52 protein-coding genes (1 of these 52 running past the window's edge) are annotated in these 49,242 nt (G+C 29.7%); 39 read left to right on the plus strand and 13 right to left on the minus strand.

From position 1 onward, the window contains the following. Window positions 1-686, plus strand: partial view of an amidophosphoribosyltransferase gene (gene purF / locus C4S76_RS03015; RefSeq protein WP_105192518.1) — the 3' end only. The gene continues 766 nt to the left of window position 1, outside the view; the window shows 686 of its 1,452 coding nt (coding positions 767-1,452); the start codon falls outside the window, past its left edge; its stop codon occupies window positions 684-686. Between the two features lie 62 nt (window positions 687-748). On the opposite strand, the gene C4S76_RS03020 is transcribed toward purF, so the two are convergent. The 5 genes from C4S76_RS03020 to thiL all read right to left on the minus strand — a co-directional run bounded on the left by C4S76_RS03020 (window position 749) and on the right by thiL (window position 4,855). Further along, window positions 749-1,396 carry an HD domain-containing protein gene (locus C4S76_RS03020; protein ID WP_105192520.1) on the minus strand — a complete coding sequence of 216 codons (648 nt, stop codon included), beginning with the start codon at window positions 1,394-1,396 and terminating at the stop codon, window positions 749-751. A 161-nt stretch (window positions 1,397-1,557) separates the two neighbouring features. After that, the gene (locus C4S76_RS03025; RefSeq protein WP_105192522.1) at window positions 1,558-2,511 is read right to left on the minus strand and encodes an acetyl-CoA carboxylase carboxyltransferase subunit alpha; all 954 of its coding nucleotides are present in this window, start codon (window positions 2,509-2,511) and stop codon (window positions 1,558-1,560) included. 105 nt (window positions 2,512-2,616) lie between these two features. Next, a complete protein-coding gene (gene rimM / locus C4S76_RS03030; RefSeq protein WP_105192524.1) occupies window positions 2,617-3,132 on the minus strand; it encodes a ribosome maturation factor RimM in 516 nt (171 codons plus the stop codon). A 3-nt stretch (window positions 3,133-3,135) separates the two neighbouring features. Continuing rightward, window positions 3,136-3,693, minus strand: a complete 558-nt coding sequence (locus C4S76_RS03035; RefSeq protein ID WP_105192526.1) for a 30S ribosomal protein S16 — start codon at window positions 3,691-3,693, stop codon at window positions 3,136-3,138. Between the two features lie 97 nt (window positions 3,694-3,790). Next, the gene (gene thiL, locus C4S76_RS03040; RefSeq protein WP_105192528.1) at window positions 3,791-4,855 is read right to left on the minus strand and encodes a thiamine-phosphate kinase; all 1,065 of its coding nucleotides are present in this window, start codon (window positions 4,853-4,855) and stop codon (window positions 3,791-3,793) included. Window positions 4,856-5,292: 437 nt separating this feature from the next. Between thiL and C4S76_RS03045 the strand changes: the two genes are divergently transcribed. After that, window positions 5,293-6,537, plus strand: a complete 1,245-nt coding sequence (locus C4S76_RS03045; RefSeq protein WP_105192530.1) for a cation:proton antiporter — start codon at window positions 5,293-5,295, stop codon at window positions 6,535-6,537. 15 nt (window positions 6,538-6,552) lie between these two features. Here the strand turns inward: C4S76_RS03045 and C4S76_RS03050 are convergent, their stop codons facing one another. After that, complete coding sequence (locus tag C4S76_RS03050; protein WP_181044041.1) at window positions 6,553-6,999, minus strand: hypothetical protein; 447 nt, start codon at window positions 6,997-6,999, stop codon at window positions 6,553-6,555. Between the two features lie 99 nt (window positions 7,000-7,098). Between C4S76_RS03050 and greA the strand changes: the two genes are divergently transcribed. From greA to C4S76_RS03070, 4 genes are all read left to right on the plus strand, one after another. Beyond that, the gene (gene greA / locus C4S76_RS03055; protein ID WP_105192532.1) at window positions 7,099-7,572 is read left to right on the plus strand and encodes a transcription elongation factor GreA; all 474 of its coding nucleotides are present in this window, start codon (window positions 7,099-7,101) and stop codon (window positions 7,570-7,572) included. A 23-nt stretch (window positions 7,573-7,595) separates the two neighbouring features. Then, window positions 7,596-7,985, plus strand: a complete 390-nt coding sequence (locus tag C4S76_RS03060; protein ID WP_105192534.1) for an HIT family protein — start codon at window positions 7,596-7,598, stop codon at window positions 7,983-7,985. Between the two features lie 63 nt (window positions 7,986-8,048). Then, complete coding sequence (gene clpP / locus C4S76_RS03065; protein ID WP_105192536.1) at window positions 8,049-8,711, plus strand: ATP-dependent Clp endopeptidase proteolytic subunit ClpP; 663 nt, start codon at window positions 8,049-8,051, stop codon at window positions 8,709-8,711. Between the two features lie 105 nt (window positions 8,712-8,816). Next, window positions 8,817-11,363, plus strand: a complete 2,547-nt coding sequence (locus C4S76_RS03070) for a DUF5686 family protein (RefSeq protein WP_105192538.1) — start codon at window positions 8,817-8,819, stop codon at window positions 11,361-11,363. Between the two features lie 67 nt (window positions 11,364-11,430). On the opposite strand, the gene C4S76_RS03075 is transcribed toward C4S76_RS03070, so the two are convergent. After that, on the minus strand, window positions 11,431-12,027 hold the full coding sequence (locus tag C4S76_RS03075) for an NUDIX hydrolase (RefSeq protein WP_105192540.1): 597 nt from the start codon (window positions 12,025-12,027) through the stop codon (window positions 11,431-11,433). Window positions 12,028-12,057: 30 nt separating this feature from the next. On the opposite strand from C4S76_RS03075, the gene C4S76_RS03080 reads away from it, so the two are divergent. Then, on the plus strand, window positions 12,058-12,447 hold the full coding sequence (locus C4S76_RS03080) for an orotate phosphoribosyltransferase (protein ID WP_105192541.1): 390 nt from the start codon (window positions 12,058-12,060) through the stop codon (window positions 12,445-12,447). 562 nt (window positions 12,448-13,009) lie between these two features. Here the strand turns inward: C4S76_RS03080 and C4S76_RS03085 are convergent. Beyond that, window positions 13,010-13,729 carry a LexA family protein gene (locus C4S76_RS03085; RefSeq protein ID WP_105192543.1) on the minus strand — a complete coding sequence of 240 codons (720 nt, stop codon included), beginning with the start codon at window positions 13,727-13,729 and terminating at the stop codon, window positions 13,010-13,012. A 90-nt stretch (window positions 13,730-13,819) separates the two neighbouring features. On the opposite strand from C4S76_RS03085, the gene C4S76_RS03090 reads away from it, so the two are divergent. From C4S76_RS03090 to C4S76_RS03120, 7 genes are all read left to right on the plus strand, one after another. Beyond that, on the plus strand, window positions 13,820-14,011 hold the full coding sequence (locus tag C4S76_RS03090; protein ID WP_105192545.1) for a hypothetical protein: 192 nt from the start codon (window positions 13,820-13,822) through the stop codon (window positions 14,009-14,011). Between the two features lies 1 nt (window position 14,012). Beyond that, window positions 14,013-16,073 carry a hypothetical protein gene (locus C4S76_RS03095; protein WP_105192547.1) on the plus strand — a complete coding sequence of 687 codons (2,061 nt, stop codon included), beginning with the start codon at window positions 14,013-14,015 and terminating at the stop codon, window positions 16,071-16,073. 36 nt (window positions 16,074-16,109) lie between these two features. Continuing rightward, window positions 16,110-17,054, plus strand: a complete 945-nt coding sequence (locus C4S76_RS03100) for an AAA family ATPase (protein ID WP_181044042.1) — start codon at window positions 16,110-16,112, stop codon at window positions 17,052-17,054. A 5-nt stretch (window positions 17,055-17,059) separates the two neighbouring features. Beyond that, window positions 17,060-17,674 (plus strand): ATP-binding protein, encoded by a 615-nt coding sequence (locus tag C4S76_RS03105; RefSeq protein ID WP_105192551.1) that lies wholly within the window; start codon window positions 17,060-17,062, stop codon window positions 17,672-17,674. Window positions 17,675-17,790: 116 nt separating this feature from the next. Next, window positions 17,791-18,258 carry a hypothetical protein gene (locus C4S76_RS03110; protein ID WP_105192553.1) on the plus strand — a complete coding sequence of 156 codons (468 nt, stop codon included), beginning with the start codon at window positions 17,791-17,793 and terminating at the stop codon, window positions 18,256-18,258. Between the two features lie 110 nt (window positions 18,259-18,368). Then, a complete protein-coding gene (locus tag C4S76_RS03115; protein ID WP_105192555.1) occupies window positions 18,369-18,659 on the plus strand; it encodes a hypothetical protein in 291 nt (96 codons plus the stop codon). A gap of 167 nt (window positions 18,660-18,826) precedes the next feature. Beyond that, window positions 18,827-19,537, plus strand: a complete 711-nt coding sequence (locus C4S76_RS03120; RefSeq protein WP_105192557.1) for a DUF3164 family protein — start codon at window positions 18,827-18,829, stop codon at window positions 19,535-19,537. A 144-nt stretch (window positions 19,538-19,681) separates the two neighbouring features. Here the strand turns inward: C4S76_RS03120 and C4S76_RS11730 are convergent, their stop codons facing one another. After that, entirely contained in the window at window positions 19,682-19,840 is a 159-nt protein-coding gene (locus C4S76_RS11730) for a hypothetical protein (protein ID WP_181044043.1), read from the minus strand. A 248-nt stretch (window positions 19,841-20,088) separates the two neighbouring features. On the opposite strand from C4S76_RS11730, the gene C4S76_RS03130 reads away from it, so the two are divergent. Both C4S76_RS03130 and C4S76_RS03135 read left to right on the plus strand, forming a co-directional pair. Further along, window positions 20,089-20,526, plus strand: a complete 438-nt coding sequence (locus tag C4S76_RS03130; protein WP_105192561.1) for a hypothetical protein — start codon at window positions 20,089-20,091, stop codon at window positions 20,524-20,526. A 305-nt stretch (window positions 20,527-20,831) separates the two neighbouring features. Then, complete coding sequence (locus tag C4S76_RS03135) at window positions 20,832-21,077, plus strand: hypothetical protein (RefSeq protein WP_105192563.1); 246 nt, start codon at window positions 20,832-20,834, stop codon at window positions 21,075-21,077. Here C4S76_RS03135 and C4S76_RS03140 read toward each other — a convergent pair. Beyond that, window positions 21,074-21,520, minus strand: a complete 447-nt coding sequence (locus C4S76_RS03140; RefSeq protein ID WP_105192565.1) for a hypothetical protein — start codon at window positions 21,518-21,520, stop codon at window positions 21,074-21,076. The genes C4S76_RS03135 and C4S76_RS03140 overlap by 4 nt on opposite strands. 703 nt (window positions 21,521-22,223) lie before the next feature. On the opposite strand from C4S76_RS03140, the gene C4S76_RS03145 reads away from it, so the two are divergent. From C4S76_RS03145 to C4S76_RS03245, 21 genes are all read left to right on the plus strand, one after another. Continuing rightward, window positions 22,224-22,628, plus strand: a complete 405-nt coding sequence (locus C4S76_RS03145) for a DUF5675 family protein (RefSeq protein ID WP_105192567.1) — start codon at window positions 22,224-22,226, stop codon at window positions 22,626-22,628. Continuing rightward, a complete protein-coding gene (locus C4S76_RS03150; RefSeq protein WP_105192569.1) occupies window positions 22,625-23,107 on the plus strand; it encodes a hypothetical protein in 483 nt (160 codons plus the stop codon). Before C4S76_RS03145 ends, C4S76_RS03150 begins: the two co-directional genes overlap by 4 nt. Window positions 23,108-23,301: 194 nt before the next feature. Continuing rightward, window positions 23,302-24,462, plus strand: a complete 1,161-nt coding sequence (locus tag C4S76_RS03155) for a DUF2586 family protein (RefSeq protein WP_105192571.1) — start codon at window positions 23,302-23,304, stop codon at window positions 24,460-24,462. 10 nt (window positions 24,463-24,472) lie between these two features. Further along, window positions 24,473-24,907: a hypothetical protein gene (locus tag C4S76_RS03160; protein ID WP_105192573.1), complete on the plus strand. Its 435-nt coding sequence runs from the start codon at window positions 24,473-24,475 to the stop codon at window positions 24,905-24,907. Between the two features lie 7 nt (window positions 24,908-24,914). Continuing rightward, a complete protein-coding gene (locus C4S76_RS03165; protein WP_105192574.1) occupies window positions 24,915-25,307 on the plus strand; it encodes a hypothetical protein in 393 nt (130 codons plus the stop codon). 153 nt (window positions 25,308-25,460) lie between these two features. Further along, a complete protein-coding gene (locus C4S76_RS03170; RefSeq protein WP_105192575.1) occupies window positions 25,461-27,275 on the plus strand; it encodes a tape measure protein in 1,815 nt (604 codons plus the stop codon). Further along, window positions 27,275-27,841, plus strand: coding sequence for a DUF6046 domain-containing protein (locus C4S76_RS03175; RefSeq protein ID WP_105192576.1), 567 nt, complete (start codon window positions 27,275-27,277; stop codon window positions 27,839-27,841). Before C4S76_RS03170 ends, C4S76_RS03175 begins: the two co-directional genes overlap by 1 nt. 10 nt (window positions 27,842-27,851) lie before the next feature. Continuing rightward, window positions 27,852-28,835: a hypothetical protein gene (locus C4S76_RS03180; RefSeq protein WP_146105670.1), complete on the plus strand. Its 984-nt coding sequence runs from the start codon at window positions 27,852-27,854 to the stop codon at window positions 28,833-28,835. Beyond that, complete coding sequence (locus C4S76_RS03185; RefSeq protein ID WP_105192578.1) at window positions 28,825-29,280, plus strand: hypothetical protein; 456 nt, start codon at window positions 28,825-28,827, stop codon at window positions 29,278-29,280. Before C4S76_RS03180 ends, C4S76_RS03185 begins: the two co-directional genes overlap by 11 nt. Further along, window positions 29,267-29,485, plus strand: a complete 219-nt coding sequence (locus C4S76_RS03190; RefSeq protein WP_105192579.1) for a hypothetical protein — start codon at window positions 29,267-29,269, stop codon at window positions 29,483-29,485. Before C4S76_RS03185 ends, C4S76_RS03190 begins: the two co-directional genes overlap by 14 nt. Continuing rightward, the gene (locus C4S76_RS03195) at window positions 29,482-29,775 is read left to right on the plus strand and encodes a hypothetical protein (protein WP_146105671.1); all 294 of its coding nucleotides are present in this window, start codon (window positions 29,482-29,484) and stop codon (window positions 29,773-29,775) included. Before C4S76_RS03190 ends, C4S76_RS03195 begins: the two co-directional genes overlap by 4 nt. Next, window positions 29,753-30,067, plus strand: a complete 315-nt coding sequence (locus C4S76_RS03200; protein ID WP_105192581.1) for a hypothetical protein — start codon at window positions 29,753-29,755, stop codon at window positions 30,065-30,067. The genes C4S76_RS03195 and C4S76_RS03200 overlap by 23 nt, the downstream gene beginning before the upstream one ends. A gap of 21 nt (window positions 30,068-30,088) precedes the next feature. Beyond that, window positions 30,089-30,610 (plus strand): hypothetical protein, encoded by a 522-nt coding sequence (locus C4S76_RS03205; protein ID WP_105192582.1) that lies wholly within the window; start codon window positions 30,089-30,091, stop codon window positions 30,608-30,610. A 4-nt stretch (window positions 30,611-30,614) separates the two neighbouring features. Beyond that, window positions 30,615-31,475 (plus strand): nucleotidyltransferase, encoded by an 861-nt coding sequence (locus tag C4S76_RS03210; protein ID WP_105192584.1) that lies wholly within the window; start codon window positions 30,615-30,617, stop codon window positions 31,473-31,475. Continuing rightward, window positions 31,465-31,941, plus strand: coding sequence for a hypothetical protein (locus C4S76_RS03215; RefSeq protein ID WP_105192586.1), 477 nt, complete (start codon window positions 31,465-31,467; stop codon window positions 31,939-31,941). The genes C4S76_RS03210 and C4S76_RS03215 overlap by 11 nt, the downstream gene beginning before the upstream one ends. Next, window positions 31,938-32,765, plus strand: a complete 828-nt coding sequence (locus tag C4S76_RS03220; protein ID WP_105192588.1) for a phage baseplate protein — start codon at window positions 31,938-31,940, stop codon at window positions 32,763-32,765. The genes C4S76_RS03215 and C4S76_RS03220 overlap by 4 nt, the downstream gene beginning before the upstream one ends. Window positions 32,766-33,047: 282 nt before the next feature. After that, window positions 33,048-33,836, plus strand: a complete 789-nt coding sequence (locus C4S76_RS11960) for a hypothetical protein (RefSeq protein ID WP_105192590.1) — start codon at window positions 33,048-33,050, stop codon at window positions 33,834-33,836. Between the two features lie 43 nt (window positions 33,837-33,879). Next, on the plus strand, window positions 33,880-35,901 hold the full coding sequence (locus C4S76_RS03230; protein WP_245915781.1) for a hypothetical protein: 2,022 nt from the start codon (window positions 33,880-33,882) through the stop codon (window positions 35,899-35,901). 330 nt (window positions 35,902-36,231) lie between these two features. Then, entirely contained in the window at window positions 36,232-38,253 is a 2,022-nt protein-coding gene (locus tag C4S76_RS03235; protein WP_105192594.1) for a hypothetical protein, read from the plus strand. A 332-nt stretch (window positions 38,254-38,585) separates the two neighbouring features. Beyond that, complete coding sequence (locus tag C4S76_RS03240; protein WP_146105672.1) at window positions 38,586-40,595, plus strand: hypothetical protein; 2,010 nt, start codon at window positions 38,586-38,588, stop codon at window positions 40,593-40,595. Between the two features lie 337 nt (window positions 40,596-40,932). Next, the gene (locus C4S76_RS03245; RefSeq protein WP_105192598.1) at window positions 40,933-42,939 is read left to right on the plus strand and encodes a hypothetical protein; all 2,007 of its coding nucleotides are present in this window, start codon (window positions 40,933-40,935) and stop codon (window positions 42,937-42,939) included. A 277-nt stretch (window positions 42,940-43,216) separates the two neighbouring features. Here the strand turns inward: C4S76_RS03245 and C4S76_RS03250 are convergent, their stop codons facing one another. Next, window positions 43,217-43,861 (minus strand): response regulator, encoded by a 645-nt coding sequence (locus C4S76_RS03250; RefSeq protein ID WP_105192600.1) that lies wholly within the window; start codon window positions 43,859-43,861, stop codon window positions 43,217-43,219. Between the two features lie 281 nt (window positions 43,862-44,142). On the opposite strand from C4S76_RS03250, the gene C4S76_RS03255 reads away from it, so the two are divergent. Then, complete coding sequence (locus tag C4S76_RS03255; protein ID WP_146105673.1) at window positions 44,143-44,379, plus strand: hypothetical protein; 237 nt, start codon at window positions 44,143-44,145, stop codon at window positions 44,377-44,379. 194 nt (window positions 44,380-44,573) lie between these two features. Here C4S76_RS03255 and C4S76_RS03260 read toward each other — a convergent pair whose 3' ends face one another. Then, the gene (locus C4S76_RS03260) at window positions 44,574-46,226 is read right to left on the minus strand and encodes a S8 family peptidase (RefSeq protein WP_105192604.1); all 1,653 of its coding nucleotides are present in this window, start codon (window positions 46,224-46,226) and stop codon (window positions 44,574-44,576) included. Between the two features lie 24 nt (window positions 46,227-46,250). Next, window positions 46,251-46,847: a WbqC family protein gene (locus C4S76_RS03265; protein ID WP_105192606.1), complete on the minus strand. Its 597-nt coding sequence runs from the start codon at window positions 46,845-46,847 to the stop codon at window positions 46,251-46,253. Between the two features lie 845 nt (window positions 46,848-47,692). Between C4S76_RS03265 and C4S76_RS03270 the strand changes: the two genes are divergently transcribed. Further along, window positions 47,693-49,242: type VI secretion system Vgr family protein (locus tag C4S76_RS03270; protein ID WP_245915782.1), on the plus strand; the 1,550-nt coding region annotated here is incomplete at its 3' end.

Raw genomic sequence — 49,242 nt, forward strand, 5'->3', positions numbered from 1 at the left:
TTATATTTAAAAAAGCTCAACAGAGAATTTGTTCTTTCGAATATATATATTTTGCTCGTCCTGATTCCATAATTGAGAATATAGAAGTGCATAAAGTAAGAATGGAAAGTGGAAAAAAATTATATGAACAAAGCCCTGTTGATGCAGATATGGTTATAGGGGTACCTGATTCCGGAGTACCTGCTGCGATAGGATATTCTAAAGCATCAGGAATTCCTTTTATGCCGGTACTTATTAAAAATAGGTATATAGGAAGGTCTTTTATAATTCCTACCCAGGAGATGAGAGAAAGAATTGTAAACCTTAAATTAAATCCTATACACTCTGAAATAAAAGGTAAAAGAATAGTAATTATAGATGATAGTATTGTAAGGGGAACAACTTCCAAACGTTTAGTCAAAATATTGAAAGAGTCCGGTGCTAAAGAAATACATTTTAGAAGTGCTTCTCCTCCCATTATAGCCCCTTGTTTTTTAGGAATTGATACTCCGGATAAAAGATATTTAATCTCTTCTAATAAAACACGGGAAGAGTTAAGAGAATATTTAAAAGTAAATTCATTAGATTTTTTAAGTTTAGAAAGTTTATATGAAATATTAGGGAGTAAAAATCATTGTTTCGGATGTTTTACAGGAAAATATCCGGTAAATAAAGAAAATTACAAAGTTGATATTTCAGCTTTGTAAAATAACTAATTGTAATTTTTGTTATTGTGAAGACCACCTTTGTATATAAGGTGGTTTTTGTATTATATAGTAGATAAAACTTCCTTATGAAATTCATCTAAAAAATTTATCATGTAATTATGTCGTTCTAAAGCTATTTTTTTAGCAGTTTCAGTATTCATTAAATCCTTTAACTTTAATAGTTTTTCATAAAAATGATTTATTGTACAAGAAGTATTTTTTTTATATGAATCCATATCAATATACTCATTAGGACTTTCTTCAGGATTATATAATTCTCTTCCTTTGCTTCCTCCATATGCAAAAGCCCTTGCTATACCAACGGCACCCATAGCATCTAATCTATCAGCATCTTGAACAATTTTTGCTTCTAAAGAAGAAGGAGTAGAATTATGACCTCCCTTATAAGATACTTCAGAAATAATTTGAATGATTTCTTCCGCAAAATCCTCTGAAAATTCTAAAGAAATAAGTAAAGGAAAAACGATTTCTTTGGTTTTATCTTTTCCGTTATTCAGTTTATAATCACCTATATCGTGAAGCCAGGCAGATACAATTACCTTTAAATTATCAGCAGTTTCAAAAGGCAATATTTTTTGAGCATTGTTTACTACTCTTTCTATATGCCAATAATCATGACCAGAACTATCCATAGATAGTTTTTCTTTGACATATTCTTTTATGATTTTTATATGTTTCGTTTGATTCATTTTCTTAAATAAGATTAGTATACAGTAAACAAGAAATATACTAAGAATATAATTTATAAATTCTGAATATTAAGAAGTAAGGGTATAAAATTTATTTTAAAATAAAGAATAAAAAAAGCACTAACCATAAATAAGGTTAGTGCTTATATATAATAATTTAATTATCCGTTAAATATACCTATATTAATAAACTTGTTTTGTCTATGTTCTACTATTTCTTTTGGAGACATCTTTTCTAATTCAGTATAGGCAGAGAGTACTTGTTTTTTTAATGCCTCATAGGCTTTTTCAGGATTATAATGAGCACCCCCAAGAGGCTCTTTTATAATATCATCAATGATACCTAATTTTAATGAATCTTCCGCTGTTAATTTTAAGTTTTCTGCAGCTTGTGCTTTATATTCCCAACTTCTCCATAAGATAGAAGAACAACTTTCCGGAGAAATAACAGAATACCAAGTATTCTCCATCATATAAACTTTATTACCCACACCGATGCCCAGAGCACCTCCACTAGCTCCTTCACCAATAACAACACATATAATAGGAACTTTAATTGTGCACATTTGAAGTATATTTTGAGCTATAGCTTCTCCTTGTCCCCTTTCTTCTGCTTCTAGCCCTGGATAGGCTCCGGGAGTATCAATCAAAGTTAATATCGGAATATTAAACTTTTCAGCTACTTTCATTAATCGTAAAGCTTTTCTATATCCCTCAGGATTGGGCATACCAAAACGTCTGTATTGTCTTTCTTTTGTATTTTTGCCTTTTTGCTGGCCAATGATCATAAAGGTAGTTCCATCTATTTTTCCTAATCCACCAACCATAGCTTTGTCATCAGCGAAACTTCTATCTCCATGGAGTTCTATAAAAGTATTATCTGTTAGTGCATAACAATAGTCCAAAGAATAGGGGCGGTTAGGGTGCCGAGATAGTTGAACTTTTTGCCAAGGAGTTAGATGATCATATATGCTATGTTTGGTTTCTTGAATCTTATTTTCTATTTCTTTACATGTAGAAGCAACATTTACACCACTGTTTTTTCCGACTGCAATGCATTTATCAAGTTGTTCATCCAATTCTTTAATAGGTAATTCAAAATCTAGATATTCCATTTTAAGATTATTTGTTACTAATAAAATACTTTAGTTAAATAGTAGTTTTTTTACATTATAAAATTATTAAAAGAAATTTAATACAGATGAAATAATTTTTCTCAATTATAAATCTAAAATTCCTTCTGGTAAATTTATCAAAATAAAATTTTCTTCTCTATTAACTTCAATTATCCAATCGTTTATAATAGGAATATATAATTCTTTATCATGTAAGGTTCTAATTTTAAATAGAGGTTGAGGTCCATTATCATTAATTTCCATAATAGTTCCAATAACTTCCTTTTTTTCATTCATTAAATTAAAATTAATAACTTCATGATAATAGAATTGCTTTCCTTTAAGTTCAGGTAAAGTGTTAAGAGGCATATAAAGTTCTACTCCAATAAGATTGAAAGAAATGGAATTAGAATCTTCAAATTTTATTTTTAATGAATTATAATTTATAAGTTGACATTCTGATATAAAAAATGGAACCAATATTCCATTAATATATAAGAATACTGATTCCAAGTTATTGTAAATTTCAGGTACATCGGTATCTAATTTTACTATCAGATGACCTTTTAGTCCATGGGGTTTAGTGATTGTGCCTAAATAGTAACAATCTTCTATTTTCATGAATTAAGCCTGAGATTCTTCTTTGTTATCTGAAGCATCTGTTGCAGCTTCATCTTCTGAAATTATTTCTTCCACTACTTCTTCGGCATCATTTTCTTCTGCAACTTCTTGTGCTTTTTGTTGAGCTGCTAAACGAGCATCACTTACTTTCTTTTCAGCTTCATGTTTGTCTTTTTTAGCCTGTTCTTTAGAAGTCATTAATTGATCTTTCTTTGCCTGAATAGCTTTTTCTTTTTCCTCTAACCAAGTTTGGAATTTTTTTTCAGCTTCTTCTGCAGAAAAAGCTCCTTTTTTCACACCTCCGTTTAAATGTTTTTTTAATAAAGCGCCTTTATAAGAAAGAATAGCTTTAGCGGTATCAGTAGGTTGTGCTCCCTGTTCTAGCCAGTTAACTGCTTTATCTACATTTAATTCAATGGTTGCCGGATTTGTAGTAGGAATGTAAATTCCTAATTTTTCAATGTTTTTACCATCTCTTTTAGATCTTGAGTCTGCTACTACAATGTGAAAAACAGGTTTACCTTTTTTTCCGTGTCTTTGTAATCTAATTTTTACTGCCATTAATTTTGATTTTTAGGGAACCCGTCCCTGATTAATTTTATTTTAAAGGTGCAAATATAGCAAATTGTTTTGGATATGCAAATGGAACTTTCTGAAATTACTTAGAGGTATATTTTTTATTTAAATAAGCTTCCCAGCCTTGGGCTGTAAGTGGAATTATTTGGGTATTTCCTTTCGTGATCAGAACGTTTTTTATTTCCTGTGTAGCATGTCCTATAATACTAAAATTTGGATTGTGTTTTATTTTATCAGTTTCTGTAATAGGAAGAGTAAATAATAATTCATAATCTTCTCCTCCGTTTAGAATACCTGTAATAGGGTTAATACCAAATTCTTCAGCCGTAGTTATAACCTGGTTATCTATAGGGATTTTTTCTTCATAAAGAGAAAATCCGACATTACTTTGATCAGACAGATGAAGTATTTCTGAAGCCAGACCATCAGAAATATCAATCATTGATGTAGGGTGTATATCCATATCTTTCAAAAGATTTTTTATGTCGGTACGAGCTTCCGGTTTAAGCTGTCGTTCCAGAATATATGAATATTCACTTAGATCCGGTTGTAAATTAGGGTTAGATTTGTAGGCTACATTTTCTCTTTCCAGTACTTGTAAACCAAAGTATGCTCCCCCTAAATCTCCACTTACTATTAACAAATCATTTGGTTGGGCCCCTTTTCTATAAACTATTTCATTTTCATCAGCAAATCCAACAGCAGTTACATTTAATACTAATCCGGAATTAGAAGATACAGTGTCTCCCCCAATAAGATCAATATTATAGTGTTTACAAGCTATATGAATTCCGTTGTAAATTTCATCTAAGGCTTCAACGGGAAAGCGATTAGAAACTCCTATAGATATGAGGATTTGTTGTGGAGAAGCATTCATAGCAATAATATCGCTAATTCCGGCAATTACAACTTTGTAACCTAAATGTTTTAAAGGGGTATAAGCAAGGTTAAAATGTACATTTTCTATTAAAATATCTGAAGAAAGTAATACTTTTTTATTTTTAGGGTCAGATACAGAGGCATCATCGCCGATGCCCTTAACAGTAAAAGGACTTCTTATTTCAAAATTTTTAGTAAGATGTTTAATAATTCCAAATTCACCATATTCTGAGATAGGAGTTTTAAAAATATTTTTATCATCTATCATAATCTTTTAATGCTAATATTAAATTTAAAAGTATATTATTTTATATATTCTGAGTATTCGCGTTCTTTAAAATTAAATCTAAGTGACTGTTTTTCACTTTACAAAAAAGGAAAAATATTTGAGTTATTTCATCTTCAATTTATGATTGTTAATATCTTTCAAAAAAGAAAATTTGTTTAGTATAAATTTTTCAGTAAAATTATAAAATCTTCCATAGAAATAAGACAAGTCAAAAAAATGCAATTATAAATAAACACAATTTAAACCTAATCTTTGGAATTGATTATATAATTTAAAAAAAATTATATATTAATGAATAGCAATGAAAACACACTTAAAAAAACTTATAAAAAATATCAAGTGTACTTAATTTTGACAAAATTAAAAAAATAATATAAATAAATTATTCATTCTGGAAGATTACATATTTTTGCACTATGGAATTATACTACTCTTTTTCTGTTCTTATAGTTATTACTTCTATATTTTATTATTTGAATTTACGGTATTTGAAAATGCCATCTTCCATTGGGGTTATGATAATAGCCATGGTAGTTTCTATAGTTCTGGTTTTTTTTGGAAATAGAATATTTCCCGATCTAATATTAAAATTTTCATCCTTAATGAATAGTTTTGATTTTTCAGAACTATTAATGGGAGGGATTTTAAATTTTTTATTATTTGCAGGAGGAATTCATATTAATATAAATGATTTTAAAAAAGAAAGATTATCAATAATAACTTTTTCAACTGTCAGCGTAATTATTTCAACTATAGCTGTTGGGTATATTTTATATTATTCATTACAAATATTTCATTTTAAAGCCAATTTAATTTATTGTTTTTTATTTGGGGCACTTATTTCACCTACAGACCCTGTAGCTGTTTTAAGCATCTTAAAAAATTTAAATATTTCTAAATCCATAGAAATAAAAATATCAGGAGAATCTCTTTTTAATGATGGAATATCTGTTGTTTTAGTTGCAGTAATATTAAAAATTCTAGAAGGAGGAGGACAAAATATTTCTTTTTCCAATATAGCCATATTACTTTTAAAAGAAGCAGGAGGAGGTATGTTGGTAGGAATATTAATAGGATATTTAGCCTCTATAGCTATAAATAAAGTTAAAGATTATAAAGCAAGCATTATTATTACTTTAGCGGTAGTGATGGGAGGTTATTTAGTAGCAAAATCTATTAATATTTCTGGACCTCTAACAATGGTTTCCGCAGGTTTAATTATTGGAAATTCCAAGAAAATGCAATTATCAACACGGACTATGAAAGGTTATTTAGGTTTTTTCTGGGAATTAATAGATGAGATTTTAAATGCTGTTTTGTTCATACTTATAGGTTTTGAATTATTGCTTATTCCTAATGTGTTAAGTTATTGGCAAGTCGGAATAATTAGCATATTGGCAGTCTTATTAGCCCGTTACATATCAATAAAACTACCGGTATTGATAATTCCTTTTAAAGAAAAATATTCCAGACAAACAATAAGAATATTAGTTTGGGGAGGATTAAGAGGAGGAGTTTCTATAGCTTTAGCTTTATCTATTCCTGAAATACCCGGTTATGAAGGACATAGAAATGCCATAATAGCAATTACATATTTTGTAGTAATATTTTCAATTGTAGTACAAGGTTTAACTATAAATAAAATAGCTCAGGAAAAATAAGAGAAAAGAATTTTATTAATATGAAATATATAGCGTATTCCCTATTAAATGTGTTGGATAGGTTTTAGGCGAAATACCAGCAACTTCTAAAGGTTGTCCTGAAGTAAGAATCCATTTCGCTTTATCTTCAGGGCAATAAATATATATATCATCTTTAACTTCCAATACAGAATTAGCCGTAGGACAAATATGAGGAGCATTTCTGTCATAAGTTTTAAATTCATAAGTGCCGGTTCTTACAATAATTAAACCATTTGTTCCAGACAAAGGACCTCCGGGAACATAAGCCCAGCCGTTTATGCCGGCTAAATTTTGATAAGCAGGCAAATCAAGGTTTACTTGATAATTAATAGTAGACTTAGGAAAGCAATCAGTAGTTTTATCCCCGTTTTCACATTGAATAAACAGAGGTAAATATAGACTTAAAAGTAAGATATATAGAAATATTTTTTTATTCATCATATAAATTTATTAGATTTGCATACGGATAATCCGACTAATAACGCTATTGTCGGGTTATTTTTTTATTATAAATTATTCAAAATTACAAAAAAAAGTATCATGAATTATGTAACGAAAGAAGGACTAGAAAAATTGCGAAAAGAACTTGAGCAATTGGAACAGGTAGAAAGACCTAAGGTTACACAACAAATTGCAGAAGCAAGAGATAAGGGAGATTTATCTGAAAATGCAGAATACGATGCTGCTAAAGAAGCTCAAGGGTTACTAGAAATGCGAATAGGAAAGCTCAAAGATATAATTGCAAATTCTAAAATTATAGATCACTCACAGTTAGATACTTCTAAAGTGTCCATACTTTGTACCGTAAAAATTAAAAATACTGTGAATGGACAGGAAATGAAGTATACTTTAGTACCCGATACGGAAACAGATCTTAAAACAGGAAAAATTTCAGTAAATACCCCTATAGCCAAAGGTTTGCTAGGGAAAGAGGTTGGGGAAAAAGCCGAAATTGCTTTACCGAATGGTAATGTGATTAATTTTGAGATACTTGAAATCACTTTAAATCCATAATATAGTATTAAATATTAATAATAATGGAAAGTATATTTTCTAAAATTGTGGCAGGGAAGATTCCTTGTTATAAAATTTACGAAGATCAAAATCATTTAGCTTTTTTAGATATAAACCCCTTTGCTTTAGGTCATACATTAGTTATCCCTAAAAAAGAAGTAAATAAAATTTACGATCTTTCCTTAGAAGAGTATCAAAATTTAATGGGAGTAGTTTATAAATTATCAAAAGTAATAGAAAAAGCTATTCCTTGTAAAAGAGTAGGGCTCTCAGTTTTAGGATTAGAAGTACCCCATGCTCATGTTCATCTGGTTCCTTTAAACACAGAAGATGATATGAATATTCATAATAAATTAAAACTCACGGAAAAAGAATTTTTAGATATTGCAGAAAAAATAAAATTATATCTGTAACAATTCTTTTGGTATAATTTTAGAGAAATTGAATATCAAAATTTTTAAATAAAAAATAGTAAAATGGATATAAAAAATGAATTTAGAAAATATGCAGTAAAAGGGCAAGGATTAAATGGCCTTACTGTCGATCAATATATATCATCATCCATGACGCCGTATATTACAGAAGAAAGAAAATTGAACGTGGCACAGATGGATGTATTTTCGAGATTAATGATGGATCGAATCATTTTTTTGGGTACCGCAATAGATGATCAAATAGCTAATATAGTCACAGCTCAATTATTATTCTTAGAAAGTACAGACTCTTCCAAAGATATTCAGATATATATAAATTCTCCCGGAGGAGGAGTATACGCAGGATTAGGCATTTACGATACCATGCAAATTATTAAGCCGGATGTAGCTACTATTTGTACAGGTATGGCCGCTTCTATGGGAGCTGTACTTTTAACAGCAGGAGCAGCAGGTAAAAGATCTGCTTTAAAGCATTCCAGGGTTATGATTCACCAACCTTTAGGAGGAGCACAGGGTCAGGCTTCAGATATGGAAATTACTTTGAAGGAAATATTGAAATTGAAAAAAGAACTTTATGATATTTTATCTTCACATTCCGGACAAACTTTTGAAAAAATTGAAAAAGATTCAGATAGAGATTATTGGATGACTTCTGTTGAGGCAAAAGATTATGGTTTAATTGATGAAGTTCTAGAAAAAAGATAGATTTAATTATACATTATATCTGTTTGTTAATAATATATGAATAAAACTTTCGTTTATATTGAATAATATAAAAGAAAGTTTTTTTTAATTAAAATAAATTATTCAATGCCCAAAAAAATATTATTATTTTTATTGTTATTATCAGGTGTTTTGCTACATTCCCAAGTAAAAGTATCCGGGAAGCTTATATATTCGGATACAAAAAAGCCTATTGAAAATGCCGAAATTTTTTTAAAAGGAACGGATAGTTTTACTTCTTCTGATAAAAATGGATATTTTACCCTTCAATCTGAAAAAACTGTAGATTCTTTAGAGATAACAGTGAATGATTATACAAAAAATTTTTCTATCCATCCAGGAGAAAATGCAGATGTATTAATAGAATTTTCGACCCAAGAGACAATTCAAAAAAAAGATAAAAATGGTAAGACAATAAAAGAAGTAGTAATTAATGGCTTTCCACGCAAAAAATTACCCAAAAAAGAAAACCCTGCATATCGGATTTTACAAGAATTATGGAAAAGGCGAAGAACTAATGGACTTACGAATTTTAAAAATTATGAATATAAAGAGTATGAGAAAATAGAGTTTGACCTAAATAATATAGATAGTACATTTATAAGTAAAAAAATATTTCAAAAATTAAATATATCTACCCAAGACATAGATACCTTAGATATATCTGGGAAAACCTATATTCCGGTTTATTTAAATGAATCCATAACAAATATTGTGGGGCAGAATAAACCAAGTAAAAGAGAAAAAAGTTTTTTACGTGGAAATAAAGCTTATGGAGTAACGAATAATGAAGTAGTAGCTAATACAGTAAAAAATCTATATAAAGATGTAAATATATATGATAATGTTTTAAACTTTTTCAATAAGGGCTTTACAAGTCCTGTATCAACAATTGGTTTTTCGGTGTATGAGTATTTATTAACCGACACTGTAGATGTAGATGGAGTAGATTGTTATCATATTCGTTATAGACCTATAAGAAAATCAGAACTTACTTTTAAAGGAGATTTATACATTACCAAAGATACATATGCGGTGAAACAAGCTACATTACAGTCTACTTCGGGCATTAATGTAAATTTTGTTAAAGATATATATATGGAACTTAATTATGATATGATAAATGATTCTATTTTTATTCCGCTTCGTAATTATATAGTTTTAGATATGTCTTTATTATCTAAAAAAGAGGGAACAAAGGGTATGTTTGCAAAAAGGACACTTACATATAATGATTACAAATTTGATCAACCTCGTGAAGATATAGAAAAGTTATTAGACGAAAAATATGAGCCGGTTTCTTCGGGGGCTTATAATAAAGATGACGATTTTTGGGCACAAAATAGACCCGAACGTTTAGGTGAAGATGATATAAAAGCCAATCAATTAATAAATAAAATATCTAAAACCCGTTTGTTCAGAAATATAGTAGATGGGGTTCAAATATTATCTTCCGGATATGTAAATATTAAAAAGACAATTGATATTGGAAACCTCTATCAAACCGTAGGATTTAATAACATAGAAGGTTTTCGGTTAAGATTAGGAGCTCGAACTTATTTTGGACCTGACGACATGTGGCGTATAGAAGGGTATTCAGCATATGGATTTAAAGATCATCAATTTAAGTATGGAGGAGAGTTTCGTTGGTTGGTTAATAAATACAACCGTTTAACTTTCGGAATCGGAACAAAAAGAGATATAACACAATTAGGAGTTACTTTAACAGAAAATGAAGGTATAATGTCACGTTCCTTTGCCTCATCATCTATAATTTCTAGAGGAGATAATGATTATTTGAGTTCAGTAAACAAAACGAATGTATTTATCTCTATAAATCCATGGAAAAATGTACAGTTTAGATTGGATGGAACTTATCAATACATAAAATCCGGTGATTTGAGTAAATTTGATATAGGATATTATGACAAATCCGGTAATAAACGAGAAGATTTATACGATTCACATTTAACATTAAGCGTAGAAGCAAGACCGGGAGCTAAATATTCTCATTATGGATTGGACAGATACCAGCATACAAGTTTAGCCCCTACATTTATTTTAAAATATACCAAAGGCTTAAAAGGATTAATTAACAGTGATTTTTCATATGATAAATTACAATTTTTATATTCACAACCTATACTATGGGGGCCTATTGGAAAAACCAATGTAACTGTTGAATTTGGGAAATCATTTAACAGATTACCTATATCTTTACTAAATGTTGTTCCCGGTAACCAGTCTTACGGTATAATACCTAATACCTTTTCACAATTAGATTATTATGATTTTGTTACAGATACTTACTCTGCACTTCATATAGAACATCACTTTAACGGAAGATTATTTTCTTACGTTCCCTTGCTGAAAAAGTTACAATTGCGGGAAGTAGTTTTCTTTAGAGGAGCTTTAGGAGATATATCTGACGGTTCTAAAGCCATAAATGCTTCTAATATAATTTATAGAGCTCCTAAAAATGATATCTATTATGAATATGGTTTTGGAATTGAAAATATAGGGTTAGGAAATTTTAGATTTTTTAGAATAGATTTCAACTGGAGAGGAAATTATTTTGATATGCCTGATACCAATAATTTTGGAATAAAAGTTGGGCTACAGTTTACATTCTAATTTATAAAGAAGTAAAAAAGCATATAACATAAAATGTTATATGCTTTTTTTATTGATATAAAATAAATTAACCTTTATTTAATATATATTCATTAACCATATGTTTGATGTTCTCATAAGTATTATTCATTAAATCAGGTATTTGTTCTACAGAAAACCAATCTACTACCTCAATATTTTCTTCTTTTTGTGGAATCATATGAGTAGAATCGGAAAACATCGTAAACCAGTATACTACTTTTAAATAGTATTTTTTGTCAAAATATACATGATACGTGGTACAAAGAGGATTTTTTAAAGACAAATTATCTATAGCACATTCTTCTTCAACCTCTCTCAGAGCAGTTTGTTCATACGTTTCACCTTTTTCCACATGTCCTTTCGGAAGGTCCCATTTACCATTTCTTTTAATAAAAAGATATTCATGTTTGTTATTTTCAACAACACCACCGGCAGCATAAACAGGAGTTGCAAATTTTTGAAATTTTTTCCAAAGAAATTCCTCATCAAAATAGAAAATGTTTATAGCCTTTTTTTGGGAATGGAATAACATATCAAAAGCCATAGCAAATGTATTTTCTGTTTCATAAGGTATATTGACATAGCCCTTAATTTCATATTCACTAATAGTTAGAGGCTTTTCGTTGACAAAAATTTTGTACATTTGTTTTCAATTTTTTCAAAATTACAAAAAATGAATATAAAAGGAGAGAAAGTTACTTTAAATAAATCCACCGAAGAAATATATATGTTAGTGTCTGACCCTCAGGCATATAAGCAAATTATGCCTTCAGATATGGATAAATTTGAAGTAAATGATCAGGGATTTGTATTTGCATTAAAAGGAATGCCTGAGATAGCTCTTAAATTTAAAGAAAAAATACCTAATACGCGAGTTGTACTTACATCCGCAAAAGATTCCTTAACTTTTGATTTAAATGTTTTTATTGAAAAAATAACAGATAGTTCCTGTAGTGTGCAATTTACATTTGACGGAAAATTTAATATGTTTATTTCTGCTATGGTAGAAAAACCATTAAATAACTTTATTAAATCCTTAACAGAAGGTGTAGCGACTATATGAAAACATTTTATAATATATCCATAAATACAAATAATACTCAAATAAAATAATAAAAAGACTTGTAAACATGGATTTATAAATAGTTTTTTAAAAAAAAGATAGTTCGCTAATTTTAAATCAAAAAATATATATTAACATTATTTATAGAAAAATTTATTTATTTAATTCACCTATAAAATAAATATCCTTTTATAATATTTTTATAATCTAATAAACATTTATAATATTAGATATAAAGGTTTTACCTGTGTCTTCCAATAGAGAAAAAATATATTCATAAAATATCTTATTTATTATTTACCTCTCTTCATAAAAATTATATTCTTTTAAATAAACTATTATTTAATGCTTTGGAGAGTCGTTTGGGGATTCATTTGGGGATTCAAAAAAACATGTAATAAAAAAAAACTGATCAATATACTTTTAGTAAAATAGTATAATTTTTGTGCAAAAATGTAAAACTCATACCCCCACTATAGTATTATATAGATAAAAAACAAATAATTAAATAATTGATTTTCAGTATATTAATAATATTAGTAAAGAAAATTATTATAGAAATCTATATTTTCATTTTTCTAACAATTTGTAATACACTAAATAGCTGAACAACATTTTTCATTGATAATTCTATATCTTTATATAAAGGATTTAGAGAGTGTAAAGTAATGATACCTTTATTAACATCATGTTTAATAATTTTCTTTATTAATATTCCTTCATTTTTATGTACAATCACAAAATACCATTTGTCAAAAGGTAATTCATATTTCCAGAAAATATCATTAATTTCTGCAGAAATTAATATATCACCCTCTATTATACTTCTATCAGTACTATTTTCCATACTATTTCCATACATTTCAAAACCTAAGTATTTCCCATTTAGTTCTCTATCAGCAATTATAGGTATGGTTGGTAAAGTTTTTATATATTCAGGATTATTGAACCCAGTTATATATTCTGTATAAGAGTATTTACCAACTAAAGGAATTAATAATTTGTTTCTATCTGGTATAGATATAGATTCATTAAGGTTTTTGTTTTCATTTCTCAGCATTTCTCCTTTTCCAGTTAAAAGCCATTCAGAATTTATTTCAGTAAATTTATTTACAGTATTCTGTATAGGTATTAATCCAGCATTAGTTCTTTTTTTAGAAATTTCGTTTATTAAAGAACTGCTAATCCCTATTTTTTTAGCAAAATCATTATATGAATTAACTTTTTTAATAGAAAAGAGATATTCATAAACAATTAAAAATCTTACAGTTATATCTTTCAAAATATATTTATTTACATAAATTTGTAATATTATTTTTATATATACAGAATTCTGTATATATTTGCTTTATAATTAGAAACAAACAAAGCAATGGGTAAAAATAATCAAAAAAAAAATAAGTGGAACTCCTTAGTAATAAATAAATTATCAGAGAAATATGGATTTACTACTTATTATATACGTCAGTGCTTAAAAGGAGATCGTAATAGTCTTACTTCTGATACAATTAGAAAGGAATATAAAGAATTAGTTAAAGAAATAGAAAATACTTTAAATAAATAAAATGTACGAGTTTTATAATAATACATTATCTATACCAGCAAAAGTTCTTTATGAGGATTTAGGGATAATTACATATTATGACTATAAAAATTGGTGTAATCGAGGCAAACTTAATAAAATACGTACAGCTAGGGGGCTTGATAATTATGCTCTGTTAGATTTTGAAAAACTTCCAAATTCGATTAAGGACCTAGTAATAAAAAAATTTGGTAGACCACCATCTGAAAATAAATCTTTACTAGAAAAACAAATAAAAACAGATTTAGAAGCTGTGGAATTCTTTGCTTCATGGCAATTGCCGGATAATCGTTTTTTAGAAAAATCTGTACAAAAAGAATATAATATACAAGCTCAGATATTTAATGCTATACATTCTTTAATAAATATTCGACAAACGTCACGTAAAAAATTAAATCGACCAAAACAGAATGTACAAGAATTGTGGAAAGAGATAAGCAACTACTTGCAAAATCTCAATAAAACAACATATCCTCATTCTTTACCTATAAATCCGGTTTCTTTAAAAAGAAAATACATTCGTTATATAAAAGAAGGTTATCAAAGCCTTATTCATGCAAATTTTTGCAACCAACATTCTAAAAAGGTTAAAGATACTGAACAAGAAGCCTCTTTAAGGCAATTATTACGCAAGCACAATAACTTAGATAATGAACAAATTGCTACTATTTATAACATATTTGCAGATAAATGTGATTGGAAAAATATTTCGGCCTCAACAGTAAGAAATTATAGGGAAAAATGGGATTTAAACACTTTTGCCGGGCGCAGAGGGCAACAGACTTTTGACAATGTTAAAGCAATGACAGTAAAACGTAAAGCTCCAGTTTATCCTTTATATTATTGGACAATTGATGGTTGGGATGTAGAATTACTATATCAAAAAACCGAAATTACTCCTAAAGGAAAAGAAGTTACCACTTACCATAACCGTTTAACAGCCGTAATTGTATTAGATCCATGTGGAAAATACCCCATAGGCTATGCGATTGGAAATCATGAATCTACAGAACTGATAAAACAAGCAATCCGTAATGCTGTAAATCACACAGCCGAATTATTTGGTAGACGACATCGTGTATTACAAATACAATCCGATCGCTATGCTATAAAAAAATTAACTCCTTTATATAATGCCGTTACAGAAAATTATATTCCAGCAAAGGCGCATAACGCAAAAGCCAAAGTAATAGAACCATATTTTCTACGGTTAAACAAAAAATATTGTCAGTTAATGCCCAATTGGTCAGGATTTGGAGTTACTTCCAGAAAAGAAAAACAGCCGAATAGTGAAATGCTAAATAAAATACGCCATACATTTCCTGATGAAGAAATTTGCCGATTACAGATAGAGAAAATTATAGAAGCAGAAAGAGAAGTAGGGAAAGCAAAATATATTTCTGCATATGCTGAAATTCCATTAGAAAATCACAATTATATGTCAGACGAGGACTATTTATATTATTTAGGAGAAAGAACTGGATATACTAATAAACTTACTCATGAAGGTATTAAGGTAACTCTAAATAAGACTATTCAATATTATGATTGTTTTAATCCAGATTTTCGTATGTATGGACATCTTGACTGGACTATTGCTTATGATTCAAGTAATACTGATAAAGTATTAGCATACAGTAATGGAGGAGAGTTGCGGTTTATGTTAAATAAAAAATATTTACAGCCTATGTCATTGAAAGACCGAACTGATAACGATGTAGCAGAACTGATGAAAGTACAACAATTTAATAAATATTTAAATGGGAAAATAGCAGAGCAGACATATAAAGATGCTGAAATTGTGGAAGATTTATTTAAAAAAGAACCAGAACTTAACAACACACTATCAAAATTATTACTTACCGATAGTACAGGAAACCATAAGAATCAACGAAATAAACAACGTTTAAATACTTTAAACACTATGAAAAAAAATGAATTAAGGCAGAAAAAAAAACAAGAAAAAGAAAATGCAAATAAATGGAAATCCCAACAAGAAGCTTATTTGCGCGAAAAAGTAGATATAAATATGTATTTACAATAAAAAATGCCCATTTGTGGGAGCAATTTAAAACATATTATGAAAACAAAAGTAAAGAACCAAATTATTGCTGAATTAGAAAATTACCTATCAAAGCATAAATTATCAGCTAATGAATTTTCCAAAAAGGCTGAAATTAATCCAGGATATATATCTGCTATTAGAAATAGAAATGAAATTTCATCTATAGGTGGCAAAGAGGTAATAATATCAGATAAGTGGTATAAAAAAATAGCAGAATATATCGGTTTAGAATTAGAACAATCATATTGGAAACCATTACCTACAGATCAATTTAATCGGATCATAGCCACGTTACAAGATGCAAAAAAATATGGATACACAAATATAATTATCGGAAGTACAGGAAGTGGAAAAAGTTTTACTGTAGATATTTTTGTAAAACAAAACCCTATAGATGCATTTAAAATAACAGTAGGTTGTTCTGATACTATTGGAGATTTGATTGATAAGCTTATTGAGTCACTAAAAATACCAACTGCTAAAACAAAATCTAAAAAAATACGAGAAATTGTAAAAAAACTCAAACAACTAAAATATGAAGGTTTTACTCCAATTGTTTTATTTGATGAAGCAGAATATATGAAACAACCAGCATTATGCGCTATGAAAGAACTATATGACAATTTATTGGGGATTTGTTCTATTATTCTTATAGGTACAGACCAACTTATAAAAAACCTAGATAAACTTAGAAAAAAAAATAAAGAAGGAATTCCTCAATTATATCGTCGTATCAAATTCGGAATTCGTGTATTACCATCTATTGATAAAACATTTAAACAGTTTTTAAATGGTATTTCAGATGTCAGATTAATTCGTTTTATTCAACAAAATTGTGAGAATTATGGAGAATTACACGATGTATTAGTTCCAGCGATAAGAGAGTCCGAACGAATTGGTCAACCATTAACTGAAGATTTTGTAAGAATAGTTTTAGGAATTCCAAATTTAAATAAATAAAAATAATGGCAAGAGCATTATCTGCAAACGAATTAAGTAATAAGAAATACAGGCTTTTTGACTTTACAGGAAATTGGTTGAAAGCTTTTAATAAACCGGAAACAATCGGAGTATGGTTTATATGGGGTAATTCAGGTAGTGGAAAAACCACATTTACACTTCAATTAGTAAAATATCTATCTCAATTTGACAAAGTGCTTTATAATTCATTAGAAGAATCTACCTCATATACTATGAAATTAGCTTTTGATCGAGTAAACATGAGCGAGGTAGGAACGCGTGTACAACTATTACCCGCAGAACCTATAAATAAATTAATAACTCGTCTAGATAAAAGAGAAAGTCGCAAGATAGTAGTAATTGACAGTATTCAGTATGCACGATTAAATTATCCTAAGTATCAAGATTTTGTAGAAAGATATCCTAATAAGCTATTTATTTTCACTTCACAAGCAAAGGGAATGAATCCTATAGGCAGAACCGCAGAACAAATAATGTTTGACGCAGATCTTAAAATATGGGTAGAAGGGCATAAAGCTTTTTCTAAAGGAAGATATATAGGATCTACCGGTGATTATGTTATTTGGAATGAAGGGGTTGAAAAATACTGGGGAAAATAAACATTTAATAAAAATTAAAATAAACAATCAGATCTATGTCAAAAGAAAAAATAAATATTAAACATTTAAAGGTCTCATATTTTAAGGCTAAAAAATCTTAAATAAATAATCTAATCATGAAAATAAATAATACACAATATAATTTTTGCCGTTTAACCGGGATTACAGAAGAAACATATCAAATAAATCTCTTTGAAAGTGGTTGTTTATACGCAGAAAATTACTGGAAGAATTTACTTCCCGAAATAGAAAAACAAAAAACTGTAAAGATTATGCTTTCCCTAACTGAATATTGGTCTTGGTGGAAAACCCAATGGAATATTCGTACTCAAGAAGCATTTGGAATAACAGACATCAAAGAAGAAGAAAAAAAATTGTATTCCTTTGAAATAGAGGCATTAATAGAAGCTTTTTATGATACACATTGTGAAAACAGTTATACATACATTTACCCTAATGGGTTAGTAATGAAAGCATTAAAGCAAAAAATTTATGGAAACAGAACAATTTCCCCTAAACCAAAAACCATTAAAGGATTGGAGCGAAACAGAACTAGAAAATCGAGTGCATCAATTGAGTTTTGATCTATCTAATTTTTATGGAAAAGAAATTATTATTAAAGTTTATCTTCAGGCTGAGAGAGATAGAATACTAGAAGAATTAACTCGAAGAGATGAAATAAAAAAAAATAAACATGGCATTTTCTAAAGAATATTTAATAGAATTACTTACATATGATAGTGAAGAGAAACGATTTTTAAGTCTTGAAAATCGTTGTCTTATACATAAAGAAATAGCACGGCAATTAAACGGTAAAAAACCCTCTGATTTTAAAGATGAATTCCAAAAACTACTTATTATTCAATCAGTAGAAATAAAAGAATCCAGATGGGTATGCCCAGAAATCCGATATATTGAAGAAAATGGAATAATAAAAAAAAGAATTTTGAATGATAGAAATAAAAAAATAGTTTACAAAAAATAAATAATTAAAATAAATTATAAACATTTATCATGTCTTAATTAGTTTAAAATTTAGCATATAAATAAAACGTGAAAAATTATTCTATACGAAAATTTTAAAATTACTAAATATAGTAAAATATGATTTAAATAAAGTAAATAGATGAAGAAATAAAAATTTAAAATATAATGATACCAGAGAAATTATTTGAAAAACCAGCAGGACAATTAACAGATGCTGAGTTTGAAGCTTTGCACAAACAACGTAAAGCAAAAAAAGAAACGGATCGTAAAGCATATAAAGACTTAGTAAACGAGACGATACCAAATCTTGTAAATCGTTTAAAAGAGATATCTGATTTATTGAGAAAAGAAAAAAGGTTTATTTATGATTCATTGATAGATATTTTAAAATTAAAATTATCCATCTATGAAACACGAGAAAATAATCAATCTCATACCTTTACAACAGAGGATGGTTGGTCTATAACCATTGGTTATCGTATTATAGACGGATGGGATGATACAGTAAATACAGGAATTTCTAAAATAAATAAATTTATAGAGACATTATCCAAAGATGAAAATTCTGCAAAATTAGTAAAGGCTATAAACCATTTGTTAAAAAAAGATGCTAAAGGAAACTTAAAAGCTAATCGTGTTATTGAATTACAAGCATTAGCCGATGATTTTAATAATGAAAGTTTTACAGATGGAGTAGATATAATTAGAAAATCCTATTCCCCGCAACGTTCTGCATTTTTTATTGATTCTTGTTATACAGATAAAAATGGTGTAAAACAAAGTATTCCTTTATCCCTTACATCAGTAGATTTTCCACATGATTTTGATTTAAGTTTTTTAATAACAGAAAAAAAACTTAAACATGAAAAACTCTAAATAAATTTTCATAAACAAAATAGTTATTAACAGAATAACTACTAAAAGAAGAATTTTTAAAAGATATAAAAATAAAATAAACTAAAATATTTACCATATAATCAAGAAAAAGGTATAAAAAGATGCTCTAATAACTTTAACTTATTATTTAATCATGAAGAAAAATAACACATCAGCAGGAATCGGATTTCCTGGATTATTAACTATTGCATTTATAGTTTTAAAACTCACAAATGTTATTACTTGGTCTTGGTTCTGGGTTTTATCACCAATTGGGATTCCTTTAAGTATAATATTAATCATATTTTTAATAGCAGTATTAGTATACATAATAAAACATAATTAAGATATTGAATATATATATTTATTATAAAATTTATAAATAAATAGATGTTTAGATAGTATAAACTATATATTATTAATAAGAACTTAACACTAAAAGCTTAAATAGAATTTTATAACTGAAAAATCAAAACAAATCCAATAATTAATAAAAAGATAGATTTATAAAAGAGGTGGTTAATAAATCAAAATAAAATAAATAAATAGTTATGAAAAGAAATTTAATACAATATTTACAAATTAAACAAATATTTAATTTATTTCCATTTGAAATTAAAAAAGATAAAAATTTAAGGGCAGATTTTATTTCTCATTTTACTAATGAAAGGGTTAAAAGTGTAAAAGAACTGACAATAGAAGAAGCTATTAATTTAATAGCTTCATTAAAAGGAGATTATAGTTATTTTGGTTATTTTGATAAATATAACAAACAACATGCTCAAATCCTTAATATTTGTTATGATTTAGGTTGGACAATATACCAAAAAAAGGCAGGTAAATCAGTTCCCGATATAAAAGAACTAGGAACTTTTATTATTTCTAAAAAAAGCCCGGTAAGAAAACCTCTTAAACAAATGAAACCTAAAGAATGTAGTAAACTTATAACAGCATTAAAAGGTATATTAAAAAGTTCATATAAAAAATAAAACAATATAGAAGTATGATAATATTCTGGATGAACTTAAGCTAAAAGACCATTAATGAATAAAAAGCATTGAAAAATAATTAAGAATAACAATCTATAAGTATTAAAAAAATCTTGTGAATTCTATGTCAAAAAAGATATAATTTTTATATGAAAATAAGTTATAATATTATTTAATCACCCTTAGGGTTAGGCCTCTTTATTTTTTTAATCGAGAACAAAAATATTGGGAATTGAAATGTTAAAAATATAAATACTTGTAATAATTTCCAATATATCATATATTTGTAAGACAAAATTACAGATATGTCATTCAAGCCTAAAAATTCTAATACCTTTCGTAAAATTAAACTGGTTCAAGATATTATAAAAGAAAATTATGAACCTGGAAACCAGTCTAAAAGCCGCCGACGAATATTTCGTGATATTATCAGTAAACAAGTACCTATGAGTGAACGAACTTTCCGTAGGTATTTAGCTATTAATTTAGATGATTACAAAGAAGTTATACAACAATTACCCATACGTAGATATGAGTCACCTATACTCTAAAATTCCTCTTCATAGATGGTATTAAACACTAATTTTCTGATTTGAAACTTTAAGCCTTTTCGCTTTTTTGTTGAAGAACTTAAACGAATTAATGGCTGGAAATAATTTCCTTTCCAACCTTGTAAAGCCTTAATAAGTTGGTCTTCAATTTCAAACAACTCTAAAGTAACTTTTTGATCTGCTAAAGTATCTTCGTTATTTTGATCAAACAGATAGTTAAGCAATTTAAATTTTATTTTTACTTCGCCCAACTGAGATAATCCAGATTCTTGAGAATATTTTGTATTTGGAAAATCAATTAATAGTGTTGGAAACGATACATTAAGTTGCCAATTTTCTAATTTATACTGTCTAAAATCCTGCTCTATATTTTGTATCATAGGGACTTCTGATTTTATACGTTCTTTTAAATCAAGATATAACCTTGCAAAGAATGAGTTCATATATTAAATTTTAAAAAGTTTATCGATTTCTTGAGTTATTTTTTTGTTTAGATTTCAATGAATATCAGTTTGAATCAAGGAGATTGGTAAAACTTTATAATTCAATATTAAACAATTCATATTTCCAAACATGATTATTAATAAAGAATAAATTTTTATAATATTTCTTTTTCAACTGTATTCAATAAAAAATATTTTGTTAATACTATCATTCTTACTTTACCCTGAGAACTACTCTCAACCAATTAAAAACAATCAAATAAGGTTCATTTTTTATATTACAAGATTTTTTTGAATAAAACTTTAATAAAAAAAAGTAATAATGACGTTTCTATCACTTTTGAACCACTTTGTTTAATGCTTTAAAAAACTATAAAGGATTAAGTTAAAATAATGTCTTTCAAAACTATTTAACCTTGGGTAGTAATAAAAAAGAATACGACAAAATGTCACCATTTTTTTTTATTTCTGGGCATAGTTCAGAATTTTGCAGAATAAAATTTTCGACGAGATGTCATTAAAAAAAATAGAAAAAGAAATTTGTTTAACCTATAATTATATAATGTATTATGTATATAATTTAATAGACACAAAACAAAAACAGGTTAAATCGACTATCAATTTTTGTAAATGGCAGATTGAAGACGTAGAGATAGAAAACAATTTATTTCAATAGTTTGAACAGCATAATAACTATTTTAAGATGAAAGCGATATTAACAAGAAGAAAATTTGATAAGGTTCAAACATTAGGTGATTTAGCTCTTTATAATGATTCTGAAATTAAAATATTTCAATGTAAAACCTTAGAGCTTCCCTGGAAAAATAATAGAAAATCCATTTCTTGTATTCCTGTCGGAATTTATGAAGCTGTTCCTAGAACAACACCCCAGAGAGGAAAACATTATCATATAGTTCCTACTGAACCTAGGCAATGGATTCTTATTCATGCAGGAAATTTTTATACTGATATTAAAGGATGTATCCTTATAGGAGACTCTTATTCAGATATCAACAAAGATGGATATTTAGATATACTAAATTCACGTATAACTTTAAAAAAATTAATCGAATTAGCCCCTAAAGGTTTTACGATTGAAATAAAATGAAAAAAATAAATTTTTTCATAGTAGTAGTTATAGTAATAGTTTTTTCCGGTTGCAGGAGTCCAAAACCTGTAATCGGTTTTAAAACTATACATGACACTATTACTTGTGAAAAACTTATTACCTATAGAGATACAATTTTGGTTACCGAAAAAGCTAAAGTAACACTAGTTACAGATTGCAATAATCTTTCAGAAAATCCAAAATTCAAACAAAATAAGAATGCGAAGCTAAGTTTATCTAAATCTCCAGAAGGTAAATTAACTGTAAAATGTGAATGTGACACATTGACAATTAAAGCTAAATTAAAAGACGAATTACAAAAAGAAATACAAACCAAAGTCAGATTTGAAACCTATATTCAAAAAGAAAAATATGTACCTGAAAATATTAAATTATTAGCCTCTATAGGAGAAATATTAATAATACTGGTTTTGGGAAGTGTAATTATAATTATTTATAAAAAAATTAAACATAAATGACAACATCAGAATTAAAAAAATATGGAAAAACCACTGGAATATTTAAAATCAGTAGTTACTATCATATTTAAAAAAATAACTCAAATAGACAGATTATAAAAAGTGAAAAAATAAAAAAAGCTTTTGAAATTGAGAGAGAAACAAAAAATATAAAAATAATAAAAAATAGAAAATAAATTAAAAAAATAAATCTTATGCCATTTCCTAATATTTCAGCAACAATACAATCTAATAATTTACTTAGAAGTATTACCGTAACTGATGGTCGAGGAGCATTAGCGGTAACTGTTAATACTCCTGGTTTATCAGAAGTAGTTACAACAGTATACAATTTACAAGATGCAGTACAAAAAGGGTTTACTGCTTCTGACGAACCATCTGCATATAAACATATTTCAGAATTTTACCAAGAATTAGGTGGAAATATGCAGTTAGAAATCATTGGTTACTCACCCGATACAACTATGAATGAATTTGTAAATGCATCCAATGAAAACGGATTATACAAATTATTGAATCAAAAAGATGTTAATCTGGTAGGAATAACACGTCAACCAAAATCAGATTATAATCCGGGAACAAGTTTTTTTGATACAGATGTAAAAAATACTGTTTTAGGCAGTCGCCCAATTGCTGAAGCTTTTCAGAGAAAAAATAAACCTTTCCGAATGTTGTTAGAAGGTAGAATTGCTCAAGAGGATGCTCAAAATGATTTTAAAGCAAATGAATCCAATAATAATTATATCGGAGTGGTCTTAGGAAGTTCAAATCCAGATAAAGGAGCTTCTGTAGGTATAGCTTTAGCTCGTGCGGTTAAATATCCTGCACATGTTAAGTTAGGAGCCGGAACCAATGGGGCATTAAGCCTTGCCCAGATTTACATCGGGACCAAACCTATAAGCGAACGGTTAGATATGGAAACTTTACATGATTCAGGACTAATTACTTTTTATAATCCATCAGGAACAGCAGGATATTATTTCGGTGTAGATAATATGGCGTCTAAAGACGATTTAAAAATATTAGCTAACGGACGAATAATAGATAAAGCCCAACGAATAACTGCTGAAACTTTAATTCCATTTTTAGAAGGAAATATACAATTAGAATCAGACGGAAGCCTTAACGCTGCAGACATAGCCCATATTGAAGATACTATAAAATCAGAAATTGAGAATAATATGGGAACCCAAATATCCAATTTTGATGTATTGATTCCAAATGGACTGAACGAGGCCGGCAAACCTGTTCAGGATATAGTGAATACTTCTACATTGTATATAGAAGAAAAAATACAGCCTCTTGGATATATGACTTGGATAAAATTTACTTTAGGTTTAACAGTAAAACTATAAACATAGAATTATGAAATTACAAACATCAGAATGTGCCTGGATGGATTTTAATTTAAATATCCTGGGACGAAAAATAAAAGGACTTAGAGGGTTTTCTTTTAATAATGAAGACGAAAATGAATTAATATACGGAGCAGGTAATAAACCATTAGATATTCAGTCAGGAAATACCAAATCGGAAGGGAATATTAAAATATTAGGTTTTGAACTTGACGAGTTAATTAGAATAGTCCAAAAATTTGGTTATGCAAGAATTCAAGATGTACCTCAAGAAAATATTGTTATTACAGGTACTTTTAAAAAAGAAAAAAATGGCCCTTTAAGAATTGTTACTGCAAGAGGAGTGAAATTTTCTAAAGTAGAATTGGCCATGGAACAAGGAGCCAAAATGATGGAAGTAACCCTACCTTTTTTAGCTATTGACATAACCACTAAAATTATATAAAAAAAACATGAAAAAAACTAGAAATAACTCAGAGGAAAGCCAAACAGAAACAGTTGAAATCGACAACAAACAACGAATCGAAAGCCGATTTGGAATTGAACAAATAAAAAAATGGAAGTTAGCTTTTAAAAATAAACCGTTAAATTACATTTTAGTTGAAGATAAAATGGCTGCTTTACGCCCGATTACCTCAGAAGATGTAGCTAGTTATACCGCTGCCCTTACAGATCAGTCTGAGGGATTAGACAAAGCTTTTGTAAATTCTGCTCGTATTTTATTAAATGAATTATGGTTAGATGGAGATAATGAACTGAAAGATGAAGACGATTATTTTTCATCTGTAATGCTACAAATACAAGGAATTATAGAGGTAAAAAAAACGATTGTTTTAAAATTCTAAAATCAGGAGAAAAAGATAAAAGCATAGAATCTATTCGAGTTTTTGGTTTAATGGCTTTCGGAGCTGAATCCGCAAAATGGGATGATGAAATATTTTATTACCGTACCGGAGTCGCTTTAGAATGGTGGAAAAAAGGTGTAAAAATATAAAAGTATGAACGTTGTAAACTATGATATAAAAGTAAGAGATTTTGCTACTTCAACGATAGTAAAATTTGCTAATTCTATACATCAGACAACAGTAACTGTAAATGCTTTAAAATATCAATTTCAGGATTTTGCACAGAAATCTACATTATATACCGACCGTTTAACTGGACATAATAAAATTTTGTCTATGAGCTATAAAGAGCTACAGATATCAATTAAACGAGTAGAAAATGTAGCTGCAACATCCAAAGTTCCTTTAACAATTGCGGCAGCCCGTAAAGAATTAGAATCTTTGTCACGGCAGTCTAATAAAATAAAGGGAGCAGACAAATCCGCACCATCTAAAAAAGGAGGATCTTCAGGTGGAGGATTAAAAAATATGCTTGGGGGAGTTAAAAAGATATTAGGAGCAGTAGGAGTATCATTGGATGTTGGAGATATTGTCTCTGCAGGGTTTAATTTAATATCAGATTCCATCAGTAAAAGCTTTGAACGTCAGAAAATCCAATCTTCTTTTAATATCTTGGCAGGAAGTAAAAATAGTGGAGAAAAATTAACGGCAGATTTAGTAAAACTTCAAAAGAATTCTGTATTGGGTCCAGAAGTATTTCAAAATGCTCAAAACATGTTAGGACATGGAATTAAAGCAGAAGATATAGCTCCAAATATGAAAATGTTAGGAGACGTATCTATGGGAGATACACAAAAACTCAATAGTTTAACCCAAGCTTTTTCTCAATTATATACTGCAGGCAAATTAACTAGTGATGGATTATCAGAATTTATAAATGCAGGATTTGATCCACTTGAGGTTATGGCTGAAAGAACAGGGAAAAGTATCAGTCAATTAACAAGAGATGTTGATGAAGGTAAAATTTCCTTTGAAGATATAAAACAATCATTTATAGACGCAACTTCTGAAGGTGGACGTTTTGCTGATGCGATGGAACAAATTGCTGAAACTCCTGCAGGAAAAGTACAACAATTAGAAAATGCCTGGGATGAACTGAAAACAAAAGCTGGAGATTCCTTTATGCCTTTAATTACCAATGCTTTAGAATTTGCCAATTTAATTTTACCATTTATAGAAAGTGGTATTTCTCCTTTGGAAGATGGAATTAAAAAAGTATCTGAATGGATGTCTGGCTTGAAAGATGATACAGGAGGATTTAAGGATTATATAGATATTGTTGCTCAATTTTTCAATGAATCTATTGTTCCATTATCAAATAAATTATTTGGAACAATTTCTAATATTGTAATAAAACTAGCTAATTTTATTAAAAATTCTGAATTTCTAAAAGATATATTTGCTTTAGTATACAAGTTCTACGGATTCATTGCAAAAGGAATTGAAGGTTTATTAAGTGCCTTGCAATGGTTATTTGATAAAATATTTATGCCTGTAATTAATAAGTTAGAAGAAGCTTATCGTTTTGTAAAAAAATTGATTTTTGGGGAGGATAGTGTTAAGGTCAATAGTAAATTTTCATTAGATTTTAATTCTAAACCTAAGTTACCAAATCCAGAAGAAGTCAACAAAAAAGAAAAAGAAGACAAAAAAGAAAATAAAGAATTTACTAATTCGATAAAAAATCTTGTAAATCATACAACTTCTAATTCAAATAGGTCTATAAAAGCTAAAGAAGATATTATCAGTAATAAACAACAGGTAGTTAATATTCATGTTGGTAAATTTTTAGATTCTATTAACCTAAACTCTGTAAATATACAAGAAGGAACGGCAGATATTGAAAAAATTTTTATGGAAATGTTCGCACGAGTACTTGTTGGTACAACTAATGATGCTTTATCATAATGAAACAAACATTTGATTTATATAAACAATATTTTGGGGTAACCCAATCAGATCTTGATGTAGGAAAGGTGATGAATGGAATGTCACCAGCACATCAAGCCATCCCTACAACAGATAAAGGAATAGAACTAATTAAATATTACAACGGACGTGAAGTTTTTTTGCCAATTCAGCTTTTTACAAATAATGGTCTATGTTTAGATTTATATTTATGTACAGTACGAATTAGTTCCCAAAAAACAATTATACGTACACAAGTTTCAGAACGTAAAGGAACAATTAAAGAAAAATTTAACATAGGCGACTATATCATAAACATCAAAGGAATGCTGGTAGGAGAAAACCAAAGTTTTCCGGACAAAGAAATATTAAAATTAAAAGAATTGTATGAAACTACCGACTCTGTAGAATTATATTGCGCTTTAACTGAATTATTTATGACTGGTTCCCGAAAGATAGTTATTAATTCATTAGAATTTCCCGAAGTAGAAGGCAAAGGCTATAATATGAGGCCTTTTACATTAGAATGTGAAACTGATTTTGTAGATACCTTAATACAGATTTGATATGTTTAATATGACATCAGATATTATAATTGGTAAATATAATGTAAAACCTACTTCTGTAAAATGGAAAACTTCAGTTTTATCAGCCTCAAATACTTGCACAATCAGTTTACCGAAAAGTATTTATCTTGTTAGTAATCTTACAGATGAGACAAAAGAAATAAATGAAAAGAAAAAGCAAAATATAGTTTTTACAGAAGGAGATAATGTAATTCTAAAACTAGGATATAATAAACGAGATGAAATTAGATTTACAGGATTTATAAAAACAATTACTGTAACAGATGCTTTAGAACTGGAGTGTGAAGGATATAGCTATAAGTTGCCAAAAGTATTTAATGCTAGTTATAAATCTGTAACTCTTAAAAAATTATTATTAGATGTAACTAAAGGAACAGATATACAAATTTCAGATAAAATACCAGAAGTAGTATTAAAAAACGTACGTTTTAAAAATTACACCGGTTGGCAGGTATTAGAATATTTGCAAAAGGAAATTCACCTTACACCATTTTTCGATAATGAAATACTATATGTAGGTACTCGTTTTGGATATAGAAACAAAGACCAAGAACCAATAAAATTGCAGATAGGATGGAATACTGTAGAAGATAAAGAATTAAAAAAACGTAAAACTGAAAAAAATGTAAAAATTACTCTTGTAGAAAAGAATAGTAAAGGACAAGTAAAGAAAATTAAGAGTGACGAAAAAAAATATAACGAAACCAAAGAGGTAAAGATAAAATCAGGCATCAATGAAGAAATACAAAAACAGATTGCTAATGAAATGCAAACCTCAGAAAACTATTCCGGATACCAGGGCTCTATTACATGTTTTTTAGAACCCTATATAAATAAATCCGATGTAGTAGAAATTATAGATAAGCGATTTCCAGAACGCGAAGGATTATTTTTTGTAGAAACAATAGAAGGTTCGTATGATAGCAGTGGCGGAAGGCAAAAAATAACATTAAATTATTTTTATGGCAAATAAATTCGATGAATATGAGATAAGAAAGCGGTTGGAAAGCCTGGCAGGAAAATTTGCACCCTTCGTTACAAACATAGCCCGAGTTAAGGACGTAGATACTAACGAATGTACTTGTATCCTTATAGATGAAGATGGACAAGAATTTTATGATGTTCGTTTGCGACCAATTACCGGAGGAAATAATGGCTTTTTACAAGTACCAGAAATTAATAGCTTAGTATTAGCAGTTCGGATTGAAAATGGAGACGAGTGGATGGTTGTTGCATGTGATAAAATTAATTCTGTTCAGATAAAAATAGGAAACGAAAACATGATTACTTTAATAAATGATTTTGTAGATGCTATACGGAATATGAGTTTTACTACAAATACAGGGTGTACCATTAAGTTAATTAACGATTTTCAATTTATAGAACTAAAAAAAAGAATAAATAATGTCATTAGATAAAGATCGATTAAAGACAAAAATAAAATCTGCTTTTAAGTTTGAACAAACTGAAGAAAAAAATGCAAATGATTCTTTGGAAAGAATAAGTGAAAAATTAGCAAAAGCGATTGTAGAAGAAATAAAAGAAATTACCATTACCTATAATGGAGGGTTAAGAGCTAACTCTAGTACGGTTGCAGGAATTTTTAAAAATACGATATCATGATGCAAGATTTTTTTTTAAGTGAAAATTATGATATGAAAATTGAAAATGGAGATTTTGTTGTCGAGGATACAGATGCTCAAAATCAATTATTATTATTAATGTCAGCTAAAGGAGATTTTGCTGAATACCCAGAAAATTGTGTTGGTGCCAAACGTTATTTAGAATCAGCAGATACTTCGGTATTAGCACGAGAAATAGACCAGGAATTTACCCTGGATGGAATGAATGTAAGGAAAATTACAATTAATATACCTAACGTAAGTGTAGATGCAAACTACAAGAAAAATTAAAGTATTAGTAGGGCAAAGTCTTATAAATATTGCTTGCCAGTATTGCGGAACAGCAGAAGCTATGCCGGAAATTGCCCGAATTAATGAAATAGAATATACCCAAGATTTACTCCCAGGCATGGAGTTAAAAATACCAGAAAAACCGGAGTATGTAGATAAAAGTATTGCTAAATACTTTGAAAATAGAGCTTTATACCCAGCTACTACAATATCCGATAAATATATAAACGACTTAATAAATGACCAAGGAATTGGTGAAATGATTATAAATCAAACATTTGTGGTAAGATAATTAATTTAATTATTTGAAAAAATGATAAGTATATTAACAACAACCGCCAAAATAAATAAATTATATTTAATGACCACAGGTTTTATATCTATGATTTTATCATATCTTACATCTTTAAAAATGGCATTATTAGCTTTTGCTATAATAACCATTTTAGATACCATTACACGAATCAATGCAGAAGCAAAAAAGCAAAAATTAAAATTTAACCCTTTAAAAAAATATTTTTATCGACAAATAAAATCGAAAGGATTGCGATTAATGTGTGATAAAATATTTACAGAATATGGTATTTATATGATCATAGCTTTTGTTATAGATTATTTTATTTTAGACCAAATGGTTTTATTCAATTTCAACAATCGAGGATTAACACTTACAATAATTGCTCTTTATATTTTTTCAGGAATAGAAATATGGAGTCTTGGAGAAAATATAGAAGACGCAGGAGGAATAAATATTATTAAAAAAGTATTGTGTTTATTGCCTGAGAAATATCAAAAAATATTTAATTCTGAAGAAGTAACACAAAATAAAAATTAAGCAAATGGCCCGAACAATTGAAGAAATAGAAAACATTATACTGCAAGAAAAAGAAAGTCGTTCAGAATTGAACGGGCTTACTTCAAATTCAAAAGTATCTATTTGGCGTAATTTTATTTATATTATAGCATATATTATTTTTACTCTAGAACTTCTTTTTGATTCACATAAAAAAGAAGTAAATGAGATTTTAATGGATTTAAAACCCCATACAGCACGATGGTATAGAAATAAAGCACTAGCCTTTCAGTATGGATTTGATCTATATTTAGATACAGATGAATTTAATAACGAAGGACACACCGAAGATGATATAAAAAACAGTAAAATTGTAAAATATTCTGCAGTAACCGAAGCACAAAACCAAAGCAGGTTAATAATTAAGATTGCTACAGAAAACGGAGGTAAATTAAGTCCTTTGGACGATACAGTTATTGAATCATTTACTGCATATATGGAAAAAATACGAGATGCAGGAGTTCCATTTACTATAATAAATTACCTTCCAGATTTATTATATCTCAATATTACCATCAAAAGAGATGCTTTAGTTTTAGACAACAAAGGAAATGCTATAGCACCAATCGATGGAGATATACAGCCAATAGAAACTTCTATAAAGCAGTTTTTAAGAGAATTACCTTTTAATGGAGAATTAGTATTATCCAAACTAACAGATAAACTACAAGCCACAACAGGGGTAAAGGATATTAATATAGACAATGCATCTACAGCTTGGATAGACCCAACAATTAATGATTATGGACAAACTCAAAGTATCTATATGTCTAAAATACCAGAATCTGGCTATTTTACAACAGAATATTTAGGAAATAGTTTAATTACAATTACTTATGTGGTATAATCTAAATATAAAAAAATTAAGCATATTAATACTTCCGCCTTTATTAAGAAAAATAAAGATAATTAATTATTTATTTTCATTAATAAAACCCCTAGAAATACTTCATTATTCCTGGTTACAATTTCGTTTTGATAATATATATAAATTAAACCACAATTCCCAAATATGTTACATGCAGGGAATGCTTAATGATCGTTTTGATCCTATTCAGCGCAGAATTATAATTACAAATTCCCATCGATATAAGCAACAGTATATTTATACAGAAGTGGAGAAAAAAATCAAATATTTAGGTACAATTTATCTTAGACAAGATGCAGATTTTGAAGATAATGGGGCAGACTTTTTGGTTTTGGTTCCAATAGAATTACTGAATAATGATAATTTTGAAATGAAAGCTTTAATTGATTATTATCGATTAGCTAGTAAAAGATACAAAATAGAACCTTTAGAAGATATAACATGAATAAATTAGAATATAATAATGCAGGTGGTTTTCCTATGACCACAAACCGATTAGAAGACATACAAGAAACCTATACCCCCCCTATTAACGGATTAGCTGCAATGGCAGGTGATCTAGCAATAATTTCAGGTTGTAATGAATCTGGTAATAATATAATAACGGACGGATTTGTTTTTATAAATGGTGAAATTTTTGAATTTCGGGGAGGAATCAAACTGGCGAATATTACGCTGTTCGAAGAAAAAATAAATAAAGAATTTGAAAACGGGAAACAAAAGGTAGTTATAACCAAAAGGTATTTTACTTTTGGAACAGGTGCTCAAAATTATAAATGGGAAGACTTTAAAAGAATAATGCCTCTTAAAACTCTTACAGAAACTTTTGAAAATAAAGTAAGTCGTTCAGAATTAGAACAATTAAAAAATGAGGTTACCCTTTTGAAAAAACAGAATGCTGTATTTCAAGCTGGGGGTGGTATGGTTTTATGGAACAAACCTGCAAATCAAATTCCGGCAGGATGGCGGGAAGTAGTGGACTGGAGAGGTCGTATGCCAGTTGGATTTGATCCCAATCAAGAGGAATTTAACCAAATAGGGAAAACAGGAGGATCTAAAACACACACCTTATTTCAGACAAACTTGCCGGCCATGTCTTTTTATTTAAAGGATATTGCAATTTGGGGAGTTGGAGGAGGCAGTAAACAACAGGTATTAAGGCAAACTTTTGGACATAATTATTCAATAGAAGGAAGTGGAGGAAATAGTACCCCTGTTAATCATTTAGACCCCTATCGGACAGTATTATTTATAGAATTTATAGGATAAAAATAAGGAGATAGTAACAAAAGAAACATTAAAACCATGGATTTCCAATGGTAAAAAATTAGATGAACAACAATTTTGGGCATGGATGGAAAGCTATTGGCACAAAGAATAAAAAATTAGTTTAGAAGTAATAGGGTATAAACAGTATGTTGTTCAATAAATTAGATAAAGTTCCGGTTGATAAGTTAACAAAAAAATTACTGAATAATGATAATTTTGAAATAAAAGCACTTATAAACTAGCTAGTAAAAGATACTAAAAAGAACCTCTAGAAGATTTAGCATGAATAAATTAGAATATAATAATGCGGGTGGTTTTCCCATGACCACAAACCGATTAGAAGATATACAAGAAACCTATACCCTCCCTATTAATGGATTAGCTGCAATGGCAGGTGATCTTGCAATAATATCAGGTTGTTATGAATCTGGTAATAATATAATAACTGACGGATTTATTTTTATAAATGGTGAAATTTTTGAATTTCGGGGAGGAATCAAACTTGCGAATATTACGCTGTTTGAAGAAAAAGTAGTTAAAGAATTTGAAAATGGGACACAAAAGGTGGTTATAACCAAAAGGTATTTTACTTTTGGAACAGGTGCTCAAAATTATAAATGGGAAAACTTTAAACGTATTCCTCCTTTAACGGAGCTATTGGTGTTTATGAAAGAAACCCGTGAAGAACTTAAAATATTAAAAGCTCAGAATGCACCAATAAATCAAGGAGATGGGATAATATTTTTTGACAATATTGCAGCCTTAATACCTCCAGGATACAATGAAGTTCCAGAAAACGAATGGCGAGGACGTATGCTTATTCACATTAACCGTTCCGTCTCTGAATTTTCAAAAGTAGGAAATTATGGAAGAAGTTGCACCCACATAAACACAATTGAAGAAATGGCTCCTCATAGTCATAATGGACACGTACGAGAAGATACAGGAACATGGAAGGGCGGTGGATATGACTCTACACCAAATTCTACCTCAAATTATGGAAATACTTCCAGTGAAGGTAGCGGTAAAGTACAGTATCATGAATCCTTATCGAGTTGTTCTCTATATTAAATGGGTGGGTTTAGGAAATGGCATTAACGGATATAATAAAAAAATGGTAACAAAAGAAACATTAAAACCATGGTTTTCCAATGGTAAAAAACCAGATGAGCAACAATTTTGGGCTTGGATGGAAAGCTATTGGCACAAAGAAGAAAAAATTCCAATAGAAGTCATAGAGGATATAAATAATATATTGGTCAATAAAGCAGATAAAGAGCTGGTAGACAAGTTAACCCAAGAATTATCCAACAAGGTAGATAATGAAATAGTACAGGCCTTACAAGCCTATGTTTATGGATTAATAGACGATACATTATATACAGCGTCAGACAAAACCTATTCGATAGACAAAATACGAGAGATTACAGAAGAATTCTTAACAGAAGCAGTAACCGATGTAAGCTATGATGAAGAAACTGGTACCTTAATTATTGAATATAAAGAAGATGAGTCCAAAGAAATAAACCTGCCAAAAGATAATTTCTTATCAGAGGTAAAATATAATCCGGAAACCAAGGAAATAAAATTTACCATGTCGGGCGGTTCAATTTTTACCGTAAATCTATCAGATTCATTTACAACTTACGAAGCATCAGAAAAAGGAGGGTTAGAAATAGTTAATACCAATCAATTTCAAATTAAAGAAAAAGGAGTAGTATCAACAATGCTAAGTGAAGAATTACAAGAAAAACTTAGTAAAACAGGCGGTACACTTCAAGAAATAACCACAAATGGGAATAGTACCGATAAAGATATAATAACCAATGAAGCAATAATAGGGCGCGATATAACCAATGAAAATTTAAAATTTGGAAAAGATGCCTTAAAATCTGTTACCACGGCAAAATACAACACCGCAATAGGAGATAATGCCCTTGTGGACAATCAAACCTCTCCAGAAAATACAGCCATTGGATATAACGCACTGAATAAACTGAATGGAAAAGGTGATTATAACACGGCTTTAGGTGCTTATGCAGGAGAAGCAATTATAGAATCTATGAACTGTACATTTATAGGTACAGCTGCAGGACATGTAGCACCTAATGCTAATAGGGATACCTTTATCGGTGCAACTTCCGGTTATAAATACACCGGACAGCCTAAAGATAACGGCTTACCGGTGGGCAAAATGGATTCAGGATCAAATACATTTGTTGGTGATTCCGCAGGATATAGTATGACCAGAGGCTTTGGTAATACCTTTGTTGGTAACAGATCGGGAGTTTATTTTACTTATGGAGGGGCTTATAATACCTTTATAGGCTATGGCATCACTAACTTTACAAGTCACACTTATGGAACTAATAACGTAATAATCGGGGCTAATGCTCCATGCTATGGATATATAGCAAACAAACTTATTATACATTCTCAAGGGGATGGGAAGAATGGGGGAAGTTATGCAACTGAGGCATTAATTAAAGGAGATTTTGCTGAACGTTGGTTTAAGCTTTCAGGAAAATATATACTAAATTACACCTATACTCCCGATGCGGATTCTACCCCTGTAGAGGGGCAACAAGCATTTACTCCTACCAAAATGTTAGTAGCTGATGCAGGAGGCAACGTAGGAATAAAAAAAATTCCGACCCCTGAAACTCCTATAAGTAGTACATTTTTACATACAAAAAATTATTATTCCACAATTTTTGCCCATGCGTTTACCGAAACATCAGAAACGGATTATATTAAAATACAAGATGCAATACCCGGCAATGTCAGTAATCTTTTCATAAGAGGTAGGTTATTAGTAGCAGGAGCTTATCAGAAATTTGAATTAATAGGTAGTCTAAATAATACAGGGTTTAACAGTTGTTTTTTAGAGACGTCAAAGAGTGAAGATTTAATTAATTCAATAGGGCTGGTTTATTATGATAAAGGTCAGGTTATGCTTTGGATCAAAGGAAATGTAAACCACCAAAATACCTATACCAACATTATAATAGATCAAATACAAGCGTTTGAAGGTTCTACCGATCTCAATTGGAATGATAATGCGTTAGTGGAATTTAAAGCAAATACCCTAAATGAAAGTTTAATAACAGCATCTATCACGGCTCAATTAATTTAAAAAAAGTAAATAACAAATTACAAATAGAAGAAAAAATAAATTCTTTAGAGGAAAAATTTTTAAGAGCTTCTATAATTTAAATACATAAAACAAATTAACAAGAGAAACGCGAACATAATACAAAGTAAAAAAAATAGTAATTAATTATTTGATATTAAGTGTGTTGGTGGGTTCGTTAAGAGGGGGAGGGAAACCATGATTTTAGGAGGCAAAGAGTAAATATAAATAATTCAGAAAGCATACAACTTTACCAACCATCCCTGTTATCTCTCGATTGTAATACTCAAATGGGGAGAAATAGGAAATGGCATTAACGGATATAATAAAAAAATGGTAACAAAAGAAACATTAAAACCATGGTTTTCCAATGGTAAAAAACCAGATGAGCAACAATTTTGGGCTTGGATGGAAAGCTATTGGCACAAAGAAGAAAAAATTCCAATAGAAGTCATAGAGGATATAAATAATATATTGGTCAATAAAGCAGATAAAGAGCTGGTAGACAAGTTAACCCAAGAATTATCCAACAAGGTAGATAATGAAATAGTACAAGCCTTACAAGCCTATGTTTATGGATTAATAGACGATACATTATATACAGCATCAGACAAAACCTATTCGATAGACAAAATACGAGAGATTACAGAAGAATTCTTAACGGAAGCAGTAACAGATATAGATTATGATGCACAAACTGGTATCTTAACTATTGAGTATAAAGAAGATGAGTCCAAAGAAATAAACCTGCCAAAAGATAATTTCTTATCAGAGGTAAAATATAATCCGGAAACCAAGGAAATAAAATTTACCATGTCGGGCGGTTCAATTTTTACCGTAAATCTATCAGATTCATTTACAACTTACGAAGCATCAGAAAAAGGAGGGTTAGAAATAGTTAATACCAATCAATTTCAAATTAAAGAAAAAGGAGTAGTATCAACAATGCTAAGTGAAGAATTACAAGAAAAACTTAGTAAAACAGGCGGAACACTTCAAGAAATAACCACAAATGGGAATAATACAAATAAAGATATAATAATCAATGAAGCAGTAATAGGGCGCGATATAACCAATGAAAATTTAAAATTTGGAAAAGATGCCTTAAAATCTGTTACCACGGCAAAATACAACACCGCAATAGGAGATAATGCCCTTGTGGACAATCAAACCTCTCCAGAAAATACAGCCATTGGGCATAACGCACTGAATAAACTGAATGGAGATGGTGATTATAACACGGCTTTAGGATCTGATACAGGAATAGCGACTATAGAATCTATGAACTGTACATTTATAGGAGCTGCCGCAGGATATGCAGCAAGTAAAACTAATAGAGATACCTTTATTGGAACTATTTCCGGTTATTCATACACCGGACAGCCTAAAGATAACGGCTTGCCGGTGGGTAAAATGCCTTCAGGTTCAAATACATTTGTTGGTGAAGCCGCAGGATTTGGTATGACCAGAGGCTTTGGTAATACCTTTGTTGGTGCCAAATCGGGATGTTTTTTTACTTATGGAGGGGCTTATAATACCTTTGTAGGCTATGGCATCGCTAACTTTACAAGTGACACTTATGGAACTAATAACGTAATAATCGGGGCTAATGCTCCATGCTACGGATATATAGCAAATAAACTTATTATACATTCTCAAGGGGATGCTGATAATGGGGGGAGTTATGCAACTGAGGCATTAATTAAAGGAGATTTTGCTGAACGTTGGTTTAAGCTTTCAGGAAAATATATACTAAATTACACCTATACTCCCGATGCGGATTCTACCCCTGTAGAGGGGCAACAAGCATTTACTCCTACCAAAATGTTGGTAGCTGATGCAGGAGGCAACGTAGGAATAAAAAAAATTCCGACCCCTGAAACTCCTATAAGTAGTACATTTTTACATACAAAAAATTATTATTCCACAATTTTTACCCATGCGTTTACCGAAACATCAGAAACGGATTATATTAAAATACAAGATGCAATACCCGGCAATGTCAGTAATCTTTTCATAAAGGGTAGGTTATTAGTAGCAGGAACTTATCAGAAATTTGAATTAATAGGTAGTCTAAATAATACAGGGTTTAACAGTTGTTTTTTAGAGACGTCAAAGAGTGAAGATTTAATTAATTCAATAGGGTTGGTTTATTATGATAAAGGTCAGGTTATGCTTTGGATTAAAGGAAATGTAAACCACCAAAATACCTATACCAACATTATAATAGATCAAATACAAGCGTTTGAAGGTTCTACCAATCTCAGATGGAATGATAATGCGTTAGTGGAATTTAAAGCAAATACCCTAAATGAAAGTTTAATAACAGCATCTATCACGGCTCAATTAATTTAAAAAAAGTAAATAACAAATTACAAATAGAAGAAAAAATAAATTCTTTAGAGGAAAAATTTTTAAGAGCTTCTATAATTTAAATACATAAAACAAATTAACAAGAGAAACGCGAACATCATACAGAGTTTAAAAAATAGTAATTAATTATTTGATATTAAGTGTGTTGGTGGGTTCGTTAAGAGGGGGAGGGAAACCATGATTTTAGGAGGCAAAGAGTAAATATAAATAATTCAGAAAGCATACAACTTTACCACCCATTTCCTGTTATCGCTCAATTATATTAATCAAATGGGCCGGAATAGGAAATGGCATTAACGGATAAAAATAAAAAAATGGTAACAAAAGAAACATTAAAACCATGGTTTTCCAATGGAAAAAAACCAGATGAACAACAATTTTGGACTTGGATGGAAAGCTATTGGCACAAAGAAGAAAAAATTCCAATAGAAGTCATAGAGGATATAAATAATATATTGGTCAATAAAGCAGATAAAGAGCTGGTAGACAAGTTAACCCAAGAATTATCCAACAAGGTAGATAATGAAATAGTACAGGCCTTACAAGCCTATGTTTATGGATTAATAGACGATACATTATATACAGCATCAGACAAAACCTATTCGATAGACAAAATACGAGAGATTACAGAAGAATTCTTAACAGAAGCAGTAACCGATGTAAGCTATGATGAAGAAACTGGTACCTTAATTATTGAATATAGAGAAGATGAACCCGAAGAAATTAACCTACCTATAGGTAATTTTTTATCAGAGGTAAAATATAATCCGGAAACCAAGGAAATAAAATTTACCATGTCGGGCGGTTCAATTTTTACTGTAAATCTATCAGATTCATTTACAACTTACGAAGCATCAGAAAAAGGAGGGTTAGAAATAGTTAATACCAATCAATTTCAAATTAAAGAAAAAGGAGTAGTATCAACAATGCTAAGTGAAGAACTACAAGAAAAACTTAGTAAAACAGGCGAAACACTTCAAGAAATAACCACAAAAGGAAATAGTACAAATAAAGATATAATAACCAATGAAGCAGTAATAGGCCATGATCCAATCAATGGAAGTTTAAGATTTGGGAAAAACGCCTTAAAATCTTCTACCTCGGCAAAAAACAACACCGCAATAGGAGATAATGCCTTAGCAGACAATGTTAACTCTGATGGAAATACAGCTATTGGATACAATACATTATCTAAACAAAACCATAATGGTGGTATGTGTACTACTGCAGTAGGGGCTCATGCGGGAGAAAATATTATTATTTCTATACATTCAACTATTATCGGGAACAATGCCGCCCAATCAGCTAAAACTTCTAGAGATGATACCATTATTGGAGCTAATGCCGCTTATAACTATGATCCTAAAGAATGGAAAAATGTATATGATTCGGGTTGGAATACTATTATTGGTGAAAGTGCTGGATATAAAATAAAAACAGGCTTTGGAAATACCTTCCTAGGTGCAAAATCAGGAATAAATTTCGGATCTGAAGGATCCAATAATACTTTTATAGGCTATAACATTACGGGCGGGACAGAACAAACTTACGGAAATAACAATGTGTTTATTGGATCCAATGTAGTTTGTAACGGATATATGGAAAACAGGTTGATTATACATTCTCAGGAAGATGAAGCTTATGGGGGGAGTATGTCCGATGATAATCTTATAGAAGGAGATTTTGCTGAACGTTGGTTTAAGCTCTCAGGAAAATATATACTAAATTACACCTATACTCCCGATGCTGATTCTACCCCGGTAGAAGGGCAACAAGCATTTACCCCTACCAAAATGTTAGTAGCTGATGCAGAGGGCAAGGTAGGAATTCAAAATATCCAGAAAACTGGAGCTCCAGTAAACAATAATTTTTTTTATATAAAAAATTATTATTCCGCAATTTTTACCCATGCGTTTACCGAAACATCAGAAACGGATTATATTAAAATACAAGATACTATACCTGGCAATGTCAGTAATCTTATTATAAAAGGCAGGTTAATAGTAAAAGGAGCTTATCAGGAATTTAAATTAATAAATAGTCTAAATTATACAGGGTTTAACAGTTGTTTTTTAGAGACGTCAAAGAGTGAAGATTTAATTAATTCAATAGGGTTGGTTTATTATGATAAAGGTCAGGTTATGCTTTGGATCAAAGGAAATGTAAACCACAAAAATACCTCTACAAGCATTATAATAGATCAAATACAAGCGTTTGAAGGTTCTACCAATCTCAGATGGAATGATAATGCGTTAGTGGAATTTAAAGCAAATACCCTAAATGAAAGTTTAATAACAGCATCTATCACGGCTCAATTAATTTAAAAAAAGTAAATAACAAATTACAAATTGAAGGAAAAATAAATTCTTTAGAGGAAAAATTTTAATAGAGCTTCTATAGTTTAAATACAAAAAAATAATTAACAAGAGAAACACAAAAAAATACAGAGTTTGAAAATTAGTAATTAATTATCTGATATTAGGTGTATTGGTGAATGCTTTAAGAGGGTAATAAAAAGCGAGGCCATGATGTTAGGCGGCTAAGAGTAAATATAAATAATTCAGGGAGCGTACAACTTTACCAACCATTCCCTGTTATCACTCGATTGTAATACTCAAATGGGGTGAAATAGGAAATGGGATAAATGTATAAAAATAAGAAATGGAAACAAAAGAAACATTAAAACCATGGTTTTCCAATGGAAAAAAACCAGATGAACAACAATTTTGGGCTTGGTTGGAGAGTTATTGGCACAAAGAAGAAAAAATTCCAATAGAAGTCATAGAGGATATAAATAATATATTGGTCAATAAAGCAGATAAAGAGAAGGTTGATAAATTAACCCAAGAATTATCAAACAAGGTAGATAATGAAATAGTAAAAGCCTTACAAACCTATGTTTATGGTTTAATTGACGATACATTATATACAGCATCAGACAAAACCTATTCAATTAACAAAATAATAGAAATTACAGAAGAATTCTTAAAAAGAGCAGTAACAGATATTGATTATGATGCAGAAACAAGTACCTTAATTATTGAATATGAAGAAGGAGTAACTAGAGAAATTATCTTGTCTAAATATAAGTTCTTAATAGAGGTAAAGTACAATCCGGAAACTAAAGAAATAACTTTTATAATGTCTGATGGTTCAATTTTAACAGAAAGGATTCTAACTTATAAAGCATCAGGAAATGGGGGACTGGAAGTAATTAATACCAATCAATTCCAGATTAAAGAAAAAGGAGTAGTATCAACTATGCTAAGTGAAGAACTACTGAAAAAAATACAAGAAAAACTTAGTAAAACAGGAGAAACACTTCAAGAAATAACATCAAGAGGAAATGAAACCGATAAAGATATAATAATCAATGAAGCAGTAATAGGCCGTGATGCAACCAATGAAAACCTAAAATTTGGGAAAGGTTCCTTAAAAAGCGTTACCACGGCAAAATACAACACCGCAATAGGAGATAATGCCTTAGCAGCCAATCAAACTTCTTGTTCTAATACAGCTGTTGGACATTATACATTATCTAAAATGCAAAATGGTGATCATAATACAGCAGTAGGGGGTAATGCGGGGTGTAATATTATATCTTCTTTAAATTCGACTTTTATTGGGCATAATGCCGCTAGAACATCTATATCAGCTAGAGATGAAACCATTATTGGGGCTAATGCATTTATTAACTATAATCCTGATGAATTGAATTATGGAACAGAAGAAAAACCTATACAACCGGGATGCAATACTTCTATTGGTGCTTACGCTGGATATGACATAAAAACAGGCTTTGGAAATACCTATATAGGTACAAGATCAGGGTTATTTATTGAACCGAAAGGAGCTTACAATACCTTTATAGGCAATGACATTGAAAGCGATACAAAACAAACTTATAGAAATAATTGTGTGATTATTGGCGCCAATGTAGTTTGTAAAGAAAATATGGATAATAGGTTGATTATAAATTCTCATGAGATAGAGATTCATAATCATGAGGAACTTATTGATGGAGATTTTAAGAAACGTTGGTTTAAGTTAAATGGTAAATACGTTCTAAATTACAAATATACTCCCAATGCTGATGCAGCTCCTGTAGAAGGGCAACAAGCATTTACTCCAACCAAAATGTTAGTAGCTGATGCCGAGGGCAATGTAGGAATTCAAAATAATCAAACACCTGAAACTCCGATAATCAGTGATTATTTATATACAAAGAACTATTTCTCAACATTTTTTTCCCATCAATTTTCAGAGACTTCAGAAATAGATTATATAAAAATTCAAGAGATTATTTCAGGAAATATTAGTAATTTGATAGTAAAAGGAAGAATAATAATATCAGGAGTTTATCAAAAATTTAAATTGATAGGTTGTTTAAATAATAACGGATTTGATTCTTGCTATTTAAAAACTTCAAAGAATGAAGATTTAATTAATAGTATTGGATTGATTTACTATGATGAAAGATCATTAATGTTATGGATCAAAGGAAATACAACATATAAAACTGAGAATGCAAATATTATTATAGATCGAATACAAGCATATGAAAGCTCAAACCAACTAAAATGGAAAGATGATGCATTAGTTGAATTTAAAGCAAATACCCTAAATGAAAGCTTAATTACTGCATCTATCACAGCTCAATTAATTTAAAAAAGTAAATAACAAACTATAAATAGAAGAAAAAATAAATTCTTTGGAAAAGAAATTTTGATAATACTTATATAGTTTAAATACATAAAAAAATTAACAAGAGAAATACGAAATAATAATGAGTAAAAAATAGTTATTAATTATCTTAAATTAATAACCAATTGATTGTATAATTTAATAAAAATATTCAAAAAATGAATAGAATTATTATTAAAAAATAAGTAAAAAATAAAATATATATATTTAAACCAAAAATGAATTAATTTTTATAAAGATTTTATAGTAAACCTTCATTTATAAAGAGTAATACTAATTCAGTTGTATTTTTAGCACCCATATCTTCTCTCATAACCATAAGCCTTTTATTAATATAGCTTTCACTATTGGGCATATAATTCAATTTTTTAAATGTTTGGGATATTATTTTAACACTGTATCCTTTACTTACAAGTTTTACTATTTCTATATCATTTACCTCCCATTTAATTATGTATTTTTCATTTAAATTTGTCCATTTTTTGCCATTAAAAATTTCGTACATAGCTTCTTTTAGTATTTTTATATCACCTCTGCCTTTTTCAACAAAACCATCAATATTATAATTATCAAACAGAGAATTAATTTTATACAGTTTATTTTCCACAGAAAAAACAAGAATTTTAACTTCAGGAAATTCTTGTTTTATTTTTATTATTAATTCTTCTCCAGATTCAATATTTACGGGTCTGTCTATCTTAAAAAATAAATCAGTGATTAATAACTGATAAGGTTTTTGTTCTGCATAAGATTTTCTAATTTGTAGTAAAGCATCATCACAATAATAAACCTGATTTATCGAGGGAATTTTAAGTTCTTCGAGAAATTTCATTATGGCAAAGTTATAGCTATTAAAATCCTCAGCAATAAGAATTTTTTCAAACATACTTTAAGCGCTATTTTTTTATTATAATTACAAATATAAGTCTTTTTATTTATGTTTTATATATTTAAATGGAATTTTTATTGATTATTTAATATATAATGTATTTAGGGTAATAAAATAAATAATATATATTATTATTTCTTGAAATATTATTATTATTAATAGGTATTTATATGTTTTTTATTCAAAGATATTAATTATATGATATGTATCATAAATGAAAAATCTTTCACGGAATTCTGATATGACTGCCATAAGTTTACATATAAAAAACTAAAGAAATGAAAATGAATAAATTTACTATTGAACAATATGTTATTATCAATGAAATATTAGGATGTATAATTTATGTAAGTGAAAATGTTATTGGATTAAGTACTGATAAAAAAGAAATAATATGTATTAATGTTAAAGATATTAAAAAAGTTAAATTTTTAGAAGAGACACAATTGTTTGATGATTACATAGTTGAATATGAAGGATATTTATATATATATTTTAAAAATGAAATAATATAATTTTAAATAATAAAATTAGAAAGTATGTAGAAACATAAATTTAGTCTTAATAAGTAAAGTAATTTTAAATGAGTACTTTTTGTTTTGAAAATTTGGTATAATTTGATTTTGCGATTATAGAATTGAATGATTTAAAAATAAAAAAGGAGAGTTTTTTAACTCTCCTTTTTTTATAAATATTAAATTTATTGATCTTAATTTCTAGCTTTAGAAGCATAATTTTCATAAGCATATTTAACAGCTTTGTACACATCTACCACCCCACCGGATACAGATAGTTTATCAAAAGTAGTATCAGCATCTTCATCTAAAAGCAACGGGTCAGTATTTTTATTAGAAGTTTTTATTAAGATATCTTTTACTTCTATCGCAGTTAAATTTGGAAAATATGCCCACAATAAAGCAGCGCAACCTGCAACTACAGGAGAAGCCATACTAGTACCCTGTAAAAATTTATATCCGCTTTTAGTTATAGTTGAATAAATTTCTAAACCTGGAGCAAAAATATCCACTTTTTGCCCATAATTAGAGAAAGAAGCTTTCAGTTTATCATTATATCGAGTACTTGCACCTACAGTTATCCAGTTATTAACAAAAGAAGTTTTTTCGCCGTCTTTATAATTAGTAGGATAATTAAAAGTAAGATCTAAATTTTTATTATCATTTCCGGCAGCATGTACCATTAATACTCCTTTGCTTTCAGCATATTTCATCGCTTCCCATACTCTTTCCTTATTCGGAGAAAACGACTTTCCGAAACTCATATTAATTATTTTAGCTCCATTATCAACAGCATAAAAAATAGCATTAGCAATATCTTTATCCCTTTCATCTCCGTTAGGAACGGCTCTTACAACCATAATTTTAGCTACATCACCGGCTATTCCATCCATACCTATATGGTTATTTCGTTCAGCAGCAATAATTCCGGAAACATGAGTGCCATGAAGAGCATCCGGACCTTCTACCTCTTGATTTCCATAATATTTTTGAGTAAGATCCGCATAATTATCCCCAACAATATTACGAGGGTCAAAATCCTTATTCAACATATATTTTTCCTGATTGCCAAAATAATCCAAACCTTCTTTAAGCTGGGCTAATGCAATTTTTTCAAATTCGTCTATGGTTTTTCCTTTTACAGATTCATCTTCAGCCAACATCAGAATATAATTCTTTATTCCCGAGTTAGCTATGTTTTGAGCATTTTCTTCAGTTATGGTTTTATTTCCCAAGGCCATTCGTAAAGTAGAAACCATTTGTCCTATTTGTTTTTGGTTTTCTTGTATATTATTCAAACCTTTTTCGGTAGCTTTAAGTTTAGAATCATATACTAATTTAGCTCTTTTATATTCCTGGTATTCATTTGGATATTTTGTTATATTTGCCTGATTCGCAGAAGCGTCGGTTCCCTCAAATAAATTTTCATATTTTACCACTACACGCGTAGCTTCCATGGTGTCTTGATTTACATCTTTTCCATCTTTTCCACCTATAAAATCCCAACCATGAACATCATCAGCATATCCGTTTTTATCATCATCTTTTTTATTATTAGGCTTTTCTTTAGGATTTACCCATATATTATTTTTAAGATCAGGGTGATCGATTTGAACTCCGCTATCAATAACCCCTACAATAATAGTAGATGGTTTTAACCCTTTAGATTTAACAAAATCTATAGCATCATCAGTTCCGACCCCGTAAACTCCTGTTTTTTCATAATTTTGATGATACCAATTTTTTAATGAAGTAGAATCTATTTCAGCCATGGTATTTTCCTGTGCAAATACAACAGAGAAATTCAAAGCAAAAGCTAAAGAAAGACTTAAAAATATTTTTTTCATTGAATTATTATTTTACAATATATTTTAATTGTTTGTTATATAAGTAGCAGATTTCGGGCCAATGTTACAAATCAGATCTAATATAGATAAATCATTCATAAAGGAAAATCGGTCTGAAAATACTTGTATATATTTTTTATTTGCAAATTTTCCCGATTCCTTGGCATTAAAAAAACTCCTGTAATCTTTATCAGGAGGATTTTTATAAAATTCCGCTGTAAGCCGGAAAGAAAAATCGTATTTCAGAGTTTTGCTTACCCATTCCAGCGTTTTAAGATTTAGATCGAACAAAAAAATTTCTTTTTTTTCAAAAATTTCCTTTAAACTATCTTCATAATATTCAAAATACGGAGAACTTTGATAAGAAGATTGCAAAGATTTCCAATGTAATTTTTGCCAAGCAGAGGCATAACATATTTTAATATCTTTAAAAATACGTGCTCCGGAATGTTCTATGGGTATAATTAACGGAAGCCTGCCGTTAGCCCCCTGAATAATACAACGGTTCCTGTAGGTTTGTTTAGGAAAATTTTCCCATTGTTCCAACCATACTTTATCAGCATTTGCCCAGGTAATAAAATAAGAAACAGGACCAAAATAGAAATTAGATAGTGTAATCATGTTTTTTATTAAAAAAGCAAATGTAAGTAATAATTATAATCTTCAAAATCTGTTTTTCTGTAAGGGTAAACATGAAGACTTTTTACTAATTATGTAATAGGTTAGAATTTCAATATTCCTACTTTTAGATTTCTTATATATTACCTACCTCAGTATAAGTTTTTTTGTGAATTATATTAAATACTTTTTATTATATAATTTTTAAACCGATTTTTTTATAATATTTTTCCATGTTTGTAATATTGAAGGGGGAAAACTTTAAGATTTTATAATATTTTTTAGAGAGCATAACTCAAGCCTAAAGGATTTTTAGAGTTGCTATACTTACTTAGTTGTTTTTATAAGAAAGTTTAAAAAACCTATCTTCCTGATTTTTATAAACCGTATATTCCCTTTATCCATAATACATGAGCAGGAATGTTGTTATACAAACCGAACAGAATCCTTTCATAGAAAGCAATACATAAAAAAAATAATTAAAAAAAAGTTGACCGTATATTAAAATAAATCCTATTTTTGCTTATCTCATTATGAGGTTAATAATGATTAATTATTTAGTTATTTAATAAAAAACAACTCAAAAACCTAGCTTTATGTCAGATTCATTATTTCCGGAGCCAGAGGAACTGCCTTCTTCCCCCTTCAAAATCCTGAGCCAGGAAGAAATTGCCCGCCAACAATCCCTACAGGGCATAATTGCTACCTATGGCGGAAGCCGCGAAAACCAATACGGCGACTCTCCCTTGGTAAGCGTTTTTGTACAAATATCAGGAGAAGCAAGATTCACCCACACGAACTTCCGCCTTCAAATCCGCCAGAGGGTTAATTCCCACGATACCTTTGAAATGCTCTGCGATCCCGATGAGTACGGAGAAAACCAAGCCTACCTGTTAGAAAACAGCCGTAAAGATTTAGGCAAGCGCATAACCTTTACCTTCAAGCAATGGGGAAAAAGCTGCTCGTTGTTTACCGGTGTACTTACAAGCATTTCCACCCGCAAAAAAGATGGAATCAAACAAATCGTCCTGCAGGGAAAATCGCCCTCTATCCTGATGGAAAACGGGTCTCATTGCCGCAGCTTCGAGAACCAGAGCCTCGAAGAAATCATCAAAGAAGTCATCCGCGACTATCCCCAAAACCTTATAAATTTCACAATCAACCCCAACCATAAAGAAAAAATCCCCTATATAGTACAATATAACGAGACCGATTTTGCCTTTATCCAACGTTTGGCGGCACGTTACGGAGAATATTTCTACTATGACGGCAGCCGCTTTGTCTTCTCTCCCTGGGGCGGAAAGATTACCGAACTGATGGAAGGAGAAGATGTTTATGATTATGAATTGAAAATGGAGGTACAGCCCCAGCACTACCACTATAGCGGATACGACCCCAAGCAGTCTCAGAGCTATAGCGTAGACTCTTCGGGGCAGTCGGTAGAAGCTTCACAAAACCCCTTCCAGCAATATGCCGATCAGGTATCCCAAAAGCTCTTCCATGTAGAACCTTCGGGCTTTTACGAACAAAGCCTGCTGCCCCAGAATCGACGGGATATAGAACAGGCGGTTTTGAGGGAAAACAAAAAAAGACAAAACCTGATAGATATAGAAGTAACCTCCAATAATCCGAATATAATGCTCGGAGATATAGCTAAGATGCTGGTTTGGATTCCGGATCACAAAATATTCAAAAACGGGAAAGTACCTATAGAATCCTATAAAATCACGGAGATTATACATAACTTTGCCGATGGTGAGGGGTATACCAATACCTTTTACGGAGTGCCTAAAGACCTGAGTGTACCTTTTTACACAGACCTTACCGATACCCCCAAGGCAGACATCCAGCATGCCAAGGTTATAGATAATAAAGACCCACAGAAAATGGGAAGGGTACGGGTACAATTTACCTGGCAGCAGCCGTCAAACAGCAGTACCCCTTGGGTACAGGTGATACAGCCGCATAGTGGGGGAAGCAAGGGTACGTATTTTAACCCGGAGATTGGGGAAATGGTCTTATGTGCCTTTCAAGGAGGCAATGCCGAATGTCCGGTAGTACTGGGGACTGCCTATAACGGAGGGGAAATTGCGGCGTATTATACGCAAGGGAATGATATAAAGGTGATACAAACCCGCAGTGGAACCAAGATTATCTTTAACGATGCCCAAGGGAAGGGATCCATCTTGATAGAAGACCCCAGCGGAAACAAAATGTTTATGGATGGTGAAGGGAATATCTCGGTACATGCGCCTAAAAATTTTTCTGTACATGCCGGGGAAGATATAAAGCTGAGTGCCGGAAAAAATATGGTTACCAACGTAGGAATAGATCAAACCACAAGCGTAGGGAAAAATTCCTCCACCCAGGTAGGCAGGCAGTATTCCTTGTTTGCCGC

The sequence above is a fragment of the Apibacter adventoris genome, from assembly GCF_002964965.1.
Taxonomy (GTDB): domain Bacteria; phylum Bacteroidota; class Bacteroidia; order Flavobacteriales; family Weeksellaceae; genus Apibacter; species Apibacter adventoris.

What these genes read in the sequence shown, in the direction of transcription:
- C4S76_RS03020 (WP_105192520.1), bottom strand. Translation starts at nt 1,396, where the DNA reads ATGAATCAAACGAAACATATAAAAATCATAAAAGAATATGTCAAAGAA.
- C4S76_RS03025 (WP_105192522.1), bottom strand. Translation starts at nt 2,511, where the DNA reads ATGGAATATCTAGATTTTGAATTACCTATTAAAGAATTGGATGAACAA.
- rimM (WP_105192524.1), bottom strand. Translation starts at nt 3,132, where the DNA reads ATGAAAATAGAAGATTGTTACTATTTAGGCACAATCACTAAACCCCAT.
- C4S76_RS03035 (WP_105192526.1), bottom strand. Translation starts at nt 3,693, where the DNA reads ATGGCAGTAAAAATTAGATTACAAAGACACGGAAAAAAAGGTAAACCT.
- thiL (WP_105192528.1), bottom strand. Translation starts at nt 4,855, where the DNA reads ATGATAGATGATAAAAATATTTTTAAAACTCCTATCTCAGAATATGGT.
- C4S76_RS03045 (WP_105192530.1), top strand. Translation starts at nt 5,293, where the DNA reads ATGGAATTATACTACTCTTTTTCTGTTCTTATAGTTATTACTTCTATA.
- C4S76_RS03050 (WP_181044041.1), bottom strand. Translation starts at nt 6,999, where the DNA reads ATGATGAATAAAAAAATATTTCTATATATCTTACTTTTAAGTCTATAT.
- greA (WP_105192532.1), top strand. Translation starts at nt 7,099, where the DNA reads ATGAATTATGTAACGAAAGAAGGACTAGAAAAATTGCGAAAAGAACTT.
- C4S76_RS03060 (WP_105192534.1), top strand. Translation starts at nt 7,596, where the DNA reads ATGGAAAGTATATTTTCTAAAATTGTGGCAGGGAAGATTCCTTGTTAT.
- clpP (WP_105192536.1), top strand. Translation starts at nt 8,049, where the DNA reads ATGGATATAAAAAATGAATTTAGAAAATATGCAGTAAAAGGGCAAGGA.
- C4S76_RS03070 (WP_105192538.1), top strand. Translation starts at nt 8,817, where the DNA reads ATGCCCAAAAAAATATTATTATTTTTATTGTTATTATCAGGTGTTTTG.
- C4S76_RS03075 (WP_105192540.1), bottom strand. Translation starts at nt 12,027, where the DNA reads ATGTACAAAATTTTTGTCAACGAAAAGCCTCTAACTATTAGTGAATAT.
- C4S76_RS03080 (WP_105192541.1), top strand. Translation starts at nt 12,058, where the DNA reads ATGAATATAAAAGGAGAGAAAGTTACTTTAAATAAATCCACCGAAGAA.
- C4S76_RS03090 (WP_105192545.1), top strand. Translation starts at nt 13,820, where the DNA reads ATGGGTAAAAATAATCAAAAAAAAAATAAGTGGAACTCCTTAGTAATA.
- C4S76_RS03095 (WP_105192547.1), top strand. Translation starts at nt 14,013, where the DNA reads ATGTACGAGTTTTATAATAATACATTATCTATACCAGCAAAAGTTCTT.
- C4S76_RS03100 (WP_181044042.1), top strand. Translation starts at nt 16,110, where the DNA reads ATGAAAACAAAAGTAAAGAACCAAATTATTGCTGAATTAGAAAATTAC.
- C4S76_RS03105 (WP_105192551.1), top strand. Translation starts at nt 17,060, where the DNA reads ATGGCAAGAGCATTATCTGCAAACGAATTAAGTAATAAGAAATACAGG.
- C4S76_RS03110 (WP_105192553.1), top strand. Translation starts at nt 17,791, where the DNA reads ATGAAAATAAATAATACACAATATAATTTTTGCCGTTTAACCGGGATT.
- C4S76_RS03115 (WP_105192555.1), top strand. Translation starts at nt 18,369, where the DNA reads ATGGCATTTTCTAAAGAATATTTAATAGAATTACTTACATATGATAGT.
- C4S76_RS03120 (WP_105192557.1), top strand. Translation starts at nt 18,827, where the DNA reads ATGATACCAGAGAAATTATTTGAAAAACCAGCAGGACAATTAACAGAT.
- C4S76_RS11730 (WP_181044043.1), bottom strand. Translation starts at nt 19,840, where the DNA reads ATGATTAATATTATACTTAAAGGAATCCCAATTGGTGATAAAACCCAG.
- C4S76_RS03130 (WP_105192561.1), top strand. Translation starts at nt 20,089, where the DNA reads ATGAAAAGAAATTTAATACAATATTTACAAATTAAACAAATATTTAAT.
- C4S76_RS03135 (WP_105192563.1), top strand. Translation starts at nt 20,832, where the DNA reads ATGTCATTCAAGCCTAAAAATTCTAATACCTTTCGTAAAATTAAACTG.
- C4S76_RS03140 (WP_105192565.1), bottom strand. Translation starts at nt 21,520, where the DNA reads ATGAACTCATTCTTTGCAAGGTTATATCTTGATTTAAAAGAACGTATA.
- C4S76_RS03145 (WP_105192567.1), top strand. Translation starts at nt 22,224, where the DNA reads ATGAAAGCGATATTAACAAGAAGAAAATTTGATAAGGTTCAAACATTA.
- C4S76_RS03150 (WP_105192569.1), top strand. Translation starts at nt 22,625, where the DNA reads ATGAAAAAAATAAATTTTTTCATAGTAGTAGTTATAGTAATAGTTTTT.
- C4S76_RS03155 (WP_105192571.1), top strand. Translation starts at nt 23,302, where the DNA reads ATGCCATTTCCTAATATTTCAGCAACAATACAATCTAATAATTTACTT.
- C4S76_RS03160 (WP_105192573.1), top strand. Translation starts at nt 24,473, where the DNA reads ATGAAATTACAAACATCAGAATGTGCCTGGATGGATTTTAATTTAAAT.
- C4S76_RS03165 (WP_105192574.1), top strand. Translation starts at nt 24,915, where the DNA reads ATGAAAAAAACTAGAAATAACTCAGAGGAAAGCCAAACAGAAACAGTT.
- C4S76_RS03170 (WP_105192575.1), top strand. Translation starts at nt 25,461, where the DNA reads ATGAACGTTGTAAACTATGATATAAAAGTAAGAGATTTTGCTACTTCA.
- C4S76_RS03175 (WP_105192576.1), top strand. Translation starts at nt 27,275, where the DNA reads ATGAAACAAACATTTGATTTATATAAACAATATTTTGGGGTAACCCAA.
- C4S76_RS03180 (WP_146105670.1), top strand. Translation starts at nt 27,852, where the DNA reads ATGACATCAGATATTATAATTGGTAAATATAATGTAAAACCTACTTCT.
- C4S76_RS03185 (WP_105192578.1), top strand. Translation starts at nt 28,825, where the DNA reads ATGGCAAATAAATTCGATGAATATGAGATAAGAAAGCGGTTGGAAAGC.
- C4S76_RS03190 (WP_105192579.1), top strand. Translation starts at nt 29,267, where the DNA reads ATGTCATTAGATAAAGATCGATTAAAGACAAAAATAAAATCTGCTTTT.
- C4S76_RS03195 (WP_146105671.1), top strand. Translation starts at nt 29,482, where the DNA reads ATGATGCAAGATTTTTTTTTAAGTGAAAATTATGATATGAAAATTGAA.
- C4S76_RS03200 (WP_105192581.1), top strand. Translation starts at nt 29,753, where the DNA reads ATGCAAACTACAAGAAAAATTAAAGTATTAGTAGGGCAAAGTCTTATA.
- C4S76_RS03205 (WP_105192582.1), top strand. Translation starts at nt 30,089, where the DNA reads ATGATAAGTATATTAACAACAACCGCCAAAATAAATAAATTATATTTA.
- C4S76_RS03210 (WP_105192584.1), top strand. Translation starts at nt 30,615, where the DNA reads ATGGCCCGAACAATTGAAGAAATAGAAAACATTATACTGCAAGAAAAA.
- C4S76_RS03215 (WP_105192586.1), top strand. Translation starts at nt 31,465, where the DNA reads ATGTGGTATAATCTAAATATAAAAAAATTAAGCATATTAATACTTCCG.
- C4S76_RS03220 (WP_105192588.1), top strand. Translation starts at nt 31,938, where the DNA reads ATGAATAAATTAGAATATAATAATGCAGGTGGTTTTCCTATGACCACA.
- C4S76_RS11960 (WP_105192590.1), top strand. Translation starts at nt 33,048, where the DNA reads ATGAATAAATTAGAATATAATAATGCGGGTGGTTTTCCCATGACCACA.
- C4S76_RS03230 (WP_245915781.1), top strand. Translation starts at nt 33,880, where the DNA reads ATGGTAACAAAAGAAACATTAAAACCATGGTTTTCCAATGGTAAAAAA.
- C4S76_RS03235 (WP_105192594.1), top strand. Translation starts at nt 36,232, where the DNA reads ATGGTAACAAAAGAAACATTAAAACCATGGTTTTCCAATGGTAAAAAA.
- C4S76_RS03240 (WP_146105672.1), top strand. Translation starts at nt 38,586, where the DNA reads ATGGTAACAAAAGAAACATTAAAACCATGGTTTTCCAATGGAAAAAAA.
- C4S76_RS03245 (WP_105192598.1), top strand. Translation starts at nt 40,933, where the DNA reads ATGGAAACAAAAGAAACATTAAAACCATGGTTTTCCAATGGAAAAAAA.
- C4S76_RS03250 (WP_105192600.1), bottom strand. Translation starts at nt 43,861, where the DNA reads ATGTTTGAAAAAATTCTTATTGCTGAGGATTTTAATAGCTATAACTTT.
- C4S76_RS03255 (WP_146105673.1), top strand. Translation starts at nt 44,143, where the DNA reads ATGAAAATGAATAAATTTACTATTGAACAATATGTTATTATCAATGAA.
- C4S76_RS03260 (WP_105192604.1), bottom strand. Translation starts at nt 46,226, where the DNA reads ATGAAAAAAATATTTTTAAGTCTTTCTTTAGCTTTTGCTTTGAATTTC.
- C4S76_RS03265 (WP_105192606.1), bottom strand. Translation starts at nt 46,847, where the DNA reads ATGATTACACTATCTAATTTCTATTTTGGTCCTGTTTCTTATTTTATT.